This is a genomic window from Microbulbifer taiwanensis, from assembly GCF_014904815.1.
In the GTDB taxonomy this organism is placed as follows: Bacteria; Pseudomonadota; Gammaproteobacteria; order Pseudomonadales; family Cellvibrionaceae; genus Microbulbifer; species Microbulbifer taiwanensis.
The window spans coordinates 1-57,671 of record NZ_JACZFR010000032.1; the positions used below are offsets into that span (position 1 = coordinate 1).

Annotated in this window: 52 protein-coding genes and 1 tRNA gene (1 of these 53 running past the window's edge); 19 read left to right on the forward strand and 34 right to left on the reverse strand. The window is 60.3% G+C overall.

What is annotated here, in order from left to right; genetic code table 11:
- Positions 1-102: 102 nt before the first annotated feature.
- The 3 genes from IG627_RS12280 (at position 103) to IG627_RS12290 (ending at position 1,722) form a co-directional block, all read left to right on the forward strand.
- On the forward strand, positions 103-546 hold the full coding sequence (locus tag IG627_RS12280; protein ID WP_319024563.1) for an IS3 family transposase: 444 nt from the start codon (positions 103-105) through the stop codon (positions 544-546).
- Between the two features lie 39 nt (positions 547-585).
- Positions 586-963 (forward strand): tetratricopeptide repeat protein, encoded by a 378-nt coding sequence (locus tag IG627_RS12285; protein WP_193192666.1) that lies wholly within the window; start codon positions 586-588, stop codon positions 961-963.
- Between the two features lie 249 nt (positions 964-1,212).
- Entirely contained in the window at positions 1,213-1,722 is a 510-nt protein-coding gene (locus tag IG627_RS12290; RefSeq protein ID WP_226865026.1) for an ester cyclase, read from the forward strand.
- 76 nt (positions 1,723-1,798) lie between these two features.
- Here IG627_RS12290 and IG627_RS21185 read toward each other — a convergent pair whose 3' ends face one another.
- On the reverse strand, positions 1,799-2,785 hold the full coding sequence (locus IG627_RS21185; protein WP_193192668.1) for a GlxA family transcriptional regulator: 987 nt from the start codon (positions 2,783-2,785) through the stop codon (positions 1,799-1,801).
- A gap of 145 nt (positions 2,786-2,930) precedes the next feature.
- On the opposite strand from IG627_RS21185, the gene IG627_RS12300 reads away from it, so the two are divergent.
- The 4 genes from IG627_RS12300 to IG627_RS12315 all read left to right on the forward strand — a co-directional run bounded on the left by IG627_RS12300 (position 2,931) and on the right by IG627_RS12315 (position 6,279).
- Positions 2,931-3,578, forward strand: a complete 648-nt coding sequence (locus IG627_RS12300; RefSeq protein WP_193192669.1) for a DUF899 domain-containing protein — start codon at positions 2,931-2,933, stop codon at positions 3,576-3,578.
- 482 nt (positions 3,579-4,060) lie between these two features.
- Positions 4,061-4,927, forward strand: coding sequence for a gliding motility protein GldB-related protein (locus tag IG627_RS12305; protein WP_193192670.1), 867 nt, complete (start codon positions 4,061-4,063; stop codon positions 4,925-4,927).
- Positions 4,928-5,014: 87 nt separating this feature from the next.
- A complete protein-coding gene (locus IG627_RS12310) occupies positions 5,015-5,428 on the forward strand; it encodes a cupin domain-containing protein (RefSeq protein ID WP_193192671.1) in 414 nt (137 codons plus the stop codon).
- 89 nt (positions 5,429-5,517) lie between these two features.
- The gene (locus IG627_RS12315) at positions 5,518-6,279 is read left to right on the forward strand and encodes an alpha/beta fold hydrolase (protein WP_264300008.1); all 762 of its coding nucleotides are present in this window, start codon (positions 5,518-5,520) and stop codon (positions 6,277-6,279) included.
- A gap of 60 nt (positions 6,280-6,339) precedes the next feature.
- Here IG627_RS12315 and IG627_RS12320 read toward each other — a convergent pair whose 3' ends face one another.
- The 3 genes from IG627_RS12320 to IG627_RS12330 all read right to left on the reverse strand — a co-directional run bounded on the left by IG627_RS12320 (position 6,340) and on the right by IG627_RS12330 (position 9,543).
- On the reverse strand, positions 6,340-8,058 hold the full coding sequence (locus tag IG627_RS12320) for a SulP family inorganic anion transporter (protein WP_193192673.1): 1,719 nt from the start codon (positions 8,056-8,058) through the stop codon (positions 6,340-6,342).
- 43 nt (positions 8,059-8,101) lie between these two features.
- A complete protein-coding gene (locus tag IG627_RS12325) occupies positions 8,102-8,518 on the reverse strand; it encodes a TIGR01244 family sulfur transferase (RefSeq protein ID WP_193192674.1) in 417 nt (138 codons plus the stop codon).
- A 146-nt stretch (positions 8,519-8,664) separates the two neighbouring features.
- Entirely contained in the window at positions 8,665-9,543 is an 879-nt protein-coding gene (locus IG627_RS12330) for an MBL fold metallo-hydrolase (RefSeq protein WP_193192675.1), read from the reverse strand.
- Positions 9,544-9,644: 101 nt separating this feature from the next.
- On the opposite strand from IG627_RS12330, the gene IG627_RS12335 reads away from it, so the two are divergent.
- From IG627_RS12335 to IG627_RS12355, 5 genes are all read left to right on the forward strand, one after another.
- Positions 9,645-9,959 carry an ArsR/SmtB family transcription factor gene (locus tag IG627_RS12335; RefSeq protein WP_193192676.1) on the forward strand — a complete coding sequence of 105 codons (315 nt, stop codon included), beginning with the start codon at positions 9,645-9,647 and terminating at the stop codon, positions 9,957-9,959.
- A 9-nt stretch (positions 9,960-9,968) separates the two neighbouring features.
- A complete protein-coding gene (locus IG627_RS12340) occupies positions 9,969-10,403 on the forward strand; it encodes a YeeE/YedE family protein (RefSeq protein WP_193192677.1) in 435 nt (144 codons plus the stop codon).
- A gap of 4 nt (positions 10,404-10,407) precedes the next feature.
- On the forward strand, positions 10,408-10,839 hold the full coding sequence (locus IG627_RS12345; RefSeq protein WP_193192678.1) for a YeeE/YedE family protein: 432 nt from the start codon (positions 10,408-10,410) through the stop codon (positions 10,837-10,839).
- Positions 10,840-10,945: 106 nt separating this feature from the next.
- The gene (locus tag IG627_RS12350) at positions 10,946-12,682 is read left to right on the forward strand and encodes a SulP family inorganic anion transporter (RefSeq protein ID WP_193192679.1); all 1,737 of its coding nucleotides are present in this window, start codon (positions 10,946-10,948) and stop codon (positions 12,680-12,682) included.
- A gap of 64 nt (positions 12,683-12,746) precedes the next feature.
- Complete coding sequence (locus IG627_RS12355; RefSeq protein ID WP_193192680.1) at positions 12,747-14,963, forward strand: ATP-dependent helicase; 2,217 nt, start codon at positions 12,747-12,749, stop codon at positions 14,961-14,963.
- A 159-nt stretch (positions 14,964-15,122) separates the two neighbouring features.
- Here IG627_RS12355 and IG627_RS12360 read toward each other — a convergent pair whose 3' ends face one another.
- The 7 genes from IG627_RS12360 to IG627_RS12390 all read right to left on the reverse strand — a co-directional run bounded on the left by IG627_RS12360 (position 15,123) and on the right by IG627_RS12390 (position 22,872).
- On the reverse strand, positions 15,123-15,815 hold the full coding sequence (locus IG627_RS12360; RefSeq protein WP_193192681.1) for a DUF4919 domain-containing protein: 693 nt from the start codon (positions 15,813-15,815) through the stop codon (positions 15,123-15,125).
- The gene (locus IG627_RS12365; protein ID WP_226865029.1) at positions 15,796-17,061 is read right to left on the reverse strand and encodes a patatin-like phospholipase family protein; all 1,266 of its coding nucleotides are present in this window, start codon (positions 17,059-17,061) and stop codon (positions 15,796-15,798) included. The genes IG627_RS12360 and IG627_RS12365 overlap by 20 nt, the downstream gene beginning before the upstream one ends.
- Positions 17,062-17,249: 188 nt before the next feature.
- Positions 17,250-18,251 carry a YhdH/YhfP family quinone oxidoreductase gene (locus IG627_RS12370; RefSeq protein ID WP_193192682.1) on the reverse strand — a complete coding sequence of 334 codons (1,002 nt, stop codon included), beginning with the start codon at positions 18,249-18,251 and terminating at the stop codon, positions 17,250-17,252.
- Positions 18,252-18,330: 79 nt separating this feature from the next.
- Positions 18,331-19,515 carry a protease SohB gene (gene sohB / locus IG627_RS12375; protein ID WP_193192683.1) on the reverse strand — a complete coding sequence of 395 codons (1,185 nt, stop codon included), beginning with the start codon at positions 19,513-19,515 and terminating at the stop codon, positions 18,331-18,333.
- Between the two features lie 45 nt (positions 19,516-19,560).
- Positions 19,561-20,211, reverse strand: coding sequence for a cation/multidrug efflux pump (locus IG627_RS12380; RefSeq protein ID WP_193192684.1), 651 nt, complete (start codon positions 20,209-20,211; stop codon positions 19,561-19,563).
- A 59-nt stretch (positions 20,212-20,270) separates the two neighbouring features.
- Positions 20,271-21,074, reverse strand: coding sequence for an NAD(+) diphosphatase (nudC, locus tag IG627_RS12385; RefSeq protein WP_193192685.1), 804 nt, complete (start codon positions 21,072-21,074; stop codon positions 20,271-20,273).
- A 100-nt stretch (positions 21,075-21,174) separates the two neighbouring features.
- Positions 21,175-22,872 (reverse strand): hypothetical protein, encoded by a 1,698-nt coding sequence (locus IG627_RS12390; protein ID WP_193192686.1) that lies wholly within the window; start codon positions 22,870-22,872, stop codon positions 21,175-21,177.
- Between the two features lie 379 nt (positions 22,873-23,251).
- Between IG627_RS12390 and nhaB the strand changes: the two genes are divergently transcribed.
- Entirely contained in the window at positions 23,252-24,787 is a 1,536-nt protein-coding gene (nhaB, locus tag IG627_RS12395; RefSeq protein WP_193192687.1) for a sodium/proton antiporter NhaB, read from the forward strand.
- A gap of 112 nt (positions 24,788-24,899) precedes the next feature.
- On the opposite strand, the gene dnaQ is transcribed toward nhaB, so the two are convergent.
- The 3 genes from dnaQ to IG627_RS12410 are packed head-to-tail and all read right to left on the reverse strand — an operon-like array spanning position 24,900 to position 26,912.
- A complete protein-coding gene (dnaQ, locus tag IG627_RS12400; RefSeq protein ID WP_193192688.1) occupies positions 24,900-25,622 on the reverse strand; it encodes a DNA polymerase III subunit epsilon in 723 nt (240 codons plus the stop codon).
- 11 nt (positions 25,623-25,633) lie between these two features.
- Positions 25,634-26,071 (reverse strand): ribonuclease HI, encoded by a 438-nt coding sequence (gene rnhA / locus IG627_RS12405; protein WP_193192689.1) that lies wholly within the window; start codon positions 26,069-26,071, stop codon positions 25,634-25,636.
- Between the two features lie 52 nt (positions 26,072-26,123).
- Positions 26,124-26,912 carry a class I SAM-dependent methyltransferase gene (locus tag IG627_RS12410; protein ID WP_193192690.1) on the reverse strand — a complete coding sequence of 263 codons (789 nt, stop codon included), beginning with the start codon at positions 26,910-26,912 and terminating at the stop codon, positions 26,124-26,126.
- A 215-nt stretch (positions 26,913-27,127) separates the two neighbouring features.
- Here IG627_RS12410 and gloB point away from each other — a divergent pair, with 215 nt between their 5' ends.
- Both gloB and IG627_RS12420 read left to right on the forward strand, forming a co-directional pair.
- Positions 27,128-27,910: a hydroxyacylglutathione hydrolase gene (gloB, locus tag IG627_RS12415; RefSeq protein WP_193192691.1), complete on the forward strand. Its 783-nt coding sequence runs from the start codon at positions 27,128-27,130 to the stop codon at positions 27,908-27,910.
- A gap of 197 nt (positions 27,911-28,107) precedes the next feature.
- Positions 28,108-29,661 carry a LysM peptidoglycan-binding domain-containing protein gene (locus IG627_RS12420; protein WP_193192692.1) on the forward strand — a complete coding sequence of 518 codons (1,554 nt, stop codon included), beginning with the start codon at positions 28,108-28,110 and terminating at the stop codon, positions 29,659-29,661.
- A 108-nt stretch (positions 29,662-29,769) separates the two neighbouring features.
- Here the strand turns inward: IG627_RS12420 and IG627_RS12425 are convergent, their stop codons facing one another.
- From IG627_RS12425 to IG627_RS12475, 11 genes are all read right to left on the reverse strand, one after another.
- Entirely contained in the window at positions 29,770-31,647 is a 1,878-nt protein-coding gene (locus tag IG627_RS12425) for a SurA N-terminal domain-containing protein (protein WP_193192693.1), read from the reverse strand.
- Between the two features lie 249 nt (positions 31,648-31,896).
- Entirely contained in the window at positions 31,897-32,169 is a 273-nt protein-coding gene (locus IG627_RS12430) for an HU family DNA-binding protein (RefSeq protein ID WP_193165395.1), read from the reverse strand.
- A 255-nt stretch (positions 32,170-32,424) separates the two neighbouring features.
- The gene (gene lon / locus IG627_RS12435; RefSeq protein WP_193192694.1) at positions 32,425-34,830 is read right to left on the reverse strand and encodes an endopeptidase La; all 2,406 of its coding nucleotides are present in this window, start codon (positions 34,828-34,830) and stop codon (positions 32,425-32,427) included.
- Positions 34,831-35,119: 289 nt separating this feature from the next.
- The gene (gene clpX, locus IG627_RS12440) at positions 35,120-36,406 is read right to left on the reverse strand and encodes an ATP-dependent Clp protease ATP-binding subunit ClpX (RefSeq protein WP_193192695.1); all 1,287 of its coding nucleotides are present in this window, start codon (positions 36,404-36,406) and stop codon (positions 35,120-35,122) included.
- Positions 36,407-36,716: 310 nt separating this feature from the next.
- On the reverse strand, positions 36,717-37,361 hold the full coding sequence (gene clpP / locus IG627_RS12445) for an ATP-dependent Clp endopeptidase proteolytic subunit ClpP (protein ID WP_193192696.1): 645 nt from the start codon (positions 37,359-37,361) through the stop codon (positions 36,717-36,719).
- A gap of 188 nt (positions 37,362-37,549) precedes the next feature.
- Positions 37,550-38,863: a trigger factor gene (gene tig / locus IG627_RS12450; protein WP_193192697.1), complete on the reverse strand. Its 1,314-nt coding sequence runs from the start codon at positions 38,861-38,863 to the stop codon at positions 37,550-37,552.
- A gap of 196 nt (positions 38,864-39,059) precedes the next feature.
- Positions 39,060-39,144, reverse strand: a tRNA-Leu gene (locus IG627_RS12455).
- 226 nt (positions 39,145-39,370) lie between these two features.
- Entirely contained in the window at positions 39,371-40,546 is a 1,176-nt protein-coding gene (gene fadA / locus IG627_RS12460) for an acetyl-CoA C-acyltransferase FadA (RefSeq protein ID WP_193192698.1), read from the reverse strand.
- Positions 40,547-40,602: 56 nt separating this feature from the next.
- Positions 40,603-42,759: a fatty acid oxidation complex subunit alpha FadB gene (gene fadB, locus IG627_RS12465; protein WP_193192699.1), complete on the reverse strand. Its 2,157-nt coding sequence runs from the start codon at positions 42,757-42,759 to the stop codon at positions 40,603-40,605.
- A gap of 364 nt (positions 42,760-43,123) precedes the next feature.
- The gene (locus IG627_RS12470) at positions 43,124-43,705 is read right to left on the reverse strand and encodes a cupin domain-containing protein (protein ID WP_193192700.1); all 582 of its coding nucleotides are present in this window, start codon (positions 43,703-43,705) and stop codon (positions 43,124-43,126) included.
- A gap of 82 nt (positions 43,706-43,787) precedes the next feature.
- A complete protein-coding gene (locus tag IG627_RS12475) occupies positions 43,788-45,644 on the reverse strand; it encodes a beta-ketoacyl synthase (RefSeq protein ID WP_193192701.1) in 1,857 nt (618 codons plus the stop codon).
- Between the two features lie 168 nt (positions 45,645-45,812).
- Here IG627_RS12475 and IG627_RS12480 point away from each other — a divergent pair, with 168 nt between their 5' ends.
- On the forward strand, positions 45,813-46,799 hold the full coding sequence (locus IG627_RS12480) for a GlxA family transcriptional regulator (RefSeq protein WP_193192702.1): 987 nt from the start codon (positions 45,813-45,815) through the stop codon (positions 46,797-46,799).
- 189 nt (positions 46,800-46,988) lie between these two features.
- Here the strand turns inward: IG627_RS12480 and IG627_RS12485 are convergent, their stop codons facing one another.
- Both IG627_RS12485 and IG627_RS12490 read right to left on the reverse strand, forming a co-directional pair.
- A complete protein-coding gene (locus tag IG627_RS12485) occupies positions 46,989-47,645 on the reverse strand; it encodes a class I SAM-dependent methyltransferase (protein ID WP_193192703.1) in 657 nt (218 codons plus the stop codon).
- 56 nt (positions 47,646-47,701) lie between these two features.
- Positions 47,702-48,178 (reverse strand): Hsp20 family protein, encoded by a 477-nt coding sequence (locus IG627_RS12490; protein WP_193192704.1) that lies wholly within the window; start codon positions 48,176-48,178, stop codon positions 47,702-47,704.
- A gap of 156 nt (positions 48,179-48,334) precedes the next feature.
- Here IG627_RS12490 and thpR point away from each other — a divergent pair, with 156 nt between their 5' ends.
- Positions 48,335-48,940, forward strand: a complete 606-nt coding sequence (gene thpR, locus IG627_RS12495) for an RNA 2',3'-cyclic phosphodiesterase (protein ID WP_193192705.1) — start codon at positions 48,335-48,337, stop codon at positions 48,938-48,940.
- 52 nt (positions 48,941-48,992) lie between these two features.
- Here the strand turns inward: thpR and IG627_RS12500 are convergent, their stop codons facing one another.
- Entirely contained in the window at positions 48,993-49,982 is a 990-nt protein-coding gene (locus IG627_RS12500) for a hypothetical protein (protein WP_226865031.1), read from the reverse strand.
- A gap of 481 nt (positions 49,983-50,463) precedes the next feature.
- Here IG627_RS12500 and IG627_RS12505 point away from each other — a divergent pair, with 481 nt between their 5' ends.
- Entirely contained in the window at positions 50,464-50,811 is a 348-nt protein-coding gene (locus tag IG627_RS12505) for an HPF/RaiA family ribosome-associated protein (protein ID WP_193192707.1), read from the forward strand.
- Positions 50,812-50,871: 60 nt separating this feature from the next.
- Here the strand turns inward: IG627_RS12505 and gorA are convergent, their stop codons facing one another.
- Positions 50,872-52,227, reverse strand: a complete 1,356-nt coding sequence (gene gorA, locus IG627_RS12510) for a glutathione-disulfide reductase (RefSeq protein ID WP_193192708.1) — start codon at positions 52,225-52,227, stop codon at positions 50,872-50,874.
- Between the two features lie 306 nt (positions 52,228-52,533).
- On the opposite strand from gorA, the gene IG627_RS12515 reads away from it, so the two are divergent.
- Positions 52,534-53,034 (forward strand): hypothetical protein, encoded by a 501-nt coding sequence (locus IG627_RS12515; protein ID WP_193192709.1) that lies wholly within the window; start codon positions 52,534-52,536, stop codon positions 53,032-53,034.
- Positions 53,035-53,087: 53 nt separating this feature from the next.
- Here the strand turns inward: IG627_RS12515 and IG627_RS12520 are convergent, their stop codons facing one another.
- From IG627_RS12520 to IG627_RS12540, 5 genes are all read right to left on the reverse strand, one after another.
- Positions 53,088-53,624, reverse strand: a complete 537-nt coding sequence (locus IG627_RS12520) for an ATPase (RefSeq protein WP_193192710.1) — start codon at positions 53,622-53,624, stop codon at positions 53,088-53,090.
- A gap of 21 nt (positions 53,625-53,645) precedes the next feature.
- On the reverse strand, positions 53,646-54,800 hold the full coding sequence (locus tag IG627_RS12525; protein WP_193192711.1) for a TIGR01620 family protein: 1,155 nt from the start codon (positions 54,798-54,800) through the stop codon (positions 53,646-53,648).
- Entirely contained in the window at positions 54,800-56,239 is a 1,440-nt protein-coding gene (locus tag IG627_RS12530; protein ID WP_193192712.1) for a YcjX family protein, read from the reverse strand. The genes IG627_RS12525 and IG627_RS12530 overlap by 1 nt, the downstream gene beginning before the upstream one ends.
- Positions 56,240-56,413: 174 nt before the next feature.
- Complete coding sequence (locus tag IG627_RS12535) at positions 56,414-57,214, reverse strand: GIN domain-containing protein (protein WP_193192713.1); 801 nt, start codon at positions 57,212-57,214, stop codon at positions 56,414-56,416.
- Positions 57,215-57,360: 146 nt separating this feature from the next.
- Positions 57,361-57,671, reverse strand: partial view of an HIT family protein gene (locus IG627_RS12540; RefSeq protein WP_193192714.1) — the 3' portion only. It continues 112 nt past the right edge of the window; the window shows 311 of its 423 coding nt (coding positions 113-423); the start codon falls outside the window, past its right edge — the gene reads right to left on this strand; the stop codon is at positions 57,361-57,363.

The following is a 57,671-nucleotide window of genomic DNA, read 5'->3' on the forward strand; positions in this document are numbered from 1 at the left end:
CCGGTTGAGAGCAAGGTGAATGTGGCTGCCAACCTGCTGAAGCGCTGCTTTCAGGTAGATCGTCCCAACCGTCGCTGGACCAGCGACATTACCTAGATCTGGGTGAGGGATCGGTGGCTGTACCTCGCAGTAGTGATGGACTTGTATTCGCGTCGCATTGTCGGCTGGGCGCTGGATGTGCAGATGACGGAAGAGCTCACTCAGAGAGCATTGAAAATGGCTCTGATGGGCCGTGAGTCAAAACCCGGACTGATTGTGCATTCAGACCGAGGTGTGCAGTATCGAGCTCAGGGGTATCAGGACCTACTCTTGGCGAACGGCTGCCGCTCCAGCATGAGTCGCCAGGCAAACTGCTGGGACAACGCTGCGATGGAGTCGTTCTTCAGTCGGCTAAAGGTAGAGCTGGTATACGCAGGAAGCTTCGACAGTATTGATCAAGCAAAATCCGAGGTGTTTGAATACATCGAGGTTTTCTACAACAGGATACGCCGGCACTCTACACTGGGCTACATAAGTCCAGAAGAGTATGAGCGCAAATGCGCATAGTTAGAGTGTCTACTTTTTGTGGGTAAGACCAGTTTTAAAATGGATATCGAAGAACTAAACAAGAAAGCTAAATCGCTAATTGATGAAACTTGGAAAGACAGCTCCAAGTGGCATCAGAACTTCAACGAAGCAATAAGTCTGCTTGAAACCGCCTTAGACAAAGCCCCTAATGATGAGTTCTCCCTCATAAACTACGGCACAGTTTTGTGTGATATGGGCAATCACAAAGAAGCAACTGAGTATCTTCGCAAAGCGATTGACCAAGGCAGTGAAAATAAGCATGCCTTTTACAATCTCGGTGTAGCACTGATAAATTGTTCCACCCATGAAAGTGCAATTATCCACATGAAAAAGGCAAAATCTAAACAGGCTGGCGCTCTTACATGGGAGGCATACTTTGATCCAATGGGGCACTAAAAACTAACAGGCGACAGTCAGTCCGCTCGAATGTCTCGCTCACGCCACCCAGCATCGACAGGGCGGTATGAAACCGTGGGCACCACCGAGAACCCATATTTCACTGCGAGACGAAGCGCGTGACCTCAAGTATTCAGTCAATGTATAATTGCAGGCAGTCTGGAGACCAGCCTCCTCCGCGGGGACTGCACCTTACGTAATTCATACCAGAGATGGGCACACGCGAAACGACGCAGTCGACAAGCAGACATGCGCACATTCCATGCGCTTACTCTACAGCCAAATTTTCGCAATGCAGGGAAAATTTGTTTCCATCCGATTGCGGCATTGGGAACACAAGGAGACGACATGAAATCAGCACGGGAAGTTGTTCTGGCCTGGATTGATGCATTAAACAATAGGGATGCCGAAGCCATTGCTGTACTCTGCCACGAGGATGTGGTCAACCTACAGATGCCCATAGGCGATCCGAGCATTGGGCGCCCAGCCATGCTCGAGCACTTCCCGAGACTCTTCAATGCATTTCCGGATTGCCGTGTCCGGTCTCTCCAGCTGCTCGAGGACAACGAATGGGCGATTCTCGAATGGGAGTTAACCGGCACTTGGCAGGGTATGTTCTTCGGACATCAACCTAATGGCCACTCGATCAAGGTTCGGGGATGTGAAATCTTCCAGGTAGCCAATGGAATGATCAAATCTCAGCGTGGCTATTGGGATAAAGCCACTTGGTTTGGGCAGCTCGGTATCCCACTGGAGTGATCCCTACCCGACGCTACGGGCGTTCCTGCGCCGGCTTTTGCCGCAGTGGAGAAATGAACGCCCTCCCCTACCGCCCTTACAGACGCCCATATTTGTTGCGATAGTCCTGCGGCGTAACCCCAGTCAAGCGTTTGAAAACACTGCGGAAGGTTTTGCTATCGTTGTAACCCACCTCATAGGTCAGGGCCTGAATATTCCGCTTGCCACTCTCCAGGGCTTTCTTGGCAACTTCAATCTTCACCCGCTGGATATACTCAATCGGCGTAATCTGAACCGCCTGCTTGAAGCGGCGGATAAAGTTGCGCTTGCTCATATTCACCTGCGACGCAACCTGTTCGACGCTGATATCCTCGCCGTAGTGCTCTTCGATAAAGTTCTGCGCGTCCAGTATCGCCTTGTCACCGTGCCGGTTCAGGCCGCTGAATATCGAGAAGTGCGCCTGGTTCATATGGTCCCGGTGGATGGAAAAATTCTTGGCAACCCGCACTCCAACCTCGTGCCCGCAGAATTTCTCGACGAGATACAAAACCAGGTTCAGTGACGAAAATGCACCGCCGCCGGTATAGATGCCGCCCTGGTCGGTCAGCACGGAATCCGGTTGCAGGTCCAGCTCCGGGAAGCGCCGACGCATATCGTCGATGACCGCCCAGTGCGAAGTGCAGGCCTTGCCTTCGAGCAAGCCGGCCTCCGCCAGGAAATAGCTGCCCTTGCACAGGCTCGCGACCTCCGTGCCCGCCTCATAGTGCTGCTTCAGCCATGCAATGGCCGCGCTGTTTTTGCTGCGCAACTGATCCCATTCGCCATCGAAGGCGGGAACCAGAATCAGGCCCTGGTGATGGCCGGCAGACTTTGGCGGTACCTCTTCCAGGCTGCGCTGGCAGGCGAAGGACGCGGGGCCCCCGAGGCGGATATCGCTGGCCTGCTCGGCCACCAGGGAGATATCAAACGCCGCCGCCCGCCCCATCTGCCTGAGGATGTCATTCGTGCGCACGAATATATCCAGTGGCGCCGCCGCCGACGAGAGCACGACGTCTTCATTGACCAGGATATAGACACTCTTCACGGTCGTTCGCCCCTCCGCCTTTTTCACTCGGGAAGATCATAGACGAGCAAATGGCACAAAACCACCCCACCTCCGTCATTTGACCACAGCGCACGCAGGCGCACCGAGCGCCATACTGCCCCGGACGCTACAAACGGAGGTCACCATGAACCGGATAGTCGATACACAGGAATGGCAGAGCGCGCTGGATACTTTTCGAATCAAGGAGAAGGAGCACACGCGGCTCCGGGATGCATTAAACGCCGAGCGCCGCCGTCTGCCGATGACGGAAGTCAGCAAGAGTTACCATTTTACCGGCCCCGGGGGCCAGGTCAGTCTGCGGGACCTGTTTGAGGGACGCAGGCAGCTGATTGTCTACCACTTCATGTTTGCCGAATCGCCGTGCACCGGCTGCTCGATGATGGTCGACAACATGGGGCACATCGCCCATATCCACGCGCGCGACACTTCGCTGGTGCTGGTTTCACTCGCCCCCTATCCCAAGCTCGCCGCCTTCAAGGAGCGCATGGGTTGGGAGTTTCCGTGGTATTCCTCCGCGGGGAGCGATTTCAACCGGGATTTCGGTGCGACCCGCGACAACGGCGAAATGTTCGGCGTCAGCGTATTTATCCGCGATAACGACACCATTTACCGCAGCTACCACACCACCCAGCGCGGCGCCGAGTATCTGGGCTCCAATTTTTCCTATCTCGATCTCACGCCAATGGGGCGCCAGGAGCTCTGGGAGGACAGCCCCGAAGGAGTTGCACAAACGCCGCCCTATCAGTGGTGGCAGAAGCACGACGAATATTGAGGGGACTGGCAATGTGTCCGCTGTGTGCCCTGGGCGGGCTGACAACCTGGGTGCTGGCCGGAGGCTTAAGCGGCAGCTGCGCCGCCACCGCAGCGATCTATTGGCGCAGACGGAGGGCATCTTCGGCCGAAAACTCGACTCGGGGTGTCGGTGGGAGCGCCGCCTGTGTCAATATAGGTGGCCCGCCGGCGCACCACGCCAATGATCGACGTTCAGCGCGCGCGGGTGGGTCAGTCGCGGGGTCCGATTGACCTCGTGGAAGTGCGAGGTTCAGACTGGCATCCGGCTGTAGGGGTCTTCTAATTTCGGCTTTAATCCAAATAATTTTAAGAAAGGCAACAGTTTGGATAAATCCGTATAGGAGTGAACCAATAACAAGAAAGACATTTATGAGAGTAAATATGAATTGGAAATCTGCCAGTATCCTGGCTTGGACCCTTATTTGTGCCATAGCGCCCGCGCAAGCCCAGAGGGAGCCCGTGGTGGATAACACCGCGAATTCTGGTGCAATCGTCCAAACCGAAGATGTCGATCTCTTCTATCGCGTCTACAACGCCGCCGGCGGACGCCCGACCGCGGAACAGCTCCAACGCGACTATCTCGACCGAGGTTCGGATGGACTGGAACTCTTCGCCCGGCTGCGCAATATTTCCGGAGAGCGGATCGCCGACAGATTAACAAAAAATCCCGACCTGTACGCCGATGCCAAGCGCTGCCTGGCCGCCCTGCCGCGGGCAAAGGTGCGCCTGGAAACGGCTCTGCACACACTGGGGCACCTGTATGCGGATGCCCGCTTCCCGCCGGTTACCATCGCCATCGGTCGCGGTAAACCGGTGGCAGTCGGCGGACCGGACACCGGTATCCAGGTCGGGCTGGAGGCACTGTGTGCGACCGATTGGCTTAACCCGAACGTCGAGGATCGTATCGTCTATGTACTCGCCCATGAGTACGCCCATGTGCAGCAGGTAATAGCAGCCACCATCGGCGACAAAGAAAAGCCTACGGTATTGGAACTCTCACTGGTTGAAGGCATCGGCGAATTCGTCGGCGAACTTATCGCCGGCCAGGTCGCCTACTCCCGCAATGCGGCCGCCGCGGCCGGGCGCGAACTGGAGATAGAGACCCGCTTTGCCGCCGATCTCGACAAGACCGACCTGTCCGACTGGGTATACAACGCCACCCCGGACACCCCCGGCGATCTCGGCTACTGGGTGGGCTACCGCATCGCCAAGGCCTACTACCGCAATGCGTCCGACAAGCGCCGGGCCCTGCGCGAGATCCTTGAGATGACCGATGCAAGGGACTTTCTCGCCAGGAGCGGCTGGTACCCAGGAATAGAACTCAATTAGATCCACAACCAACAAGTACCAGTACAATACCAGGGCCGCGGGCCCTTTCACGACACACCACCGAGATTCCAACCGCGGAGAAAAGTTATGCATAGCTCGGATCTGGAAAGCGAATTTGTCGTATTGAGCCCTACAAAGGATGCCACCAGAATCGCCAACACCCCCGATGTTTACCAGAAACTGCAACGGGAGTTTGGCAACTTCGCCGGCCATGACCTGGTCACCTGCTATTCATTCGACAGGAATTGGGCAAACTGGGAAAGGCACCCCAACGGCGACGAGATTGTAGTGCTGCTGTCCGGTGCCGCTACTTTTATTCTGGAGATGGACGGCGGTCGCAGGGAGATACCGCTGTCCCGCACCGGCGAGTATGCCATTGTTCCCAAAGGTGTCTGGCATACGGCGCAGGTGCAGGAGCCCAGCAGGGTACTGTTCATCACGCCCGGCGAGGGTACCGAACACCGGGCGACAGAGTTCGCTGCGCAAGAAACCGATCAATAGCCACTAGAAGTTCACCGCCAATGCCGAGTATCCAATCCAAAGGTCAGAATATCTATTACGAAACCTGCGGCTCCGGACCAAGTCTGGTTTTGCTGCATAGCTTTCTCTGCAACGGTTCCATGTGGTCGGAGCAGGTGGAGCCGTTGTCCGAATACTTCCGGGTAATCAATATCGATATCCGCGGTCACGGCCAGTCCGGCGAAGCCGACCAGCCACTGGACATCTACGACCTGGTGAAGGATATACTGGCCGTACTCGATGCCGAGGGAGTAGACAGCGCAGTCTGGGCGGGACTCTCGATTGGCGGCATGATCGCGCTGCGCGCGGCGCTGGTGGTACCGCAGCGCGTATCGGGGCTGGTATTGCTCGACAGCCACGCCGGCACCGAAACCCGTTTCAAGAAATTCAAGTACAGAGCCATGGTGGCGACCGCAAAGCTGTTTGGCATTGACCCCCTGTTACCCAAGGTCGCCAGGCTGATGTTCGGCCGCCATACACTGCAGACCCAACCGGAACTGGTGCAGCACTGGAAACAAATATTTTCAGCCATGCCACTGGCTTCCATCGATAACGTATGCGACGCCCTCTGCCATCGCGACTCCCTTAAATCGCGACTTGCAGAGATATCTCAGCCGACTCTGGTGCTGGTGGGCGAGGAGGATATCTCACTGCCACCGCCCTGCTCCGAGGCCCTGGCGCGGCGGCTACCCAATGCCGTGCTGGAAATCATTCCCCGCGCCGGACATCTCTCTACACTGGAACAACCGGCCGCCGTGACCAAGTCGATGCTGGAGTTTCTGCTTGCACACTGTCGCGACACGCGAAACGGAACAATGATCAGATCCGCATAACCTGAAGCCGTTGACGCACCCCGCCGCCGGCTTCCCGAGTGGCTGTAGGCACCCGTCCACTTAGGCCAGCGCAGATCTGATTTCCGAAAAGGCCTGGTACTGGGACAGGAAAACCCTACCGGACAACTGCTCCAGGAATCCGGTCTTTTGCAATCCATCCATCACCGGCCCCTTCACTTCGGACAGGTGCAGCTGCATGCCCTGCTCCGCCAGCCGCTGGTTGACGGCTTCCAATACTTCCAGAGCGCTCCAATCGATCTCGTTGATGGCACTGCACATCAAAATCACATGCTCTACGCACTCGCTGGCCGCCAGGTCGGCGTAGATGCGCTCCTCGAGAAAACCGGCATTGGAGAACATCAGGCTCTCATCGACGCGGATGGTCAGTATCTCGGGCACTGTCAGCACCTTGTGCCGCCTGATATTGCGAAAGTGTTCAGTGCCCTCCACAAGCCCCACTTCGGCAATATGCGGCCGCGAGGTGCGATAGAGGAATAACAGTATCGAGGCGCCGACGCCGCAGGATACCCCGGCCTCGACGCCGAGCACTAATGTCACGGCAATGGTGACCAGCACCGCGAGGAAATCGCCCCTGGAAAAGCGCCAGGTTTTCTTCAGGATGGAAAAATCCACCAGCGACAGCACCGCGACAATAATGGTGGCCGCCAGTGTCGCCTTGGGCAGGTAGTAGAGAAATGGCGTCAGGAAAATGCAGGCGAGCCCGACACCCAAAGCGGTAAAGACACTGGCCAGCTGGGTTTCCGCACCCGCATCGAAATTGACTACAGAGCGGGAAAAGCCGCCGGTAACCGGGAAGGCACCGGACAGGCCGGAGCCGATATTGGCGGCGCCGAGCGCTATCAGCTCCCGGTTCATCTCTATTTTCTGGCGCCGCTTGGCGGCCAGTGTCTTGCCGACGGATACCGACTCCACATAGCCGATGATGGAGATCATGATAGCGGGCAGAACCAGCGGCTCGACCAGGTCCCAGGACATGACCGGCAGTTGCAGTGCCGGCAACCCCGCGGGAATGGCGCCGACCAGCGCCACCTGCTTGCCCTCGAAATCGAAGGCGGCAGCCGCGGCGATGGTGGCCAGCACCCCCACAACCGGTGCAGCTTTCACCAGCAGCCCCGCAGTGTGGGCGGAGAGTGACAATCGCTCCAACTGGCGCACGGCACGGAAACGCGCCCAGTAGAGGAAAAAGATGACCGCCGCACCGGTTGCCAGCGCATAGGGATTGATTGCCGCGGTATTGACTGCGATTGACTGCAGCAGCTGTGGCAGGGTGTCGCCATGGGCACCTACGCCGAGAATATGCTTCAGCTGGCTCAGTGCGATCAGCAGTGCAGACCCAGTGATAAAGCCGGAAATGACCGGGTGCGACAGGAAGTTGGCGAGATACCCCAGTCGCAGCAGGCCGAGCAGCGCCAGGAACAGGCCCGACAGCACAGCCAGGGTGGCCGCTGCCAACAGATAGTCGGCACTGCCCTGCCGCGCCACTTCCCCCAGCGCCGCCGCACTCATCAGCGATGCCACTGCCACCGGCCCCACTGACAGGGTGCGGCTGCTGCCGAACAGCGCATAGGCCAGCAGTGGCACCATGCTCGCGTACAGCCCCACCTGGGCCGGCAGGCCGGCGAGCAGCGCATAGGCCAGTGACTGTGGAATCAGCATGATGGTGACGACAGTTGCCGCCAGCAGATCGCGGCTCAGTGCCTGTCGGTCGTAGTTGCCAAGTGACTCGAATATCGGGAGATGGGTCGCTACCGGGCGCATGGATAACATCCGCTAATGATTATTGTGCTTTCCAGCTTCTGCCCTATTCGGGATCCATCGCCACCAGTACGCCGCCGATATCAAAACCGGCGTGCCGGGCCTGACCGAGCAGCACCTTCCTGTCCGCACCGGCGAGCAGTCGCGCGCCGGCCCAGAGATTGCAGGAGCGGTTACCGGTGCGGCAGTAGGCGTGCACCCGATCCCCGCGCGCCAGAATATCGGCAAACGCCCGGCAGTGCTGGCTGGTCATCCGGCCGCGCGCAAACGGAATGGCGATAAACGCCATACCACTTCGCTCTGCGGCCTCTTTCATCTCGGCATAGGACGGCTGGTCTTCGCTCTCGCCCTCGAGGCGGTTGCACACCAGCAGTTTCACCCCGGTCTCCGCCAGTTGCGCCAGGGCGTCGCAACTGCACTGATCCGATACGCTGACCTGTTCGTCGAGTTGTTTGATATTCATCGTTGTCTCGAATTGATGTAGACACGCTGATTCCACGTATAGATTTCGCGGTTCGTCATGCCGGCAAAAGTGGATTCCGATTCAGCTGGCACCGGGATTCCGGCCTGCGCCGGAAAGACGGCGACCAGGATTCCCCTTGCGCTTACTTACAATTTGTTGATCGGCACTTTCAGGTAGACGGTGCCATTATCTTCAGGCGGCGGCATCTGGCCCGCGCGGATATTGACCTGGATCGATGGAATGATCAGGCTCGGCATTGCCAGTGTGGCGTCGCGCTCGGTGCGCATCGCCACGAACTCCGCCTCGGTGATGCCATCGCGCAGGTGAATATTATCGCGTTTCTGGGCGCCCACAGTGGTTTCGCACAGGTGTTCGCGCTCGCCGGACGGCGGGTAATCGTGACACATGAACATGCGCGTCTCTTCCGGCAACGCCAGTAGCTTCTGCGCCGATCGGTACAGGGCTTTCGCATCGCCACCGGGAAAATCGCAGCGGGAGCTGCCCACATCCGGCATAAACAGGGTGTCGCCGACAAACAGCGCATCACCGATCAACCAGGCCATATCCGCAGGAGTGTGGCCCGGGACATAGATAACGCGCGCCTGCAGCCCGCCGACATTGAATGTTTCGCCGTCGCAGAACAGGTGATCGAACTGGCTGCCGTCCGCGAGAAAACCTCTCTCCAGGTTGAACACTTCGCGGAAGGTGCTCTGCACCTGCCGTATCTCCTCGCCGATGGCGGTTTTGCCACCCAGCCTTTCGCGAATAAACGGCGCCGCGGACAGGTGATCGGCGTGGGCGTGGGTTTCCAGTACCCACTCCACGGTGAGATTTTTCTCGCGCACGAAAGCTGCGATCGCCTCGGCACCGGCGGTGCCCGTGCGGCCGGAAGCAGGATCGAACTCGAGCACCGCATCCACTACCGCGGCGGCGCCGCCCTCGCGGTCGTAAACGACATAGCTCCAGGTTTCGGTATTCCGATCGAGAAAGGGCTGAACCTGTGTGAGCGGCTTGGCGACAGACATGCATTGACCTCCGGTACTTGGCACTGGCCACAATATACTTGTCGACAATATACAAATCAATATAATGTAAAAATGTAAAGTATCCCAGCGGGGAGAAATCCATGCCTGAAACTGCCGAGGTCAGTCTCGACAAGATGCGCGCCTCCGCCGGCGAAGCCGCACAGATGCTGCGCTCCCTGGGCAATCGGGACCGGCTGCTGCTGCTGTGCCTGCTGAGCCAGGCGGAGCTGAATGTCGGCCAGCTGGAGACGCGACTGGATATACGCCAGCCCAGCCTGTCGCAGCAGCTCGGCGTTTTGCGGCGGGAGGGCCTGGTGGCGACCCGGCGCGAGGGCAAGCATGTCTATTACCGGGTTGCCGACCAGCGGGTACTGACAATGCTGCGAACCCTCTACCAACTTTACTGTGCGGAGTAGCCCCCAACCATGACCATTGACTGGAATGCGTTTACCCCCTGGTCCGCCCTGGCCGGCGGCGCGCTTATCGGGCTGGCGAGTGCCCTGCTGTTGCTGCTGAACGGCCGCATAGCCGGCATCTCGGGTATTCTCGGCGGACTGATAGACCGCACTGCCGGGGAGACCGGTTGGCGGCGGGCTTTCGTGCTGGGGCTACTGCTCAGCCCGCTGGTGTGGCTGCTGTTCGCCGCCCTGCCCCCGATCCGGATCGAGGCCGGCTATCCGCTTTTGATCGCCGCCGGCCTGCTGGTCGGAATCGGAACCCGCTACGGTTCCGGCTGTACCAGCGGCCACGGCGTCTGTGGCCTGTCGCGCCTGTCCCCGCGCTCGCTGGTGGCGACACTCGGTTTTATGGGCGCCGGCTTCGCCACTGTCTTTGCAACGCGCCACCTGTTGGGAGGCTAGGCCCATGAAAAGAACGCACTTCAGTGCATTGGCCGCCGGGCTGCTATTCGGCCTGGGCCTGCTGCTGTCCGGCATGGCGAACCCGGAAAAGGTGCTCGGCTTCCTCGACCTGGCCGGCGCCTGGGATCCTTCCCTGGCCCTGGTGATGGCCGGCGCCATCGGCGTTGCCCTGCCGGTGTTCCGGCTTGCCAGGGGGCACAGCCAGTCGCTACTGGGAGAGGAGAACAACCTGCCGACACGGCGCGACATAGACCGCCCCCTGGTGATCGGCAGCCTGCTGTTCGGTGTCGGCTGGGGGCTGGCGGGCTTCTGCCCGGGGCCGGCGATAGTGGCCACCGGCGCCGGCCAGAGCAAGGCGCTGGTATTTGCCCTGGCAATGCTGGCGGGCATGGGCCTCTACCATCTGCTGAATCGCCGTGGCCGCACTCCGGCCTGAATTGCCGGATCCGGTAACTCAGAGTGCCGGCGGGGCCCTTCCCCCAATCCCGTCTATCTTTTCTGAGAGTCTTCCGAAAGCCGCGGCAATGGAATAAAAGGCAGGGATGCGGGCCAGCAGATTGATTCCCCAGTGGTTGAAACACTACCGGCGCCAATGGCTGGCGGGGGACGCGATTGCGGCACTGGTGGCCACCATGATGCTGGTGCCCCAGGCGCTGGCCTATGCCGCCCTGGCCGGGCTGCCGCCCCATATCGGTCTCTACGCGGGCCTCCTGCCCCTCATTGGCTATGCCATCTTCGGCACCAGCTCGGCACTGTCTGTCGGCCCTGTCGCGGTGCTGGCGCTGATGACCGCCTCGGCGCTGTCGCCGCTGGCGGCGCCCGGCAGCGAGGAGTATATCGCCGGCGCGATCATTCTCGCCGCCCTCAGCGGTCTCTTCCTGTTCGCCATGGGCCTGCTCGGCCTCGGCGCCCTCTCCAACCTGCTCAGTCACCCCGTCATCAGCGGCTTCGTCTCCGGCGCCGCCACGCTGATCATCATTGGCCAGATAAGTCCGCTGTTCGGTATCGACAGCGACGGCGATACCGCCCTGCAACTCTTGATCAGCACGCTGAAACAACTGCCTGAGGCGGCACCCATGACCGCCGAACTGGGGATTTCGGCCGTCCTGATGCTGGTGGCCGCGCGCCTGTGGCTGGCGCCGCTGCTGCAGCGACTGGGACTGGCGGAGTCCTGGGCGAAGCTGCTCTCCCGGCTGGCGCCGATGCTGGTGGTGCTGGTCGCTATCGCGCTGACGACACTGTTTCACTGGGAGAGGCACCTGGCAGTGGTGGGCGCCATTCCACCGGGACTGCCGCAGCTCAAACTGCCGGGCTTCCACTGGGACCTGACCTACAAGCTGCTACTACCCGCCTTGATCATCGCCCTGCTCGGCTTTGTCGAGAGCCTCTCCATCGCCCACGCCATTGCGCTGCGGCGCGGCGAGCGGCTGAACGCGGATGCGGAGTTGCGCGGGCTGGGCGCGGCCAACCTGCTCAGCGCCCTGTCCGGCGGCTTCGCCGTGACCGGCAGCTTTGCCCGCACCGCCATCAACGATGAGGGTGGCGCGCACACGCCCATGAGCGGTGTTATCGCCGCACTGCTGATGGCACTGGTACTGCTGTTTATCACCAACCTGTTTACCGAACTGCCACTGTGCGTGCTGGCGGCGACCATCATCGTCGCCGCCGCCAGCCTGGTGGACGTGAGCGGCTTTATTCACAACTGGCGCTACGACCGCACCGACGGCGTCGCCATGACCGGCACCTTTCTCGGCGTACTGCTGTTCGGCGTGGAGGCGGGAATAGGCCTGGGTATCGGCCTCTCCTTTGCCACCCTGATCTGGCGCACCAGCCGCCCCCATATCGCCGTGGTGGGACGGGTCCCCGGCACCGAGCACTTCCGCAATGTGCTGCGACACACGGTCAAGACACAGCCGGACATTCTCTTCCTGCGCATCGACGAGAGCCTGTTTTTCAGCAATATCAGCGCCGTGGAGGATCGCCTGCTGAGCGAGATAAAGCGGCACCCGCAGATACGCGAGCTGGTACTGATACTGTCCTCGGTCAGCCGTATCGACGGCACCGCCCTGGAGCGGTTGCAGCAGGTAAACAGGGACCTGCACGAGCGGGATATCCGCCTGCACCTGTCGGAGGTAAAGGGGCCGGTGCTGGATCGCCTGGGGCGCTCCAGGCTGCTGGAGGAACTGAGCGGGCGGGTTTTCCTCTCCTCCTATATCGCCGAGCTGGCACTGCGACGCAACCGGCTGGATGAGGGTGAGGCCGCGGCCGGCAGCGGCTGACCGCACACTTGTCCCCAGCCGCCTTATACTGGCAAAATATCCAGTATTTGGGCAGCCGCCGCCGATGCAGCAACTTACGGATGAACAACAGGCCATCGCCGATCACCCCGGCGGCCACGCCAAGATTATCGCCGTGGCCGGTTCCGGCAAGACCACCGCGTTGCTGCACTATGTCAGGAACCGCCTGGATGCGGGCATCGCGTCCGGGCGGGTGCTGGTACTGATGTACAACCGCAGCGCGCGGGAGGATTTCGAGCGGCGCCTGCAGCAGCTGATCGAGGGCGCGGCCCCGGCCGTGCACACTTTCCATAGTCTCGGCTACCGCCTCTACCAGCGCATGATCGCCAACCGGCATATCTCCCCGGCCAACCTGACCCCCCTGCCCCAGTCCGTGGTGCAACTGCAGATCTGGAAGGCGATAGAAAAATGCGCACCGCCCTACGAACTGGAGGAGATACGCGCGCGCAAGCAGTCGGAAATCGAAGCCGCGGAATTTTTTATCGACTATACAAAGACGATCCTGACCGGCGACTTTAGTGCTTTCCAGGCGCTGAAGCTCGGCGATGAGTACATGTATTTTTTAAAGGTGTTCCGCGCCTTTGAGGACTGGCGCCGCAGCCAGAATGCGGTGACCTACGCCGACCTGATCTACGACCCGGCGATACTGCTCAGCCTGGAGCCGGGTATGGCCGAGCAGTATGGCAGCCACTACGAGGATATCCTGGTGGACGAGTACCAGGATATCAATGAAGTGCAGCATTTTTTACTGCGCGTGCTCTACGGAAAATCCGGCAACGTGATCGCCATCGGCGACCCGGACCAGACCATCTACGAGTGGCGCGGCTCCAAGCCCAATTTCCTGCTCAAGTTCTTTGACGGCGATTTCCCGCCCTCCAACGTCTATCAGCTGAGTCGCACCTTTCGCTACGGGCACCAGCTGTCCCTGGCCGCCAATCACTTTATCGAGAACAATCGCGAGCGCGCGAAAATTTTCTGCGTCTCCGCCGACGGCGAGCAGCAAACGGATATCGAGCTGGTACAGGCAGAAAAGGAAACCCGCTGGCTGGTGGAGCACCTCCGCCGCTGCAAAACCAAAGGGCAACCGCTGGAGCAGGTCGCAATACTGGTGCGCCTCTGGTCGGTGGCCGCGCCGATCGAACTGGCACTGCTGGCCAACAACATTCCCTACCGCTCCGGCAATCGCAATACAGTGCTGTCGCGCCGCGAACTGCGCCCGCTGTTCTGGAGCCTGAATATCGCTTCCGGCCGCTTCGCCGAGCTGCCGGCCGGGCGGCGCGCGCAGGGCTTGTACGAGTGGCTGACTGCACCCCATATCCGCATTGCGCGCAAACTGCTGGAGCCGATCTGTGCACAGCTGGCGCAGCGCGATGGAGACTGGGGCGCACACCTGCTGGCACTGGTGCCCGAATCACTGAGCAAGGCGCAGCTGAAACGGCTGCGCCAACGCGCCGAGCTGCTGACGGAAATGGAAAACTGGCGCGGCCTGGCCGGCGAGCTGCTGCGCCGCCAGTTGGGAGAACTGGATTACCTGAGCGGTATCGGCGACGACAGCTTTACCCGCCAGCAAGGCGAGGAGCGTCAACAGACAATACTCGCATTCTGTCAGTACCTGGATAGCCTCAAGCAACCACCCACCGAGGCGCTGGCGCATTTACAGGAACTGCAGCGCCAGCACCGCGAGGGCGAACAGTCGGCCGCGGAAGCGGTGCAGATCACCACCATGCACCAGGCCAAGGGCCTGGAGTGGGACCAGGTGATCATTCCATCCCTGACCCAGCACAATATGCCCTACCAGCCGCAGCGGGATTTCTCCACGCCGGCATCCTTGGAGAGCGAGCGGCGCCTGATGTACGTGGCCATGACCCGCGCCCGCCGGCAGCTATACCTGTTGGCGCCACAGCCAGCGCCGAAAGAACAGGGAGCCGCGGCGGAGCAGCAACCGTCGCTGTTTATCGACGAGATGCAGCTGCCACTGTGCAAATTGATGGCCGGGGCACTGCAACAGCGACCGACGGAAATCACCAGCAGCATTCCCATCACCCGCCAGGCCCTGCACTATCTGGAGGCCTGCGATTACAACCCGGAAATCAGCGGCCCGCGCGCGCCGCTGCACAAACCGGCACTGGGCGACGGCATCCGCCACCGCAAGCTGGGTTACGGACGGGTGATCAAATGGGAGGACGAGAGAGTGGAGGTGCTGTTCAGCGACCGGCAGACGCGGCGCTTTGATTGGGAGAAACTCGCGCAGCACTTGCTGTAATTACTGAATGTAGGAGCGGCCGGTGGCCGCGATCAAAATCCCAGGTGATGCCTATCACTTATCGCGGCCACCGGCCGCTCCTACAGGGCCCTGTATGGTGCGCCGTGCGTACCGCGAGACTTGAAGGTGCGCACGGCGCACCCTACGCAAGTCCCGAAATTATTCCGCAGCGCTATCCAATCCATGTGCGAACTGCTGGCTGACATTGAAAAACAGCGCATACTCGTCACCGGACTCGGGATCGCGCACCTGCATTTTGTCGTAGATGCCGCGCTGGTCGTAGACGATCGACTGGTTTAGCACCTGCAGGCCCTTGAGGCGAACGAAGCCGCGCAGTTCGGACGTGCTGATGGTGTGGTAGGCGCTGTCCTGGCTTCTGCCGTCACCGCTGCTCTCGATGGAGTCCATCAGGCCCTCGACCATATAGCGGTGTATGTCCTCCCGTTCCAGGTTGGCGCTGCGGCCACTGCAGACGACGCCGATCATATGGGCTTCGAGACTCATGTAATTGCTGGCCAGTACCTGGTCCACATGCTGCAGGCACTTACCGAACTCGGCGCTCTCCACCGAGCCGTAGGCCTCCGCCAGGCCTTCCAGCTTGCCCCCGCCGTAAGGGTTGTACTCCGCCGACTCGACAAAAGCGCGGCGCAGCGCATTGAAATCCAGGGTGAAAGACAACCGCTGTGCCTCGGCCAGCAGGCGGCGATATTCGCTCACTTCGGCCTGGCGCAGTTGGGGGCCGCCCTGTTGCCCATCCGCCTGCCGGGCAGGCGTGGTACTACAGGCCGCCAGAATGGCGCACAGGCCCAGCAACGCGCTTGCGCGCATAAATTTAAGACTGAGAGTTGCCATTGGCTGCTTCCGTTACAGGTTTGACTCTGATGCCGAACAGGCCCTTGCGCTCGGCCTCGGCGGGTTCCACGTGCGGCTGCAGGAAGGCGCGCAGCTTGTCCCGCTCCCACATGGCATCCTGGTAGCCAAGTTCGACCAGCTCGCCGATAAAAGGTTTCTCGAACAGCAGGTAGCTGGCCGCCGAGGCGCCGCCGCCGGATGTGGTGGCACCGGTGGAGCGGAACAGCCAGCGCAGTGCCGGCGGCAGATAGCGCACCTTGCGCCCTGCCAGGCGATCGAGGCTCTGGGACGGCTCGATGACCGCCGACTCCACCGGGCGCAGGGGCCCCAGGTCTTCGAGATTTTTCGCATCCACCGAGTCGAGCAACAGGTTGACCCTGTCCAAGTGCTCCAGGTCCCCTTCGAGGCTGTCGATAAAGGCCGCGTTGAACAGTTGGCCGGCGATCTGCGCTATGGACGGCGAGTGCCGCGGCGGCTTGGTGCGCTTCTTGCCCCAGTGTACCGGCGAGCGGTTGTCGGACACGCCCACGACAAACACGCGGTTGGCGCCCAGGTGCAGCGCCGGGCTGATCGGCGCCAGCTGGCGCACAGCGCCGTCGCCGAAATAGTCGTTGCCGATCTTGACGGTGGAGAACAGGGTCGGGATGGCCGCCGAGGCCATCAGGTGGTCGACGGTCAGGCGGGTGCGCACACCATAGCGGCGGAATCGCCGCCACTCGGGCAGCTCCTCGCCCCCCTGGAAGAAGCTGACGGACTCCCCCTCACTGTAGGAAAGGGCATTGACACAAACGGCGCGCAGATGGCCGGCGTCGATATTCTTCTGGATATTGCCGAAGTGGACTACCTCTTCCACCAGTTGCCGCAGCGGCGAATTGTCCAGCAGAGCCAGTGGCTTCTGGCGCCCTACGCCCTGGTTGAACAGCGAGCGGGTGATGGCGAACATGTTGCCTAGCAGGCTGCGCCAGCTGCTGCGATAGATCTGGTCGACGGTCAACTGCTCCCAGAGGGCGCAGAGCCGCTCCACCGATTCCCTGAAGTTGCCCGGGTGGGACGCGAGCAGCAAGGCATTTACCGCCCCCGCCGAGGTGCCACAGATAATCTGGAAGGGGTGCGGATTGCTCTCCGGCGTCAGCTCCGCCAGCGCCTTGAGCACGCCAGCCTGGTAGGCGGCACGCGCACCGCCGCCGGACAGTACCAGGGCACTGGCCTGATAGGGGAGCTTTGGTATCTCATTATTTGCGGACAATTTTTTCTACCAATAGCGAGAAAAAGCACACAGGGTCACTTCAAGTCGGGCTACTGAGAAACCTGGTTCCCGGCAAATGCACTGCCGGGGTAATTAGCATAGCAGCCGCATATCGACAAGAAGATGACCCGATTGGGATTTCGGTCGCAAAGCCGTGATGGGTTTGGCACCGAATCCGGCAGAAGCAACTAGAGCGCCATGTCCACCACATAGCGCCCTATTCCGTGGCCGCGGTGCAGCCTGGCGAGGAACTCCGGCGCCTGCTCGAGGGAAATATCCTCGGCGATGCGCTGCAGCTGCTCGCCGATATACCAGTCGCCGGCGAGCTTCTGCCAGACCGCCGTCTTCTTCGCCAGCGGCAGCTCGACGCTGTCGACCCCCAGCAGGCTGATACCGCGCAGGATAAACGGGAACACATTGGCCTGGAACTGGGCACCGGAGGCCATGCCGCAAGCGGCGACACCGCCGCCATAGGCCAGTGACTTGATCACATTGAATAAAGTTTCGCCGCCGACGGTGTCCACCGCCCAGGCCCACAGCGGCTTGGCCATCGCCTTGCTGGCAAAGGGTGCCAGGGTTTCCCGGTCGATGACCTTCCAGGCGCCGAGGGCGGTCAGGAATTCCGCCGACTCGAGCTTGCCGGTCACTGCCGCCACGCGAAATCCCAATTTGGCCAGCAGCGCCACCGCTATGGAACCGACACCGCCGGTGGCGCCGGTCACCAGTACCTCGCCGTCCTCCGGCGTGGCCCCGGCCTCCAGCAGCTTCTCCACACAGAGTCCGGCGGTGAGGCCGGCGGTGCCGAGGATCATTGACTCCCGCGCCGTCAGCCCCGGCGGCAGCGGCAACGCCCAGCCCGCGGGAATGGCTATGCGCTCGGCGAGCCCCCCGGGAGTGTTCATACCCAGGTCGTAGCCGGTCACCAGTAACTGGTCGCCGGGTGCATAGGTGCCACTCCTGTCCTCAACCACCCTGCCCACGGCGTCGATGCCGGGGGTGTGCGGATACTCGTCGGTGATGGCGCGATTGCCGAATGCGGACAGGGCGTCCTTGAAGTTCAGGGAGGAGTGGGACACCGCCAGCAACAGTGGATTGTCCGGCAGGTCCCGCAGATTCCGATTGACGATCCGCTGGTCGTACTTGCCCGGGGCCACTTCCTCTACCCAGATAGCGCGAAAAGTCTTTTCCATGGCAATGCTTCCTTTTCCTGCCACCGATGCCACTGCGAGGGGTCTGCCAGTCACCGGTAACCACTCGCCATTGAAACCGTCACTGCGCCTGGTGGCGCCAGGCGGCCAGGCGGGAGAAAAAGCGCATCAGTGCGGATTCCACGCCCGCCTGGGCGGCGAGGCCCATTTTCCTGGCGATATTCTTTTTCTCTTTGTATTCGATCTGATACAGGTCGGCATCCCGCGCACAGCGGGTCAGATACTCGTCGGAGGTTTTCAGTTCGTCCACCAGGCCGAGATCCAGCGCTCGCTGGCCGAACCAGACTTCCCCGGTGGCCACCCTGGCGATATCCAATTTCGGGCGGTACTCGGCAACGAAATGCTGGAAAAGCGCGTGTATCTCTTCCAGGTCGCTCTGGAACTTCTCTTTCCCCTCCGGGGTGTTCTCGCCGAACATGGTCACAGTGCGCTTGAATTCGCCCGCGGTAAACAGCTCGAAATCGACATCGTGGCGCTTGAGCAGGCGATTGAAATTCGGCAGCTGCGCCAGCACGCCGATGGAGCCGAGCATTGCGAAAGGTGCCGCCAGGATACGATCGGCAACACAGGCCATCATATAACCTCCGCTGGCCGCCACCTTGTCCACGGCGATGGTCAGGAGGATACCAGCGCTGCGCACCCGTGCCAGCTGGCTCGCCGCCAGGCCGTAATTGGCCACCATGCCGCCTGGGCTCTCCAGGCACACGACAACTTCATCGCCGGGCTCGGCCACTTCCAGCACCGCGGTGATTTCCTCGCGCAGCTGGGACAGCGCACTGGCCTTGATATCGCCGTCGAAGTGCATCACATAGATACGCTTGCGCTCGCCTGCCGGCTTCTCGGTAATGACTGCCGGCGTATGCTGCTCACCCGCTTCCGCGTCGGCCTCGCCCTGCCCCGGTACGGGGGTCTCCGTACTTTCCAGTCCCGACTGCAGGACCTTCTGCTGCGGTTTCTTTTTCTGTTCGGCCTTGTGCTTTTTCGCCAGGGCCTTTTCCTGTGCCTTTTTGTCCCTGGTCAACTGCTTCCTGCGCCGGGAAAACTCGTGCTTGTCCATGACCGCCTCGAGCAGCGTCTCCTTGAACTGCTCGTAGCGATCATTCAGGTGGGTAACACTGATATGTCCCTGCACCCGCTCCTTCAGGTGCTCGCGATTAGCGACAATAAAACCGATGATGACCAACAGGGCGACGACGATGGTCACCACCTTGGCCAGGAACAGGCCGTATTCGATGAGAAATTCCACTAAGACTCCAGATTGCTACCTTGCGTATTCAGAATTATCGGCGATTCACTGCCACTCGTTAAGCGCCGAAGTCGCCTGCTGGTTCAGCGGTCGCGCCAGCAGGCCGTTATGGCTGATACGCACTTCGTACACGGCGCCGTCCTCCATCGGCAGAAAGGTCGCACTGCCGTATACCGCGTCCACGAACGACAGCCTGTTATCCAAACCGCGCAGCGACTGCCACACATCGACACCGTAATTACTGCCGTCCAATGCGTGAACCGAGCGCTCTCTGGTGCGCTCATCCTGCAGGGTGAGATAGCGACCGCTGAGGCGATCCAGGCGGTAGGCGGGCTGGATTCCCCAGCGTGCCAACGGCCCCTTCCATTTCAGCATACGCGCGTCGAGTTGCCACTGGTCACCGTGCAATTCAAACTGCTGGGCCAGGCCGTCCTCATCGGAGAATTTCGCATCGAAACGCTGCTCGCCGGTCTTGCGGAACGACAGGGTGCCGACGCTATGTTCCTCAGCCAGGTTGCGGTAACTGTAGACATCCGCGGCCACCAGCACGATCAGCAGGGCGGCGCCGAGAAACAGCAGGCCGACTGTGCCGCGAATGAATCCGAACACCCAGCTGCCGTTGAGCAGCACCCTGCCCCCCCAGAACACCATCAGCAGCGCCAGAATTGAGATCAGAAAGGTAATGGCGATATACATAGTATTGTCGGGCTCCGTATTTTTAACCCACCGCGGAAACGGGACGGCTCAAAAGCGCTTCATTTGCCGGCCAACTGCGCGAAAGTGCGGATCAGTTGCCCGGACAGTGTCTGCGGCGACGGCAGTTCCGGCAGCGCGCTGTAGTGAAACCACTGCGCTTCGGAGATCTCTTCGCGATCCGGTTTCAGCTCCCCGCCCGAGCACTCGGCCAGGAAGCCGAGCATCAACTGGCCGGGAAAGGGCCACGGCTGGCTGCCAATATAACGACTCGCCCCCACCTCCAGTCCAACCTCCTCACGCACTTCGCGCGCCAGTGCCTGCTCGGCATTTTCACCCGGCTCGATAAACCCGGCCAGCGCCGTGTATTTCGAGTAGCGATTGCCCGTGTGACGTGCCAGCAGGCACTCCTCCCCGCGGGTTACCAGCATGATGACACAGGGAGAAATGCGCGGATACACCGCCAGCTGGCAGGAGGGGCAGACTCGTGCGCGGTCGTTGGGGTGATACTCGGTCTCACTGCCGCAGCGGCCACAGAAACGGTGGTCACCGTCCCAGTTCACCACCTGCAGGGCGCGCCCGGCCAGTGCGAAATGTGATTCGTCGACCTGCCCGAGCAGGCTGCGCAGGCCGCGCCAGTCACAACCGTCGACGTCGATTTGACGGGAGAGCAGGTGTACTCCGCAGGCGTGTCCCGCCAGCTCTCCCAGGTAGTGGCTGTGGAGCACTGCATCGGGGGGCAGCACACTGTTACCGTGCAAGAACTGATCGCCGCAGCACAGCAGCTGCCCGTCGGCTATCAGGATGTGCCTGGCCATCGCCGGCAGGGGCCATACGCTGGCGGCAGGCATGAAAATATCGCTCAATACTTAACTCCAAGACCGCTCAGGGCTGCACTCCTGATCCACCCAGGGGGCTGCACTCCAGCACTACCAAGACTGCCTTACAGATCCGCTCGGGTCCCGCTCAGGCCACCTCTACCGGGTAGCCGAGGGCGTCGAGACTCTCCATGGCGAGATTCAGGGACTGCCTGTCCGCCTGGCGGTGCAGCTTCACCTCGCCGAGGTAGTATTCCAGGCTGATAATGGCATCTGCGAAGATGTCCAGGGACTGCTCTATCGCAGGCGCGGCATCGCGCTGCTCCATGACCGTTTCGACAAAGTCCACCAGCCGCTCGACCACCGCCGCGGCGTGGCGCAGGTTGAGCACCACCAGGCCGCCGCGCACCGAGTTGAGAGTGGTGGAGACATTGCGGATATGGCCGTGGTCGAAACCCGACTCGGCGTAGGAAGCCAGGGCGCGCTTGATCAGCGACAGGCCGGCCTCGGCCTCCTTCAACACCGCCACCTCGGCTTCCGCCAGCTGGCTGTGCTCCAGGGCAACATCCGCATGCCCGTATTCATCGACATCAATACAGGAGCTCTGGCGCAGCGCGCGGATGGTGCTGTCCACCATCAGGACCTGGCCGGTCAGCTTCTGCAGCGCGGCTTCGGCGACAGAACCGCCGGCACCGGCACTGCTGCGGTATTCCTGCACAGCGTTGCGCAGCCCCTCGCCGACCCTTCTGAAATTCAGCAATTGCAGTGTGCTGGCGATACGCTGCAGGGTGCCCACCAGGCCGTCCTCATCGTCCAGTCCGGTGACCCCGATCATCTCCACATCGTCCAGCATGCGGCGCACACCGGACAACTCCTCGTCCAGTGCACTCGCCACAGCGCTGATTGCAGTGGCACCTGGTCCGCCGAGGCTGGCCCGCTCGCGCTCCAGCTCTGCCTCGTCGTATCCCAGGGAACCCGCCGAAAAAGCATCCAGCATTTTGGCGCCCTGGCCACTGGGCGCCGACAGCGCCAGCCAGTAGAGACTCTCCTTCAGCAACACCGGCGGCGCCGGCTGGTCCAGTGCCGCATCGCCCTCTTTCTGCAGGGCGCGCAGGCGCCGATCGAACATGCTAAATACCATGACCCGCGAGCGATTGATGTGCATCTCCCGCGATGCCATTCCGCCGAGTGCGGCGCCGGCCACGGCCCAAAGCCGCCCGTTGGGGCGCCCCGCCGAGATACTGGCCACGCGCTGCAGCGCGCGCGCCATCATGGTGTAGGCCGGTTTACAGGGTTTGCCCTGCAGCAGCGCCAGCAGACCCACCTGGTACATATGGCGGAAGCGGCGCACGAAATTGCGCAGGTCCTCCGACATGACTGCCGACGACACGGCGCCGGGCACATTCGCATCCAGGCGGCAGCGGAAAAAATGACTCTCCGGGACCGGCGGCTGCGAGCGCGCCGAGCGCAGGTTGTTGATATAGGGGATCAGCAGCTCCGGACGCGCCGTGCCGCGGTTCTGGACAAAGTCGAGATAGCGGGTCACCACATAGAAACCGGTCCCCAGTGCCTCCATCAGGTCACCGGCTGCCTCCTGGCGCCCTTCCTGCAGGTCGGCCAGCGCACTGAGCATCTCCTGGGCCAGCAACTCTCCCGCGTGCAGCTGCACCATCTGCAGTACACCGCTCACCTGGCGCATGGCGGAGAGGCACAGCTCCAGCGAATGCCGGTTGTTTTGATCCGCTGCGAACTGGTCGAGATAAGCCGCGGCGCCATCCACGGCGACCACCAGCTCATCCTTGACCACATTGACAGAAGTTATATTGATATCGCGCAATTCAGCCACTGACTACACCGCTGCACTCTTCATTCGTTGTACAAATCCCGACCAAACAAGAGTGATCTGGCCGGGAACAGAGCAATTTATACCAAACCTGCCAAGAGTCCACCTTTCCGCCGACGATTTCCACCGAACAATCGACAAAACTGCGGCCAGCGGAGCATCCAGCAGTGGAAATTGGTAAAACCACTTGAATTTCCGCCCAAAATAAGTAGCGTTTGGCACTGCCGCGACAGACGCGCATGTCCTGACCTGACGACAGCCACACCGTTTGCCGGGCTTAAACCGCCGCTACGGGGCGGTATTCCCTATGCCGCGGAACCCCGCACCAACCGGGGCTCACCAGCCCGTCCGGCGGGCGACGCGGTTAACCAAGGAAGTAAGAATGAACACCTACAATAATGCCCTCACCGCTTCCGGCGGCGGCTTCGGCCGCGCCTTTACCGACAACTTTCTGGGGGAGGCACCCGATTGGTACAAGTTTGCCATCGCCGCATTTTTGATCATCAACCCACTGATTCTCTATGTCAGCGGCCCCTTTGTCACCGGCTGGGTGCTGATTGCCGAGTTTATTTTTACTCTCGCCATGGCGCTCAAGTGCTATCCGCTGCAGCCCGGGGGCCTGCTGGCCATTGAGGCGGTGCTGCTGGGCATGACCAGCACCGATGCCGTCTATCACGAAGTGACGGAAAACTTTGAAGTGATACTGCTGCTGATGTTTATGGTGGCCGGCATCTATTTTATGAAGAGCCTGCTGCTTTTCGTCTTCACCAAGATCCTGATCAACGTCAACTCCAAGACAATGCTGTCACTGCTGTTCTGTGCAGTGTCGGCAGTCCTGTCGGCGTTTCTCGATGCCTTGACCGTGACCGCGGTACTGATCGCGGTTGCCGTGGGCTTCTATTCGGTCTATCACCGGGTGGCCTCCAACCAGCCCCACCATCACCACGACCACGACCACTCCAATGACGATCAGGTGGTCGAGTACCACCGCGAAGACCTGGACCAGTTCCGCGCCTACCTGCGCAGCCTGATCATGCACGGCGCCGTGGGTACTGCCCTGGGCGGTGTCTGCACCCTGGTGGGCGAACCGCAGAACCTGCTGATTGCGGAGAAGGCCGGCTGGGAATTCGTGCAGTTTTTCCTGAATATGGCGCCGGTCACCATACCTACCTTCTTTGCCGGTCTCGCCACCTGCGCCCTCCTGGAAAAGAGCGGAATCTGCGGCTACGGCGCCAAGCTGCCGAGCGCTGTGCGCGAAGTGCTAGTGAACTTTTCCCGCGAGGAGGAGAAGAAGCGCACATCCAGGGATGTGGCGGAACTCTGGACCCAGGGCATAGTTGCCATGCTGTTGGTACTGGCGCTGGCATTTCACGTGGCCGAAGTGGGCATAATCGGCCTGATGATTATCGTGCTGCTGACCGCGTTTAACGGCGTGGTGCAGGAAGCGCGTATCGGTCATGCTTTCGAAGAGGCACTGCCGTTTACCGCACTGCTGGTGGTCTTCTTTGCCATAGTCGCGGTGATCCACCAGCAGCACCTGTTCGAGCCGGTCACCCACTTTGTACTGGGACTCGAGCCCTCACAGCAGCCGGGCATGCTGTTCCTGGCCAACGGCATACTGTCGATGATCAGCGACAATGTGTTCGTGGCGACCGTGTATATCAACGAAGTGAAGGCTGCGCTCACCGCCGGCGAAATCACCCGCGAGCATTTCGACAAGCTTGCCATCGCGATCAATACCGGCACCAATCTGCCAAGCGTGGCGACACCCAACGGCCAGGCAGCCTTCCTGTTCCTGCTGACCTCGGCGCTGGCGCCGCTGATCCGGCTGTCCTACGGTCGCATGGTGCTGATGGCCCTGCCCTATACGGTAGTGCTCAGCATTGTGGCTATGGTTTGTGTGGTTTACGCGATCTAATTGAATGCGGACAAATCTGCCGGGAGCAGATTTGGATAGCCGCAGGCTGCCCGCAACGCGGGTGAGGCACAGGGATGTGCCTCGTCAATGCGGAATTGCGGCTGTTCCGCATTTACCAGAAGTGTTTGCCCGCAGATTTTTCCAGCAGCGCCAGCATGGACTGGTGCCCCTCCATCTCCTCTGTGCTCGCCTGCAACACCGATAGCGGCGCGCGATCCGCGGCCAGCCTGCGGATGGTACCGGCCGCCGGATCGCGCTGCTCACCGCTTTCCTCGTCATTTGACTGCTGATCGCCGGCCAGCGCCAGGTCTGTCTGGCCGCCGGTCATCATCAGGTAGACGTCGGCGAGAATTTCCGCATCCAGCAGTGCGCCGTGCAGGTCGCGCTGCGAATTGTCGACGAAGTAGCGCTTGCACAGGGCGTCCAGGTTGTTTTTCTGCCCCGGGTGCTTTTCCCGCGCCAGCGCCAGCGTATCCAGCACACTGCAATGCGCCGCGACGCTCTGCCAGCGCGGGCTGCCGAGCAGCTTCAGCTCCCAGTTGATAAAGCCGACGTCGAAGGGCGCGTTGTGAATGACCAGTTCGGCGCCCTCGCAGAAGGTCATAAACTCATCGGCAATCTGGGCGAAGACCGGCTTGTCCACCAGAAACTCGTTGGTGATGCCATGCACTTCGATCGCACCGTCATCCACTTCCCGCTCGGGGTTGATGTACTGGTGATAGTGGCGCCCCGTGAGTTTGCGATTGACCAGCTCGACACAGCCGATTTCGATAATCCGGTGACCCGTCTTCGGGTCGAGACCGGTAGTTTCGGTATCAAGAACAACCTGACGCATTTACAGCCCTCTCAGCTCCCCATTTCGTCGATGCCGCGATTGGCCAATTCATCGGCGCGTTCGTTGCCTGGATGGCCGGCATGCCCCTTGACCCAGTGCCAGTGCACCTGGTGGTCAGCAATGCTTTCGTCCAGTGCGCGCCATAGATCGGCATTTTTTACCGGCTTCTTACTAGCCGTTTTCCAGCCGTTCTTCTTCCAGTTGTTGATCCAGCTGGTAATGCCCTGTCGCAGGTACTGGGAATCGGTGTGCAGGTCGACGCGACAGGGTTGCCGCAAGGCTTCCAGTGCTTTGATCGCCGCCAGCAGCTCCATGCGGTTGTTGGTGGTATGAGCCTCGCCGCCGAACAGTTCTTTTTCCGCATCGCCGTGCACCAGCAAAGCGCCCCAGCCTCCCGGGCCCGGATTACCCCGGCAGGCGCCATCGGTGTAAATGGTAACTTGTTTCAAATCGAATACTTATCTGTGGAAAAAGCGCGGCCCGTGGCAATTCTGCAGGATTTCACCGCTTACGATGTTGTCCGCGCGCAGCGACACGCGTGCTCGATGGCACCGCGGTCAGCCTGGGTTTCTGTTCGCCGCGCCAGTTGATCTTGATGGTGCGCATACGCGCCACTTCTTTGCGCGCGACTATGATGTAAAAGCCTCCCCAAGGCAAGCGCCAGCGGGCGCCGAGACGCTCCATCCAGACGGTCTTGGCCAGCAGTTCGCGCTGTTGCAACGGCAGGCGAAAGAAGCCGCGCTCCAGGGTATTGGCCTGCAGGTCCAGCAGGTTCATCCAGTCCGCGACCCGCGCCGCACGCAGTTGATTGCCGCGCTGGTAGGCACTGCCGGAGAACAACAGGCGCGACAGCCCCAACAGGGAAAAGGGATTGAACCCAATCAACAGCATCTGACCACCGGGTATCAACACCCGAGCGGCCTCGCGCAACACCTGGTGCGGGTGACTGGCGAAATCCAGCAGATGGTGCAACAGCACCACATCGATAGACTCCGACGGCAATGGCAGCTGCTCGAATTCTACCAATGCCGCACTCTCCTGCTCGGGGCAGGCGCTGAGACGAAAACGGTGGTTGATGCGACTGCAGGCAGCAAAATCAACAGCGTCGGTGACGCCCGCCTGCATCAGGTGATAACCGAACATTCCCTCCACCAGCGGCTGCGCCAGCGCCAGCTGCTGGGAGAGAATCTCCTCCCCCAGCCCACTGGCGAACCAGTGCGACAGCGCAGGGCAGGTCTGCCCCAGCGACGGCAACTCGGCGCGCCTGCCCAATATGGACTTCTTTGCCATGGTTTCTCCGACCGAATTCGAGTCCAACTCTGATTCTACCGATTTCGCGCAGAGCGAGACCAATGTTTTATCCACCCGCCCCTGGAAGCAACTTTACTCTCAGGTGTCGCCAGAGATAGTCACCCTTCGCCTTCTCCTGAGCGCAGCGGCACAGCAATTCATCACAAGCTACCTTAATGGTATCGTTTCCCCATCTTAATTGGCCGGACGCAACAATGCTCACCATATCCCCAATCCCCGCCTTCAGCGACAACTACATCTGGCACCTGCAGCAGGGCGGCGATCACTGGGTAGTGGACCCGGGCGACGCCCGGCCGGTATTTGACGCGCTGGATGACAAGCCCCTGAGCGGAATACTGATTACGCACCACCACCCGGACCACACCGGTGGTATTGCCGAGCTGCACCGGCACTACGGTTGCCCGGTATACGGCCCCGGCTCCATCGAGGGTGTCACCGAACCCCTGGCCAACGGCGACCAGCGCGAAATACTCGGGCAGCCAATGCAGGTCATGGACGTGCCCGGCCACACCCTCGACCACCTGGCCCTGCTGATCGAGGAGCCCGGATCAAACGGCACGCCCCAGCTGCACCTCTTCTGCGGTGACACCCTCTTCGCCGCCGGCTGCGGCCGCCTGTTCGAGGGGACACCAGTCCAGATGTACCAATCTCTGTCCAAGCTGGCCGCCCTGCCCCCGGAAACCCGGGTCTATTGCGCTCACGAATACACGCTGGCGAACCTGCACTTCGCCGAGGCGGTGGAACCGGGCAATGCCGCCATCCGCAACCGCATTGCAGAGAGCGAAAAATTACGGGCCGACGACCGCGCCACCCTGCCCTCCACCATTGGCGAGGAACTCGCCACAAACCCCTTCCTGCGCTGCCATATACCCGGCGTAGCGCGACGTGCAGCCAATCACGGCGCTAACGGCGGTACCGAAGACTCTGATGAAGTGGAGGTATTTGCCCGGTTGAGACGCTGGAAGGATAAATTTTAATCGATTACATGACATTTCCCTGGAGAGCGGCGATCTATCCGGCGTTTTGCGCAAAAACTAGCCGTTTCGCATTGACCGAAACTAATCGTGCTCTTTAGAATCAGACAATTACAACGAAAAGCTCAGGTGCAGTAAAAGATAAGCCGATTGGCACATCCTGAGCCTGGAAATTAGAAGAACGACTGCGGACACCAAGCATGGTTCACAAAAAATTTGCCGTCGCGCTCCTGGCAGCGGCGGTGGGGGCCTGTACGCAGATGCCGGATCAAAGCATCGCGCCCGGGAAACAAAATCTGCAGGGGCAGGAGACGGCCGCAATTGCTGCCAGTGGCGCCGATATCCTGAAACCGGCGGAGAAAGCCCTGCCGCCGGTAGATATCTGGGATCGCCTGCGCCGGGGTTTCCGCCTCGACCGCCGAATCGACGACCCCAAAGTCAAAGACTATATCGCCTATTACGCGCGCAACGAGGGCTATATGGCCCGGGTCACCGAGCGTTCGCGCCGCTATATCTTCCACGTCGCCGAGCAGCTGGAGCAGTCCAACCTGCCGTTGGAGCTGGCACTGCTGCCAATCGTCGAGAGTGCCTACGACCCCTTTGCCTATTCCCACGCCCGCGCCTCCGGCATGTGGCAGTTTATTCCAGCCACCGGCCGCTCCTTCGGCCTGCACGAAAACTGGTGGTACGACGGGCGCCGGGACGTGGCGGAATCCACCCGCGCCGCGGTTCAATACTTCACCTATCTTTCCAAACGCTTCAACGGCGACTGGGAACTGGCGATGGCGGCCTACAATGCCGGCGAAGGCACAGTCCGCCGGGCCATAGAGCGCAACCGGCGCCGCGGCCAGGGAACCAGCTTCTGGGACCTGAAGCTGCCGCGGGAAACCAAGCGCTACGTACCGCAATTACTGGCATTGGCAGAAGTGGTTTCCCGCCCCGATTACTACCGGGTGCCACTGCACGACGTCGCCAACCAGCCCTATTACACCGCGGTGGATGTCGGCAGCCAGATAGACCTGTCCCAGGCGGCGGAACTCGCCGACATAGAGATCGAGGAACTCTACCTGCTGAATCCCGGATTCAACCGCTGGGCCACGGATCCCAACGGCAATCACCGCCTACTGATCCCCGTGGAAAAGCAGGAGATATTCACTGCGGCCCTGGCGGACCTGCCAAGGGACCAGCGCGTCACCTGGCAACGCTATAAGATCGCCCGCGGCGATACTCTGTCCACCATCGCCCGCCGCTACGAAACCACCGTGGCGGCCATCCGTGAAGCCAACAAGCTCCGTGGCAATAGCATCCGCGCCGGCAAGACATTACTGATCCCGAGCGCCTCCGGCCCCGCAGGCCAGTATGCCTACGCACTGGACCAGCGCGTTAAGCGCCGCCAGTCCTCCGGCAGCGGCCGCAAGAGCAGCTACACGGTCAGGCCCGGAGACACCCTCTGGGGCATAGCGCGATCACTTGATGTCAGCGTGCGCCAGCTGGCCAGCTGGAACAGCATGGCGCCGGGCGACACACTACGCCCGGGACGCACCCTGGTCGCCTATGGCGGCAGCGACAACAGCAGTCGCACCACCCGCAAGCTCTCCTATCGTGTGCGCAGCGGCGACTCTCTCTATCGCATCGCCAGTAAGTTCCGCATTGATATCGACGATATCCTGCGCTGGAACAAGATCAGCAAATCCAGCCACCTGCAGCCGGGGCAGCGCCTGACACTGTTTGTCGACAGCGCGGCCAGCGGCTGATCGCTGGCCAGGAGTGCAACAATCAAAAAAGCCCGCAATTGCGGGCTTTTTTGTTGATGCGATTCGGTGATGGACGACCTCTCCAGACCACTCATCACCGCCCACCAATCACTTCTCCTGGATTTCAATATCCGCCTGATCGGCCAGGTATTTCTGCACAGCGGCGAGTTCCGCGCCGCCGTTGACCGATGCCAGCTGCTGCACCAGTGCCCAACGCTGCTCGCTGCTCTGGCGCGACAGGTCGCCGCGGCGTACGTCGCGCAATTTCAGCACAACCAGGTCGCCATCGCTGGTAGCGAAGGTGGCCACGATATCCCCGCGGGAGCCCGGCGCCTCGAGTGCAAATGCCTCTTCGATAATCTCGCCGCGCTCACCAAAACCGCCACGACGGGTCTTGTCGCTGGTTTCCAGGGTCAGCTCCTGGGCCTCTGCCAGCTCAGAGAAGTCTCCACCGGCTTCCAACTGCTCTTTCAGTTGCTGGGCACGGCTCGCCAGCTGCTCGCTGGCCTTGTCGCGCTTCAGCCGCTGGACTATCTGCTGCTTCACCTCTTCCAGCGGATAGACACCGGCCGGCTTGTGCTCAGCCACTTTGAGAACCACCGAGTGCTCATTGGTCAGGTTCAGTACGTCAGAGGTATTGCCATCCTCCTTAACCTCCGGCGCAAAGGCCGCAGCAACCACCTTGTCGTTGGCCGCAATACCCGCACCACCCTGGCGGCTGAACAGCGCGCTGGTCTGCAACGGTACACCCAACTCTTCGGCGGGACCGGCCAGATTGTCAGCGTTGTAGGCGAGATCCGCCAGTCGCCCCAGGGCACCGACGAATTCGCGCTCGGCCTCGGCATTGCGCAACTGTGCGGTAATCGCGGCTTTGCGTTCCTCAAAGGTCGGTGGCTCGGCGTCTTCGATCGCCAGCAACTTGATAATGTGGGTGCCGCTGTCGGTGGTTACCGGCCCGGAAACCTGGCCGACTTCCAGGGATGCCAACGCCTCCTCGAAAGCTTCCGGGAAAACGTCTCCGCTGGTAAAACCGAGATCGCCGCCCTCTTCGCGAGAGCCAAAGTCGTCCGAATAGGTCTTGGCCAGCTCGGCGAAATCTTCACCCGCGTCCAGTTTGGCCTGAATCTCGGCAACCTTTGCCTGATCGGCCTCCTCCAGCAGGATATGGGCGGCGTGGCGCCGTATATCGGCGCGGAAGCTGGCGGCTTCCTGCTCATACTGGGCGCGCACGTCCTGCTCCGATACATCGATATTGGCAGCGAACAGTTCCGGCTTCAGCTCAATATATTCGATGGCGACCTGCTCCGGACGCTGGAACTGGCCCTGGTTGTCCTGATAGTACTGTTCGACCTCACTATCGCTCACTGTCATCGTTTCCAGCAAGTCCTGCACCGGCAAGACGGTGTAATCGAAATCGCGCTCTTCCATGGATACAGCTACCACCTGTTCGGCATCATTCCGGGTGGTGAAGGCGCTGTCAGTCACACCATCGGCGTACTGCTGCAGGACCAGGTCGCGCTCCATGACCTGGCGAAAGCTGGCCGGGCTGTAGCCCATACGGCGCAGTGCGTCGCGAAATATCTGCGGGTCAAACTTGCCACCCGCCTGGAAACCGGGAATCTGCACCGTTTCCCGATCCACGATCGCGGCACTCATCACCATACCGCTGTCCTGGGCCGCCTGGCGCATCACAGAACCGGTGACCAGTTGTTGCAGTACCGGTTCGCGCAACCGCTCGTCGCTCAGCAGGTCTGCAGGGACATTCTCACCGTACTGGCTCATGATCATATTACGGCGATTCTGAATCGCGCGCTGCAGATCCAGGTTGCTGATCGTTTCACCGTTTACCTCTGCCACCGCATCGGCGGCACCGCCACTGGCACCGGTGAAAAAATCAATTCCCCCGATGACCATAATGAAACCGAAAAAGCCCGCAACTATGATTGCAGCAGTGCCTTTCAGGTTATCTCGCATGGACTGAAGCATGCTCGGCTCCGTAAGTTAACTCTATTACCTGAACCCGTGGTTTCAGGTGCTTATTATTACCAGATACAAATCGCTGGGGCCGAAGACCACCGCGAACACCTGGAGCGGCCGGACCGCGATTTTAGTCAGCTTTTGCTGCCCCGACGGGGTGAGGGCCATGGATGGCCCGAAACAAAAAAGGCGCATCCAATTGATACGCCTCCCTGAAGCTTCGACTTGTAAACGAGGCTTCTCAAATTACCGCATGACTTAGTTGACGGCGTCCTTCAGGGCTTTACCGGCCTTGAAGTTCGGGATTTTTGCCGCGGCGATTTCGATCGGGTCGCCGGTGCGCGGGTTGCGGCCGGTGCGGGCAGCGCGCTCTTTCACGGCGAAAGTACCAAAACCTACCAGAGCAACCTGATCCCCTTTCTTCAGGGCACCAGTGATGCTATCTACCATTGCGTCCAGAGCACGGCCAGCTGCTGCTTTCGGAATATCTGCAGATGCGGCAATCGCTTCAATCAGTTCGGACTTATTCACGCTTAATCCCTCTGTTCTTTTCTAGGTATGTTTTGGGTACCCACATCCGGGGTACCTCTGCGTTCGAGCCTTCAATCGCCGGCAATTTTGGCGCCGGTCAATAAGGCCCGTTTTATACCAACTGCCCCGTAGCGGGTCAAGGAACCATGCGGGTTTCCGGGCAGTTGGACAATTCTCCAGCAGCTTTTTACTGCGGAAAGTTTATTTTTTAGCCTAATGCGGCCAAAGGGCATCCAATGATGCCCCGCAAACGGCTCAGTGAGTTTGCATGGAGCGCTGGGAACGCTCTTCGGCCTGTTTTTGCAGAGCGGAATACTCTTCATCGGACAGAGATTCCGGCTTGTGCTCGAGAGCCAGTTCCAGCACCTGGTCAATCCATTTGACAGGCTTGATCACCAGGTCCTGCAGGATATTATCCGGAATATCCTTCAGATCCCGCTCGTTGTCCGCCGGAATCAATACGGTCTTGATGCCGCCGCGATGCGCCGCCAACAACTTCTCCTTTAGACCACCGATACGCAAAACTTCTCCGCGCAGAGTAATCTCACCGGTCATGGCCACCTCGGAGCGCACCGGAATATTGGTGAGCACCGATGCCAGCGCGGTGCACATTGCGATACCGGCGGAAGGTCCATCCTTCGGCGTCGCCCCCTCAGGCACATGGATATGAATATCCCGCGTCTCGTGGAAGTCCGGTGCTATACCGAGGGCTTGGGAGCGTGCGCGAACCACCGTCAGGGCCGCCTGTATGGACTCCTGCATCACGTCCCCCAGAGAGCCGGTCTTGATGACCCGCCCTTTGCCCGGTACCGCAGAGGATTCGATGCTGAGCAGCTCCCCACCCACCTCGGTCCAGGCCAGGCCGGTAACCAGGCCTATCTTGTTTTCCTCCTCGGCACGGCCGAAATCAAACCTGCGCACGCCGAGCAGTTCCTCCAGCTGCTCCGGCACCACGGTGACCTTGTTGCTGGTCTGCTCGCGCACATGCTTGGTTACCACCTTGCGACAGACTTTCGCTATTTCGCGGTCCAGGTTGCGCACGCCGGCCTCGCGGGTGTAATAGCGCACAATATCCCGCACCGTATCGTCGGCCAGCGCCAGCTCATCCTCTTTCAGGCCTGCGGCCTGACGCTGCTTCGGCACCAGGTAACGCTGGGCGATATTCAGCTTTTCGTCCTCGGTGTAACCGGGCAGACGAATGACTTCCATCCGGTCCAGCAGTGGGCCGGGAATATTCATGGAGTTGGAAGTGCAGACGAACATTACGTCAGACAGGTCGTAGTCCACTTCCAGGTAGTGATCGTTGAACGATTTGTTCTGTTCCGGATCGAGCACTTCCAGCAACGCCGATGCCGGATCGCCGCGGTGGTCCATACCCATCTTGTCGACTTCGTCGAGCAGGAACAATGGATTCTTCACGCCGACCTTGGAAATCTTCTGGATCAGCTTTCCGGGCAGAGAGCCGATATAAGTACGGCGATGGCCGCGAATTTCCGCCTCGTCGCGCACACCGCCGAGCGCCATGCGCACATATTTGCGGTTAGTCGCGCGGGCAATGGACTGACCGAGAGAGGTCTTGCCCACGCCGGGGGGGCCCACCAGGCAGAGAATCGGGCCTTTTACTTTCTTGACCCGCTTCTGCACGGCAAGGTACTCAAGTATCCGCTCTTTGACCTCCTCCAGGCCGTAGTGCTCTTTCTCGAGAATCTCTTCCGCTTTTTTCAGGTCGTGGCGCACGCGGCTGGCTTTTTTCCAGGGCACGCTCAACATCCAGTCGATATAGCTGCGCAATACCGACGCCTCCGCAGACATGGGCGACATCATTTTCAGCTTGCCCATTTCTGCGCGGGTTTTCTTTTCCGCCTCGGCAGACATGCCGGACTCCGCGATTTTTTTCTCCAGCTCCTCGATCTCGTTGGGCTCTTCGGTAATTTCACCCAACTCTTTCTGAATGGCCTTCATCTGCTCATTCAGATAGTACTCGCGCTGGCTCTTTTCCATCTGCTTCTTGACCCGGCCGCGAATGCGCTTTTCCACTTGGATCAGGTCAATCTCCGAATCCATCAGACCGAGCAGGTGTTCGAGTCGCTCCTTCACGCTGGCGGTTTCCAACAGCTCCTGCTTCTGGTTCAACTCCAGCGACATATGCGCGGCAATAGTATCCGCCAGGCGCCCCGGCTCATCGATGCCGGACAGAGAGGTAATGACCTCATTGGGCACCTTCTTGCTGACAGAGACATACTGCTCAAACTGGGTCATCGCCGAGCGCACCAACGCCTCGGCCTCCGCCTCCGGCAGCTCCTCGGTTGCCATAGGCTCGACAGTCGCACGGTAGTGGCCGTCGCCCTCGGTGACTTCAGTGATATTGACTCGCTGGCTGCCTTCCACCAGCACCTTCACGGTCCCGTCGGGCAGCTTCAGCAATTGCAGCACGCTCGCAACGGTGCCGATACGATAGATATCGTCGGCGCCGGGATCATCTTCCGAAGCCTTGCGCTGCGCCACCAGCAGTACCTGCTTGTCACTGCGCATCGCCTCTTCCAGGGCGTCGATGGATTTCTCCCGGCCGACAAACAGCGGGATAACCATATGCGGGTATACGACGACATCGCGCAGCGGCAACAGCGGATATTCATGTGTGGTGTCGGATGGCTGATCCATAGAACTCCTCTCGGCCCGATCACTGGGTAGTTGGCGCGGCTCAATGCGGCTATTTGGGAATACAGCTTACTCTGGGCCGCCGCCTGTCAGTTGCTAGAGATGGGGGGGCGGCGACCGGAATACAAGTCTAATCTAACGGCGAATTTGTGCCGAACTCGATGACGGGGTTCAAAATCACCTTGCCAGGGCAGCCGACGCGGGTCTGCACAAAATCCATTGCCCTCCACCCTCGAGCTGCGATCCATAAAAAAAGCCCCAATTTGGGGCTTTTTCAGATCACCGCCGGCTATCACTCTTCCGGCGCCGCCTTCTGCGGTTGCGCTTCGCTCTCGTACACCAATAAAGGCGCCGATTCTCCCTTGATGACCGCCTCGTCAATCACGACCTTGGCGACATTGTCGGTAGAGGGGATATCGTACATGGTTTCCAGCAGGACCGATTCCATGATGGATCGCAGCCCGCGGGCGCCGGTCTTGCGCTCCATTGCCTTGGTTGCCACCGCATCCAGGGCATCCGGACGAAAATCCAGCTCCACATCTTCCATTTCAAACAGCTTGGCGTACTGCTTGGTCAGGGCGTTGCGCGGCTCGGTCAGAATCTTGACCAGGGCAATGCGGTCCAGTTCTTCCAGGGTCGCGGTAACCGGCAACCGGCCGACGAATTCCGGAATCAGGCCGTAGCGTACCAGGTCTTCCGGCTCCAGATCGCGTAGTATCTGGCCGAAATTGCTGTCACCATCCTTGGACTTCACCTCGGCACCGAAGCCGATTCCGCCCTTCTCGGAACGGTCGCGGATCACCTTGTCGAGCCCGGCAAAGGCACCGCCGCAGATAAACAGGATATTGGAGGTATCCACCTGCAGGAATTCCTGCTGCGGATGCTTGCGTCCGCCCTGGGGCGGCACCGAGGCAACGGTGCCCTCGATCAGCTTCAGCAGCGCCTGCTGTACGCCCTCGCCGGACACATCACGGGTAATGGACGGGTTGTCGGATTTGCGCGAAATCTTGTCAATTTCGTCGATATAGACGATGCCCTGCTGGGCCTTTTCGACGTCGTAGTCGCACTTCTGCAACAACTTCTGGATAATATTTTCCACGTCCTCGCCCACGTAACCGGCTTCGGTCAGCGTGGTGGCATCGGCGATGGTAAAGGGCACGTTGAGCAGGCGCGCCAGGGTCTCTGCCAACAGCGTCTTGCCGCTGCCAGTGGGACCTACCAGCAGGATATTGGACTTGCTGAGTTCGACATCTTCCTTGCCCTTGACGCCGGTCTTACTGCGCAGGCGCTTGTAGTGGTTGTACACAGCCACCGCCAGCACCCGCTTGGCGCGCTCCTGGCCGATCACGTACTGATCGAGGATTTCAGTGATTTCGCGCGGTGTGGGCAGGCGGCCCTCGGGACCTTCGGAGGTTTCCTGCACCTCTTCACGAATAATATCGGTGCACAACTCGACGCATTCGTCACAGATAAAGACGGACGGGCCCGCGATCAGCTTGCGCACTTCCTGCTGGCTCTTGCCACAGAAAGAACAGTACAGCAGTTTGCCGTTGTCTTCTCCGCTGCTCTGGTCGGTCATCAAAATACTCCGTGGTGTTTCGGCCAGCCGGGGCCCATCGTCGGTCACCTCTAAAATCTACTGCGCGTGCGCCTGGCGGCATCCGGCGGGCTCACAATCCACATGTACTAAAAGTACACTCCGGTTGCTACGCTCCGGCGACCACCACCAGCCACCCGCTCGCTACGATTTCTAGAGGCGCCCATTTGTTTCTATAGCAAGATGCTGTCTTTTGGCGCCTTTTTCAAGCCCTTTGTGCCGAGACGGGCCGGAGACCCGTCCACTGCCGCCGGCAACGCCACCAGCGGCTCAAAGTTATCAGCAGGCGGGTTTATTTTTCCAACGCCTGGCGCTGCGAGAGCACATCGTCCACAAGACCGTATTCCCTGGCCTCGTCGGCGCTCAAAAAATGATCGCGCTCGGTATCCCGCTCGATATCACTCACCGAGCGGCCCGCGTGATGGGCCATCAGCTCGTTCAGGCGCTGGCGGATCTTCAGGATTTCCTGTGCGTGAATATGGATATCGCTCGCCTGCCCTTGAGCGCCGCCGCTCGGCTGGTGGATCATCACCCGGGAATTGGGCGTGGCAAAACGCTTGCCATTGGCACCGGCAGTGAGCAGGAAGGCACCCATGCTGCAGGCCTGGCCTATGCACATGGTGCTGACATCCGGCTTGATAAACTGCATGGTGTCGTAAATGGACATACCCGCAGTTACCGATCCACCAGGGGAGTTGATATAGAGGTGGATATCCTTGTCGGGGTTTTCCGCTTCCAGGAAGAGCAGCTGCGCCACCACCAGGTTGGCCATATGGTCTTCCACGGGACCCACCAGGAAAATGACCCGCTCTTTCAGCAGGCGCGAGTATATATCGAATGAGCGCTCGCCCCGGGCAGTCTGCTCCACCACCATGGGTACCAGCCCGGTGGCTTTCGGATCAATCGAGGACTCGAGGGGATAGTCAAAACGTGCCATAGATACCGTAGCTTCCTTTTGTGGCGTATTAGGCGAGTCAATCCCTGGCACAGGCTGCCAGAGGCTGAAAATTCGGTTTTTCTGAGCTTAACCGGTCATGCGCGAGAAAGCCAGCCGGCAAATAAAGGAAGGGAGAAGGTTGGCGACCGCCCTATTGCGGTCGCCAACTGGCAGGGCAACTGTTGAGTTTAGCCCTGCTGCTGAGGCTTGATAACGTCGTCGTAGCTGCTCTTGACCTCTTCAACCTTGGCGGCCTCGAGAACAAAGTCCACCACCTGGTCTTCCAGCACCACAGACTCTACGCCAGACAGCAGTTCGCGGTTGTTGTAGTAGTACTCGACCACTTCTTCCGGCTGCTGGTAGGTAGAGGCCAGCTCTTCCACCTTGGCCTTGACGCGATCCGCATCCACAGAAAGCTTGTTCTGCTTGACGATTTCGCCGACCACCAAACCCAGTACGACGCGGCGCTTGGCCTGGTCTTCGAACATGGCGTCCGGCAGCATCTTCTCTGCGTCTTCCATTTTGATCTGGCCGCCAAACTGCTGCACCATCTGGCCGCGCAGGGTGCGAACCTCACCGGCCACCAGCGCCGCAGGCAGTTCTACCGGATGTTTTTCAAACAGCTGGTCCATGACCTGGGTCTTGACCTTGTTCAGGGCTGCATTTTTCAGCTCGCGCTGCATGTTGCCGCGCACTTCTTCGCGGAACTTCTCTTCACCGCCCTCTTCCACGCCGTAGGTCTTGAAGAACTCTTCGTCCAGCTCCGGCAGTTCAGGCTTTTCGGAAGCGCTAACCTTGATGTTGAAAGTCACCGCGGCGCCGCGCAGCTCTTCCGCCTGGTAGTCTTCCGGGAAGGTAACGTCGATATCCTTCTCTTCACCCGGCTTCATGCCCAGGATGCCGTCTTCAAAGCCCGGAATCATCTGGCCGGATCCCAGCACCAACTGGTGGCCTTCCGCCTTGCCGCCCTCGAACTCCTCGCCATCCTTGCGGCCGACGAAGTCGATGGTCACACGGTCGCCTTTCTGCGCCTTGCGCTTGGTTTCCTTCCAGCTCTGCTGCTGCTTGCGGAGGACATCGACCATGTTGTCGACATCTTTGTCGGTCACTTCGGCAACCGGGCGCTCGACACTGACCTCAGCCAGGTCTGTCAGCTCCACTTCGGGGTACACCTCGAAGGTGGCGACGTATTCCAGGTTTTCACCCGGCTCGCTCTTGACGACCTCGATGCTCGGCTGGCCGGCAGGCTTTACATCCTGCTTCTGCACTGCGTCGTAGAAGGAGCGGCCCAGGACATCGCCGACAACTTCCTGACGCACACCGGCACCGTAGCGCTGGCGCACAACCTTCAACGGCACCTTGCCCTTGCGGAAACCGTTTACGCGGACATTCTTGGCCGCCTGCTGAAGGCGCTTGTCCACTTCCTGATCGACGATTTCTGCCGGCAAATTAACCGTTAAACGACGCTCCAGGCCGGAAGTTGTTTCGATGGAAACCTGCATGTTAATCCTCGTGAGATTATCTCTTTTTACTCGCGCCGCAGCGCCAACTTATACCGGGGCGCCGGGACTCTGCCGGTCGACCGCCTCACATGGCATCTGTATCGGAATTGCGCGGCAATTGCCGACTGTCGCCAAATACAAACAGCCCGCACCTGCCCTGTTCGGCCAGGTGATGCGGACTGCATAAATCCTTGATTGGTGGGGACGGGGAGACTTGAACTCCCACACCTTGCGGCACCAGAACCTAAATCTGGCGTGTCTACCAATTCCACCACGTCCCCGAAATCCGCCTCGACGCTAACTCATTGATATTCCTGCAATTTAGCGCAAAAACATCGGACCCCAGCGACGAGGGGAGCAGATTGTGCCACAGGCGCCTGAGGGCTTCAACAAAATGCCATTCCACGGCGCTTCCGACGCGAAAAAAACAGGCTCAAAAGGCACCCGCGATACACAAAAGCAGAGGGCGCCGCGAAGGCGCCCTCTTTGACCGGATTGCGGTATCGATCACACTCTCTCAACAATGGTCGTAATGCCCTGCCCGAGACCAATACACATGGTGGAGACTCCCAGGGTACCGCCCTCGTTCTGCATCACCGACAGCAGAGTACCGGTGATGCGCACGCCGGAACAGCCGAAGGGGTGACCCAGTGCGATGGCGCCGCCATAGAGGTTCACCTTCTCGTCCATCTTGTCGAGCAGCTTCAGATCCTTCAACACAGGCAGCGCCTGGGCGGCGAAGGCCTCGTTCAGCTCCACCTTGTCGATGTCATCGATGGACAGGCCGGCACTCTTCAGCGCCTTCTGGGTGGAGGGCACCGGGCCGTAACCCATGATGGAGGGATCCACCCCGGCCAGCGCCATATCGCGCACCTTGGCGATGGGCGTCAGACCCAGAGACTGGGCACGCTCGGCGGACATCATCAGCATCACTGAGGCGCCGTCGGTGATCTGCGACGAAGTACCCGCAGTCACCTGGCCGTGCTTGGGATCAAACGCCGGGCGCAGCTGTGCCAGCCCCTCGACGGTGGTGTCTGGGCGGATGGTCTGGTCGGTTTCCACCAGGAAGGGCACGCCATCGTCGTCGTGACCCTCGATGGCGATAATTTCCCGGCTGAACTTCCCGGCTTCTGTGGCCGCGGCAGCACACTGGTGCGAACGGGCACCGAACTCGTCCATCTGCTGGCGCTGGATGCCGTGCATCATCGCCAGGTATTCCGCGGTCATACCCATGGAGCCGGCGGCCTTGGCCATATTGCGACCCAGTATCGGGTTGGGGCTCACATGCTCCATCATGTTCAGGTGGCCCATATGCTCGACACCGCCGACCACATAGACGTCACCCAGGCCGGAGCGGATATTGGCCGCCGCGGTGTGCAGGGCCGACATGGAGGAGCCGCACAGGCGGTTCACTGTCTGCGCCGGCACAGTATGCGGCAGGCCGGCACGCAGACCAATAAAACGGGCCACGTTGAAGCCCTGCTCGTCGCGCTGCATCACGCAGCCCCAGATCAGGTCGTCGATCTCGGCCGGATCCAGCCTGTCATTGCGCTGCAGGAATTTTTTCAACAGCTCCGCAGACATGTCGTCGGCACGCACATTGCGGTAAACGCCGTTCTTGGAGCGGCCCATGGCCGTGCGCGCGTAGTCGACGATTACGGCATCTCTAGGATTTAAACTCATTTTCAATCTCCAATCTTGCCGCAGGAGCGGCCAGTGGCCGCTCCCACAGGGAGCTATCAGTTGCTTTTGTAGTAGGTCTCGCCCTTGGCGGCCATTTCACGCATGCGCTCGGTGGGCTGGTACAGTTCGCCCAGGTCGGCGTACTTGTCGGCCATCTTCACGAACTCGTCTAGGCCAATACTGTCCAGCCAGGCGAAGATGCCGCCGCGGAAAGGCGGGAAGCCGATGCCGTAGATCAGCGCCATATCGGCCTCGGCCGGCGAATCGACGATACCCTCTTCAAGGCAACGCGCCAGCTCGGTGGCCATGGGCACCATCATGCGCTCGATAACCTCGTCTTTCTCGAAGTCGCGGCGATCGGCCACATGCGGCTTGAGCAACTCGTAAGACTCTTCGGTGGCCACTTTCTTCGGCCGACCTTTCTTGTCCTCTTCGTAGTTGTAGAAGCCCTTGTCGTTCTTCTGGCCGTAGCGCCCAGCTTCGTACATCACATCGGAGGCAGCGGTGAAGGTCTTGCCCATTCGCTCCGGGAAACCCTCAGCCATGACTTTTTCCGCGTGCACGCCGGTATCGATACCGACCACGTCCATCAGGTATGCCGGACCCATGGGCCAGCCCCAGCGCTCCATCACCTTGTCCACTGCCTGGAAGTCGGCGCCGTCACGCACCAGCATCGCGAAGCCGGCGAAGTAAGGGAACAGAACCCGGTTAACCAGGAATCCGGGGCAGTCGCGCACCACGATGGCCTTCTTGCCCATCTTGTTCGCATAGGCGACGACGCGGGCGATGGCGTTGTCGGAGGTCTTCTCACCACGAATCACCTCCACCAGCGGCATCTTGTGCACCGGGTTGAAGAAGTGCATCCCGAGGAAGTTCTCCGGGCGCGCCAGCGGCTCGGCCAGGTGATCGATGGAGATGGTGGAGGTGTTGGAGGCGATGACCGTGTCCTCACTCACCTTGCCTTCCACTTCCTTCAGCACCGCGTGTTTCACTTTCGGGTTTTCGACAACCGCCTCGACGACCACATCGACATCGCCGAATCCGTCGTAGCTCAGGGTGGGCTCGATGCGGTTCAGCACCTCACCCATCTTGGCTGGAGTCAGGCGGCCGCGATCAACCAGCTTGGACAGCAGCTTGTTGGCCTCTTTCAGGCCGAGATCGATGCCGTCCTGGGCGATATCCTTCATCTTGATGGGCGTGCCCTTGTAGGCAGACTGGTAGGCGATACCGCCGCCCATGATGCCTGCACCCAGCACCGCGGCGCGTTCGATTTTCTTGTCCGCTTTCTTCTCCCAACCCTTGGCGACCTTGCCGATGGCCTGGTCGTTCAGGAACAACCCCACCAGGGACTTGGCAGTTCCGGTCTGGGCGCAGAAGATAAACTGCTCCTGCTCTATTTTCAGGGCCTCGTCGCGACCAACCTTGTAGCCCTGCTCGATGGAAGTGACCGCGGCTACCGGAGACGGGTAGTTCTTGCCCGCCTGCTGGCCGACAAAGGCCTTGGTGGTGAAGAAGGCCATCAGCGCTTCGGTGTCGTTGAGCGGAATCGGGGATTTTTTGATTTCACGGCGGGACTGGTAGTCCAGTTCGCCGTCGATGGCGCGGCCGAGGAGTTTTAGCGCGGCGTCTTTCAACTTGTCGGTGGGCACTACTGCGTCCACTGCGTGCGCGGTCAGTGCGGCGTCCGGACGCTGCTCCTTACCGGCGGCGATCCACTCGGCGGCCACATCCACACCCACAATGCGCGGCAGACGCACTGTGCCGCCCCAGCCGGGAATCAGGCCCAGCTTCACTTCCGGCAGCCCCACTTTGGCCTGGTCGCCCATCACACGGTAGTCACAGCCGAGACACACCTCGAAACCGCCGCCCAGTGCGTAGCCATTGATGGCGACAACGGTCGGCACCGGCAGGTCTTCCAGGCGATTGATGTTCTCGTTGTTCTTGTTCATCAGGTCCGCGATACCTTCCGGGCCGGCGGAGAAAGCGCCGCCGAATTCGGTGATATCGGCGCCGACGATAAACACGCCCTTACCGCTGGTCAGCAGCACACCCTTTACGCCGTCCGCGGCCTCTATGGCGTCCAGCGCCTGGGAAAGTTCTGTAACTGTCAGGCGATTGAACTTGTTGACGGATTCGCCCTGCAGGTCGAAATTGAGCTCGGCGATGCCGTTGTCCAGCATCTGCACCGATAGCGCTTTGCCACTAAATAACATTGATTGACCTCTTTTATTCGGGGCCCCTGGCCCAGGGTCGGATTTGTTCTGCGACCGCGAATCCCGCGCCCGCCGTGTGCGGTGACGCAAAGACTGATTACGGTCAGCCAGCTGTATTATCGGGGTTAGTATAGCCAGATTCAAACGATTGTTTGAATACTATTTTCTTACAAACCGAATGGCAGTAAATGTGTCGGGGCACAGATATTGACCAGCCATTCAGCCAGTCGCGAGAGAAGGCAGGGCAAGTCTATATCCAATAGCGCGGGCAAATCACCATGCTGGCGCCGCCTGCATTCAGTTCCAGGCACAAAGAAAGATCACTGCGGGAGTCAGGCGCTGAGCGCGCCCTCTAGATAGACGATCATACGCTGGGAGGCGAGTTGGCGCTGACCAGGACACAGTCGCAGTCGCCAGGATTGCGGAAACGGTGCGGCCGGCGACTGCTGAAATAATAGCCATCCCCGGGCCCCAGCAGTGCTGTCTCCGCACCCACGGTCACCTCCAGCTGCCCGGCCACCACAATACCGCCCTCTTCGCCTTCATGGCTGAGCAGTTCCGGCCCCGTATCCTGCCCGGGCGGGTAGACCTCGTAGAGAATGGACATATCCCGCTTGCTATTGCTGGCACCCAGCAGCCGGTACTGAATCGGACCAGTGCCGACGTTAGGCATTTCATCCGCGCGAAAGAAAACCTGGGGATTGTCGTCGAATTGCAGGGTGAAGAACTCGGCCAGCGACATGGGAATGCCGTCCAGTACCTTCTTGAGGGAACCGACCGACGGGCTGACGCGCCCCTGCTCTATCAGGGATATGGTGGCATTGGTCACTCCGGCGCGCTTGGCCAGTTCGCGCTGGGACAGGCCGTGCATCTTGCGCACCGCTTTCAGGCGCACGCCGATGTCGTCACCGCCCCTGGCTTCCGGTGGCTGAATTACCGAGTCCATATTCATAGTGATCTGTGGTGAGTGATGAGTGGATAGTGTGCCGCAAAGCGCACATCACTGGCCACTCATCACCGACCACTTCTCAGACCATATCGTCAAACGGATTGGCATCCGGCAAATCAACCGAAGGGATTCCCGGCAGCGTCACCTGCCCGGTGGACATCTGGATCTGGTTCTCATCCACCAGCCCCTCACCGAAACGGTAAATGGCGTTCAGGTCGCCGCGACTGGCGCGCGCGTCGTAAGCCTGGGACTTTTCGCTCACCGTTTCGTTGCCCTTGCGATGCGCCGTTAACGCGCGCTCGCCGTGACGCTTGGCCAGCATGCGTCGCACTAGATGCGGCGCCAGCACACTGGCAGTGGCATTGTTCCCGCCGAAGCCCTTGGAATTCAGGAAGGCCACGTCCAGGGACTCGGGATCGCGCTCGGTGTGCTGCAGGGCTATATCCAGGTGCGAGTGGTGCACGTCGTCGGCCACTTTCTCGATGGTGGTGATACCCGGCAGAATGCCGCGATCGAAGATACCCAAACTGGTGATCAACTGGTCGCCACTGGCCGCCGCCACCGTGTGGCCCACGTATGCTTTGACCGCACATAGCGGCCAGTTTTCGATGCCGAAGGCGCCTGCCAGGCGATCGAATATCGCCGACTCGGTAACCCGATTCTGCGGCGTACTGGAGCCGTGCGCCTGCACGAAGCTGCGCCGGCGCAGACTCTCCTCACCAACGATGGCGCGGGCTTCCGCCATGGCCCTGGCCACGGTCAGGTAGTTGCCCGGCCCCGGTGCCGAGATGGATTTCTTGGTGCCGTCCGCGTTGACGAACACATTGGCCACGGCGCCGTGGATGTTCGCTCCCAGTTCCAGCGCCAGGGCATCGTCCATCAGAATCACCCACTGGGTGCCCTCGCCCAGGGTGAAGCCACAGTTCTCGCCGAACGGGCGGCTGGCGCGGCGGTAGTCGACTTCGCCGGGGAAGATCTTGCGCAGGCCGTCGATATTCGCCAGCGCGCCCATGGTGGAGTATCCATCCACCACCTCCGGCACCAGCGGCGCCTCGGCGGCGCCGACCACGGCGACGCGGGCGCGACCGGAGCGGATATCCTCGACCGCCGCGCGCAGGTTGTACAGGTAGGTCGCACAGGCCCCGGCCACTGCGCCCGTGGTGCCGACACTGCCCAGCACATAGGCGTTGACGAAGTCCGCCGGCATACTGGTCAGGCCCAGCGCCAACTGCTTGGAGCTGACCCGGTTACCGCGCAGGCGCGACTGCAGCAGGCCACCGTTGCCGTATGGATCCAGCTGACTCATCGCAGAACTGGCGTAGACAGAAATCTTGTCCGGACCGGCTGCAGCGGCGACGGTGTCCCAGTCGATACCCAGGGACTGCACCGCGTCGGAAGCACCCAGTATCGCCAGCTGCAGACCGCGGGGATGGAAGCGGGAGTTGTACTGCTCGCCCGGCTCGAAGCCGGTGGGCAACTGACCCGCGGAAGCCACGGATATTTCGCGATAGCTGTCCAGCATCACCGACAGGCCGCCGGTGCGCACGCGCACTCGGCCGTCGCCCAGAGACTCCACCTGCCAGTCCGCCGGCAGCGGTTGCGGCAACTGGCGCGCGGACATCTCGAAAGTAAAGCCCTCGGGACTACTCAGCTCCGCCGGTTGGTGGAAATGGCACTTGCGGTAATCGTAAAAGCGCTGCTCCAGCTCGCGCACCAGGGTACCGTTCAACACCTGCTGTTCCAGCGCCGCATCCAGGGGCCCGCCCGCGTCCGCCCCGGTGCGCAGCCCCATCAGCGCCGCCAGGTCGGACAGGGTATCGGTGCGCTCGGCGGCGCCGAGCCTGTCCAGCACCAGGCGGCGATAGCCGCGGTGAAAGGAACTGCGACCGGCGGGATTAAAACCGCCGAATGCGGTGATTACGGGAAGGCGCTGCATCCTGACCTCCAGCAAAACGCTGAGAAAACTTACAAATCCGAGTGATGGTCAGTGTAGGGGCTGGCGATTCGGCCGGGTTATGGGCATACTGGCCAGCAAAATTGAGCTTTTGGCCATAGACGCCACTGCGGCCTTCCGAACACAGTGCTGCTGGCGCACCGAGATGTAATGCGAACAGTCACCTTTTTATTGATAGACCAGATGCTGGCAACCGGTACCGTGTTGCCGCTGGAAATGCTGCGCGGTGCCGAGAGCCGCGCCCGTGTCGAGGGCGACTCCTCGCCGATGCGCCTGATTACCGCCAGCCTCGACGGTCGCCCGGTCAACACTCGCTCCGGCTTCTCCTTTGCGCCAGATGTGGCGCTGGCAGACGCCCCGGACAGCGACCTCATCTACATTCCCGCCCTTTGGCGCAACCCGCGCCCCGCGCTCAAACGCAGTGGCGAGCTGCTCCAGTGGCTGCGCCGACAGGCCGAGGCCGGCGCGGCGATCAGCGCCGTGGGCACAGGCGTCTGTTTCCTGGCCGAGGCCGGGCTGCTGGACGGCAAACCCGCCACCACCCACTGGCACTACTTTGAGCGCTTCGCCGCCGATTACCCGAGAGTCAAACTGAAGCGCCAGTATTTCATCACCCAGGCCGACAAGCTTTTCTGTGCCGCCAGCGTCAATGCACTGGCGGATGTCACCGTCTATCTGATCCGCCAGCTGTACGGCCCCGCCGTGGCGAGCCATGTGGAACGCAACTTCTCCCACGAGATACGGCGGCCCTTCGAGGAAATCGCCTACTCCGAGGGTGCGGTGCACCTGCACCCGGACGAGGAGATAGTGCAGGCGCAGACCTGGTTGAAGGAGCACTGCAGTGAGGAAGTCCGCCTCAGTGAAGTGGCCAGTCATTTCGATATGAGCGTGCGCTCCTTCAACCGCCGCTTCAAACTCGCCACCGGGCAGACGCCACTGCAGTATTTGCAGAATGTACGCGTGGATATGGCGCGGGAGCTGCTGCAGTCCAGCAACCTGTCCGTCAACGAAATTGCGGAGAAAGTCGGCTACCAGGACATGGGCCACTTTACCGCGCTGTTCAAGAAATTCCTGTCGACAACACCCAGCGAATACCGCACTACGGTGCGGGCGAAGCTGTTTCGGGTAAACACCTAATGCGGACAAATCTGCCGGGAGCAGATTTGCACAGCCGAAGGCTGCCCGCGAAGCGGGTGAGGCACAGGGACGTGCCTCATCAATGCGGAATGCGGAATACGGAATGCGGAATGCGGAATGCGGAATGCGGAATGCGGACGATATTGCTGGATAGGCAATTCACAGCGCATCCATCTCGCGCGCAAGCAATTATTTTTTGCGAAGTAAAATCACGTCGCTATCGGCAAACTGCAGCTCCGCCTGCAATTGACCGGCCAGCCAGCGGAAAGTTTGCTGGCTGAAAAAACAGATATGGGTGGGATCGCGGATATAATGCCAGTTGGTGAAACGTTCCGGCGAGAGCACCAGCTTTGTCATCAACGCCATCATCCCGCCGGGGCGCAGGATTCCCCATAAGTGCTGCAACTCTTCCCTCGGGGCCGAGAGGTGCTCAATCACCTCGGTAGACACGATAAAATCATACTCCCGCCGCATGGCCCCTGCATTTGGCGCAAAATAAGTATCGTATAACTCAACCCTGTGGCCCGCCTCGGTCAGCATCTGTGCCAGCAGGGGCGCAGGACCGCAGCCGAAATCGAGCCCCTCACTGCCGGGGCGCAACTCATTCAGCAAGGGGGTCACACAACGACCGAGAAAGCGGCGGTAGCCTTCATCCTGCAGGGAGTTTTCGTGCAGATCGTAATAGGCGCGCTCTTCATCAGGGGAAAGGTGAAATTCCGGCGGCACAAATACCAGCGCGCAATTGGCGCACTGGTAGTAGCTGCGAAATTTATCGCGATGATAGAGCTGTGCCGCCAGATGGCGACACAGAGGGCAGTTAAAGGACAATTCATTCGAGCCATCCATGACTCTCACCCTTCGGGCAGCCTTCGGCTGTGCAAAACTATAATCCTATCGTTTTGTCAGGCCGCTGCAGTTTCGGTCTTTTTGACCTCTTCTGAATGCTGCAGCAGGTTGCCCTGAGTGATGGCAATTTTGCGTGGCTTCATCGCTTCCGGTATTTCGCGCACCAGTTCAATATGCAGGAGTCCATTGGCGAGTTTGGCATCGGTCACCTTGACGTGATCGGCCAGCTGGAAGCGCCGCTCGAAATTGCGCGCTGCAATGCCTCGATGCAGGTAGTTGCGCCGCTGATCGTCTTCCGGCTTTTTACCGCTCACGGTAAGGCGGTTCTGTTCCACCTGTATATCCAGCTCGGACTGCTCGAATCCGGCAACCGCCATCGAAATGCGATAGCTGTCGTCACCGGTCAGCTCAATATCGTAGGGCGGATAGGCGGGCTGCTTCTGCTCGCTGGTGGTCATGGCGTCCAGCAGACTGGCCATGCGATCGAAACCGATAGCGGAGCGATAAAGGGGAGTAAAGTCTAGATTACGCATTGTCATATCCTCAATTCAGAGCAATATTTAGCTACTTACGATTTAGGCTCGTCCGAAAACCGAGCCGGTTGCGGGAGCACCTCATCAGAGCCTGCCTCCCGTAACAGTGAAATAGGGGCCGGTAACGGGGATTCAAGGGCGAGAGAGAAGAATTTTATGCAGACGAGACAACGGAAGGTTCGGGAAAACGTTTCGCGGTCGTCAGCTGGGGATTCACGGCTGTTTATCGGCGTCCGCCCGGACAGGCTCACCCAGCATTTTCTCGATGGACTGACCAGTCAGTGCAAGCGGCAACTGGGATCAGACAGGCGCGACCGAACGCGCTGGACCAGCCACACCAACCGGCACCTGACCCTGGCCTTCCTCGGTGAGACACGCGACGAGCTGATTCCGCCAATAGAAGAGAGATTGGCACAGATTGCCGATGCCCTGCCCGCCTGTAGCGGACGCATAGTCTCGCTGAACCCCTTTCCCCAGCAGCGCTCCCCGCTGCTGGCGGCGGAGCTGCTCACCAATCCGGCGCTGGACAGGCTGCACGAGCAGTGCCGGCAGCTGATGATGGATCTTGGCATGAAGCCGGAACGGGCAACATACCGCCCCCACGTCACCCTGGCCCGCAACAGGCGCGGCTTTGCGCGCTTCGAGCCGGTGATGCTGGACCACACACTGCCGGTGGACAATATTATCCTGTACCGAAGCGACACGGTTCCCAGCGGCAGTCAGTATGTGCCGCTGTTCGAAGCCCATCTTAGAAGCGAGTGAGAAACAAAAAGGCCCGCTGTGTGCGGGCCCTTTCCATCCGTCATTCACTGTATCAATCGAGTTGCGACAGCACATACTCCGGATACATCACCAGGCGCGGCCGGGACAGGCGACGTCCATCGAAGATAAACACGTAGCGCTCGCCATCATCATCGGCAGGGATGGTGCGGCGGAACTTCCAGGTGTTGACCTTATAGGTCTGGCGCCCTGCCTCTACCGGCGCCACCAGGCGGTACTGGTTGTGACCGAGAAACTCGAATTCAACCGCATCACTGCGGGAGGGCTTCAGCTCCAGGCTGCGGAAAGTGTGCTTGCCCTCATCGCTCTTATCCGCCAGAAGCTTGTCCAGGCGGGCTCTCTCACGCTTCACATAATCCAGCAGATCCGGGTCCACCTCCCGGGCGGGCGCGGCAGCCTCAGGGGCGGCCTCCTGGGGGGCAGCAGCGGCAACGGTCGGCGCCGGCAGCTCCGGCTTGGAGACAGGGGTGACGCTGCGCGCGGCCGCCGCCGTGCGCTGCGCCGCTTCCGCCTTGGCCAGCATGGCATTGACCATCTGCTCCACCTTTTCCTCCTGCCCGGAGATACGGTTCTTGCTCTGGGTAACCGCCTTCTGCTCGGCCGACAACCTGGTCCGGAGTTCATCATAATTTGACTGGATGAACTCCACTCGGCGATTGCGGCTATCCACCCCGCGCTCCGCCATGGCAAAGCCGTGCTTGGCCTTGGACAGCTGGCGCTCGGTGTCCGAATCGCCCTTCTGTTGGTGATCGCTCTCCGCCTGCTGCAGTTCGCGGCGGCTCTCTTCGAAGTGCGTGCGGGCCTTACCCAGGGATTCCTTGGCACGCTCCAGCTTGTACTCATAGGAGAGCAGTTCGTTCTCGATATCCTCGATTTCAACCATCCGGTTTTCGAGCGACTGCTCCATGCGCGCCAGTCGATTCTTCTCTGCCGTCAGCGAAGCCTGTGTCTGCGCCACAGCCCCCACGCCCCCGAAAATCACAACACCCGCCATCAAGAGCGAGCAGTACCGCGTTACCGCCATAGTAAAGAACCCATTACTCGGTTTTTTGATATCCATAGAAAAATCACACAAAGATCATTTTTTGAGCAAAATTTTTGCAAATCTGTCGCGTGAAACGGTAATTCTACGCAGCCCCCCGCCGCCGGGCAATGACCAGAGGACCGGTCACCATTCAGTTTTGCGCCGGCGATCACAGCATCCAGCGCTTCATTTCACTGCAACAAAGGTTCCGCTAACTTTTTGTGACATTTTTACCTTCACAGCGCTTGATTTTTTCCTGTGCGCAAGCATTATGGGTAACAGGGAGAAGATCGCTGGAGCCAGCGGAATTCCGACCCGGACGTAAAACACCCACAGCTGTTCAGTCAGCAGATACCCGTTGCGTTCCCGGTGTGCCGGTTATTCACAAGAGCTCTGCCTACTCCCTCAAGGGCGCCCTACCTTCTTTCAGCAAACCGCACACGCGGCCTGCATGGTTTCTTTTAACCGGAGGTATTTGCCCATGAAATCTGCGCCTTACGATAACATTGTGTTCCGCGATATCGATAAATCTGCCGCACTGGCCACTACGGTATCGAAGAAGTTACATAAACTGGAACGTTATTGTGGCGACATCATACGGAGTCGCGTCGTCCTAGAAGCCCCCCACCAGCACAAGACCAAGGGCAAGCAATTCAAGGCTTCCGTGGAACTCGCGATCAGCGGTAACCCCGTGACCATCAGTAGTGAACATGAATCCATCCATCGCGCCGTCAACGATGCCTTTGCATCCGCCGAGCGCTGCCTGAAAGAGCGCGGCGAGCGCCGCAAGACACAGCGCCACCAGGCGCTCTGCACGATGGAGGAATGACCGAAGAGTCCAGGTCTGGGACAGGCGGTGCAGATGCACCGCCTTTTTTATGCCCGGCACTCAGGCAACCGGCGTTCGCATGGTTACAAACTCTTCCGCCGCGGTCGGGTGAATACCGATGGTCTGGTCAAAGACCTGCTTGGTGGCTCCGGCTTTAATTGCCACAGCCAGACCCTGGATAATTTCGCCGGCATCCGGCCCCACCATATGCACTCCCACCACCTTGTCATTGCTGGAGTCGACCACCAACTTCATCAGCGTGCGCTCATCCCTGCCACTGACGGTGTGCCGCATCGGCCGGAAGTCTGATTTGTAGACCACCACAGGGATACCCGAGTCCCGAGCCTCTTCCTCCGACAGCCCTACGGTGCCGATATTTGGCTGGCAGAAAACAGCGGTGGGAATATTGTTGTAATCGATCTCGGTCAGATTGCCGGTTTGCAGGTGTTTTACCAGTGCCATGGCCTCTGCCAGTGCCACTGGCGTCAACTGCGGCTCACCGGTGACATCGCCGAGGGCATAGATGGAACGCACATTGGTGCGGAAATTATCGTCCACAGAGATGGTTCCGTCCCTGTGCAACACGACACCGAGTTTGTCCAGTCCGAGCCCGCTGGTATTGGCGACGCGCCCGGTAGCGTAGAGCACAGCGTCGACAGCGATAGTGGAACCGTCGTCGGCACGCACCAGCAGGCTGCCATCTCCCAGTTTCTCAACCGCCGCTATGCGGTGGTCAAAGTGCAGCTGTGCGCCCTTCTTGGCCATTTCATCGCGTACGAAATTGCGGATATCCCGATCAAAACCGCGCAAGAACAACTGCCGACGATAGGAGAGATGGGTCTCCGCCCCCAGGCCGGCGAAAATGCCGGCAAATTCCACGGCGATGTAGCCCCCGCCCACTACCAGAATCCGCCGCGGAAACTCTTCCATGGAAAAGACTTCGTTCGAGCTCATAACATACTCGCGCCCTGGAAAATCCGGTATAAAGGGCCAGCTGCCCGTGGCCACGAGAATACGCTCAGCCGAATAGCGCCGGCCGTTCACTACAACGCCATGGGGATCCTCGATACTGGCTCGGCCATCTACTACCGAGACACCGGAGTTAGCCAGCAGATTGCGATAAATACCGTTCAGCCGCCCGACTTCACTGGCGTTGTTTTCGCGTAGTGTCTGCCAGTTGAAGTCGGCTCCGCGATTCTGCCAGCCGTAGGCAGCTGCATCCTCGAATGCCTCGCTGTAACTGCTGGCATAGACAAACAGTTTTTTCGGCACGCAGCCCACATTGACACAGGTCCCCCCCATGTAGCGATCCTCCGCCACTGCCACGCGCATACCTGCGACAGCGGCCATACGCGCAGCGCGAACACCACCGGAACCGGCCCCGATAACAAACAAATCAAAATCGAATTCGGCCAAAATAAACTCCTGCTGCCAGTGAATCACAACCGTGCCCGTGCACGGCGATTGTCAAAATTTCCAACAAATTGTCGACCTTTCAACCAATTTAGCCAATTGGACTAATCCTGATAAAACAATTGGTACAAAGTTGACAATTTTTACTTAATATTCGTTGACATGCGCATGTGCTTTCGATATTCATGTGATGACTATCACAAAAACCGGCCTGCTAGCGAAAAAGAATAGAAGTCTCTAGCGAATACAGCGGTCTTCAACGAATAAAATAGCCTTTAGCGAAAACAACAATTTAAACAGGCAAGAAAAATGGACTCCCTTCCCTCTACTATCCAGCGAGCCTTGTGGTTAACCTGCCTGCTGCTTGTCAGCAGCCTGTGCAGTGCGAAAACCCACCCCAGTTACCTGAACCAGGACTACTGCGATGGCCTGGTGGAGCAGTTCGTCGATTCCGGAATGCGCAGCCTGGGCAAGTACATCAACGAGCATTTCAATCCCGAGTACAAGGGCGGTATACGCAATACCATTCACTTCCTGGAGCAACGCTCTGAATGGCTCGGCGAATGCAATGACTACCTGCTCGACACAGCACAGAGTCATGTCTTTTATAACGACCAGAATACCCGGGAAATCTTCGCGGCCATGAACGCCCTGGCCAGAGAGCTGCAGCATGTCCGCGAAGGTGTCGAGTACCCGGATGATGCGGGCAACAATAACCCGACTCCCTTTATCAAAAGTCGCTATGAAACACTGGCGCAACTGGTAGACCAGCACCACACGCGCATGCTGATGAAAAAGCAGTTCCAGTAGTCGCGTGCCAGATCCTGTGTGCGGAGCCGGGCTCCGCGCGCAGGGCGCCGCTCTTAGCCTTCCCCGCCCTTTTCCAGATAGACCTTCAGCGCACGAAACTGCTCGGCCAGTACACTGTTAACCGGCTCGGCAATGGCATCCAGCTTGTTCGCACTGGAACCCCAAACCCGGTATTCCCAGGTCAATAGTGATTTGTCGCCCTGGGGCACTATACGCCACTGCATCAGCCCGCTCACCGGCATACTCTGCAGCGGCCCGAGGCCACCGGACAGGCGAACCTCCCGTTCCGGCAGTGCGTAGATCACTCGCAGATGCTCGACGGAAGCCTGGTCCCAACGCTCACAGAAACATCCCCCGGCGCGCAACTCCATCGACAGGTTGCCCGCCGAACCCGAATAGCTGTGGGCCGGATTCCACCATTCCGGCAGGCTCGCCAGCCCGCGATAGACACTCGCGCTGTTCTGCTCCAGCTCCTGCTCCAGCCTGATGGCAAACTCACCCGGAGACTGACTGATCACCTCGGCGGCAAGTCCGCTCGACCAAGTGGCCGTCAGCGCCACAGCGGCTGTGACGAAAAATTTTCTCGACATACTGATGATCCTGTAGCGTCGCTATTTTTTGTTGTCGTGCCGGTCTTCCCTCCGACTTTCGGCAGCCGCATCCTGTCGCCGGTCGAATGGCGCTCCACCATCGAGTCCGGCACCCGCACTGTCACCCAGCATCCTCTCCTTGAGGCTGCTGGCGATGCGCCGGGTCAGGGCGCCGAGACGTGGGCGCCGCTTTTCGGCAAAGGGAATGGGACGGCAACTCTGCATTGATGCCAGGCCGATACGCGCCATAAACAGGCTCGCCCCCATCCCCTGCCCCAGGCGCGCGGACAGGGTACTGAGCATACTGTCCCCCACCAGCTCAGGCCACAGCTCGCTCACCGCGTACTCGCTGGCGCCGCTGTAGGCGACCAGTGCCAGCACCTGCTTGAACAAGCGCCAGCGCACCACTATCGAGGGGCGGACACCGTAGATCTGCGCCACGTCGTCGATCATGCGCAGGGACTGGCGCAGGGCTACCAGGATATCGATGGACGCGAAGGGGCTCAGCCCCACCAGCGCGCCGGTGGTGGTGGCGTGGCGCACTATGCGCCTCATGGCTTCCTGGTCGAGCGCCTCGAGGAAGGTGACTTCCAGGTGCTGCAACAGTTCACTGCTGTCATAGTAATCCGGCGTCTCGTCGAGTACCCGGCTCAGCAATACTCCCTGCGGCTTGCCGGCAAAGTGTTGCTGCAGCTCGCGACGAAACGGCTGCGCCTCCTCGTGACTACGGCAATCGCGCAGCTCCGCTGCCAGCTCCTGTGTCCTGTGCAACTTGCGCAGCGGGCGCCCGGCGCGGAAATACTCCCACACGGCACTGACGATAGTCGCGCAGAAGACCGCAATGATTACACCGGCGAGCACACCCAGGCTCCAGTGTTTGTCCGCCGCCCAGCTGTACAGCTGGCGCAGTTCCCAGGCAACGGCCGCCCCCGCCAGCCCCAGTGCCGCCAGCAGCGCCGGCTTCCATAGTCGCAGGCGAAACAGCGGCAGGCGCAGCTCGGAAAAAGAGATCCGGTCGGGCAATGTCTCCCCGATAGTAATGGAGCGCGGTATTTCGTCCGAATCCTCGCTCAGCGTTTCGACGCGAGTGGATTCCCGCTGAGACGATTTCGTCTCAGGTTCGTCCAGCGGCTCAATACGGGTCTGCCGTCGCACTGAATCCCTTTCACCATCCATCAGACTTTATCTCCGAGCAACAGATTGAGCAGCGCGTCGACACGAATATGCGGGATGCACTGGCCTTTGGCCATGCCCGCCGGGGGGCGCAGTTGCGGCGGCGCGGCACCGGTGTAGTGGCGCCACTCCTCCCCCTCCCGCGGCAGCTGGGCAAAAATCTCCGCGTTCTCGAAACCGAGGTAGCGCCCCTCCAGGTCGTGCCCCATCAGCATACGGCGACCGTTGCGCTGGCTCTCATTGGAGCAGCGCACCGCCGCTATGGCCTCGCAGAAAAGCGGCAGGCCACGGTGGCGGGCGCCGGCAAAGGCCTGCTGCAATTGCTGTCCCAACTGCTGGCGCAGCGCGTCGTGATCGGCGGCCAGTACCTGGTCCACCTTGGTGGCCGCAAACAGCAGGCGGTCGACCCGCGGGCGCCAGAGTTTGCGCAGCAATCCCGTCTGCCCGTAACGGAAGATATCGGCGATATGGCCGAATGCCAGGCGCATATCGTCCAGGGACTGCTCGCCGGCAAACAGGGTGCCGATCATATCCACCAGTACCAGCTGGCGATCCAGATGGCGGAAGTGGGTCTCCACGAAGGGGGTCACCTGCTCGCGCACATAGTCGCGGTAGCGCCGCGCCAGAGTCTGGTAAACGCTCTGATCGGGCATGGCCGCCAGCTGTTCTTCCGTGTATCCGCGCAGATCCAGCAATGGCAGCAGGCCGTAATTCTCATCGTCCAGCAGGGCGCGCCCGGGCTGCAGATAACTCAGTTTGCGCCGGCTACGGCAGTCGAGCAGGAACTGGCGGTAGTCGCGCCAGAGTGCATCCAGCTGCGCCGAATCGGCAGCCGCATGGGGCTGAAGCGCCGCCAGCTGCGATATCAGCTGGGGGGCCAGGCCGGCGCGTGCGTCGCCGCCGATGATGTGCGACTGATGACGGCACCAGTCGCGATAGCCCATCTGCAGCAGCGGCAGATCCATCAGCCACTCGCCGGGGTAGTCGCGCAGCTCCAGAATCAGCGTCCTGGTTTCCGGACCGGCCAGGCGCCGCCGCCGGCGAAGGTGGATATGCAGTTCCATCGCCGACACCTCGCGGGTGCTCTCGGGCCAGCGGGGCGGCTGCGACAGCAATGCCTCCAGGCACTGCTCGTAATCGAAGGGCGGCAGCCCGGAATCCAGCGCCGGTTTCAACTCAGCACCGAGCAGGTCGCCGTTCAGCGCGGGGGCAAAGCCCGGCAGCTGCGCCTTGTGCGGATGGCTCAGCTGGTAGATCAGGCTGGTCAGCAGTGTCGACTTGCCGGCGCCGCTGAGGCCGGTAATGCCGATGCAGACGCGGCGATCCAGCAATCGCTCCGCGGCCCAGTGGGACTTGTCCCGCGCCTCGCGGCGCCACTGGCGCAGTCTCTCCTTCACGCGCCGGCCGCGCCCTGAATCCGCCTTGGATCCGCTTTCACTCATCTGCAATTCCGTTTTTCGCGTTAGGGGAAGGATAACAGCTCACCCGGGTGGGAGTTTGAGATACCAATTTGTCCCGAACAGATTGGGGCGCGCAGTTGAGGCACTGGGATGGTATCAATCAAAAAAGCGCGCCGACCTCGCGGTCGGCGCGCCTTCAGCGGGGCTGGCCCAGGATCAGTCCACCAGGGCTATATCCCCGGACCCCATCACCGAAAAAGAATCCCTACCAGGCCGGCGAATGACTATGTCGCCGGAGCCCATTACGGAGCCGCCGGCGCTGTCGGCCTTCAGGTTGCGGCCGACAAAATCACCGGATCCCATCAGGTGGATCTGCAGATCGGCCACGCGGCCACCGACGACCATATCGCCGGAGCCCTTGATATCCACACCCAGGCTCTCGCCGGCGAAGTTATCCAGACGCAGATCGCCGGAGCCGGTAATCGAAGCCTGGCCGCTGACTGCGAGCGCAGTACCCACCAGCAGATCACCGGAGCCGGTCACAGTGGTCACCAGTGACTCTGCCGCCACTTTATCGACACGAATCTCACCGGAACCGGTCACGCGCAGTTCCAGGCTCTCGCTCTCCAGGGTGTCGGCCCGCGCCTCACCGGAGCCGGTCACCTTGAGTGCCTCTATCTTCGGCAGGGTCACCCGGTAATTGACCTCTCGGTCCAGGCTGACCGTTATCACCCCAAACCAGCTGTTCTTGTAGTCCTCTACCGACAGCTCCAGAGTGTCGCCGTGCAACTCCGCCTTGGCATAGGGCATGATCTCCTCTGCCCCGCTGGCCACTACCTCGAAGCTGTCGCCCTGAATCACCTGCACATGGGAACTGCCCTTGAGAGCGATTCGGGTAAACCCTGACACTTCAAACCGCTTACTGCTGGCCTCCTCAGCCCGGCTCGCGGCACTGAATGACGCGACGACCAGCAGCAGTGCCGCCAGCGGGGCGAAAATGGTGTTTCTTACGGCCATAGGTATCCTCTCGCTTCTAAATTACCGTTTGCCTACCTTAATAGACCGCCCGACAACGCCTTTTGGATGCAGCGTGCGGAATAAATTTACCGCGGGGTCAGCTAGTGACCAAACGCCGCTCCGGCGTCCCGCCCGCGGCCTCCATCTCAGCCGCAATCGGCTTCGGCACAGCCCATTTCCGCCAAAACGGCGCGGATCTTCTCCGCCTCGACGGCCAGCTGCTCCGCTTCCGCTGGCTGCTGCAGGGAGAAATCGAAGTCCGCCAGCGCATCCACCGGTATCAGGTGCATATGAGTGTGGGGCACTTCCAGGCCCGCGACCATCACCCCTACCCGTTTGGGCGAGTAGACCGCCTTCAGTCCCTTGGCGACCTTCTGCGCCACCAGCATCAGGTGCGCGGCCAGGTCCGCCGGTACATCGTCCCAGTGGTTCACCTCCTCCACAGGGATCACCAGAC

Bases quoted from the DNA above. Each gene is read 5' to 3' on its own strand.
- lon (WP_193192694.1), bottom strand. From the start codon at position 34,830: ATGGATCAGCCATCCGACACCACACATGAATATCCGCTGTTGCCGCTG.
- IG627_RS12490 (WP_193192704.1), bottom strand. From the start codon at position 48,178: ATGCGTAATCTAGACTTTACTCCCCTTTATCGCTCCGCTATCGGTTTC.
- gloB (WP_193192691.1), top strand. From the start codon at position 27,128: ATGCTCACCATATCCCCAATCCCCGCCTTCAGCGACAACTACATCTGG.
- IG627_RS12530 (WP_193192712.1), bottom strand. From the start codon at position 56,239: ATGAGTGAAAGCGGATCCAAGGCGGATTCAGGGCGCGGCCGGCGCGTG.
- IG627_RS12380 (WP_193192684.1), bottom strand. From the start codon at position 20,211: ATGTATATCGCCATTACCTTTCTGATCTCAATTCTGGCGCTGCTGATG.
- IG627_RS12500 (WP_226865031.1), bottom strand. From the start codon at position 49,982: ATGGCGGTAACGCGGTACTGCTCGCTCTTGATGGCGGGTGTTGTGATT.
- tig (WP_193192697.1), bottom strand. From the start codon at position 38,863: ATGCAGGTTTCCATCGAAACAACTTCCGGCCTGGAGCGTCGTTTAACG.
- fadB (WP_193192699.1), bottom strand. From the start codon at position 42,759: ATGTTATTTAGTGGCAAAGCGCTATCGGTGCAGATGCTGGACAACGGC.
- IG627_RS12370 (WP_193192682.1), bottom strand. From the start codon at position 18,251: ATGGAAAAGACTTTTCGCGCTATCTGGGTAGAGGAAGTGGCCCCGGGC.
- IG627_RS12505 (WP_193192707.1), top strand. From the start codon at position 50,464: ATGAAATCTGCGCCTTACGATAACATTGTGTTCCGCGATATCGATAAA.
- IG627_RS12480 (WP_193192702.1), top strand. From the start codon at position 45,813: ATGCGAACAGTCACCTTTTTATTGATAGACCAGATGCTGGCAACCGGT.
- IG627_RS12420 (WP_193192692.1), top strand. From the start codon at position 28,108: ATGGTTCACAAAAAATTTGCCGTCGCGCTCCTGGCAGCGGCGGTGGGG.
- nhaB (WP_193192687.1), top strand. From the start codon at position 23,252: ATGAACACCTACAATAATGCCCTCACCGCTTCCGGCGGCGGCTTCGGC.
- IG627_RS12310 (WP_193192671.1), top strand. From the start codon at position 5,015: ATGCATAGCTCGGATCTGGAAAGCGAATTTGTCGTATTGAGCCCTACA.
- IG627_RS12345 (WP_193192678.1), top strand. From the start codon at position 10,408: ATGAAAAGAACGCACTTCAGTGCATTGGCCGCCGGGCTGCTATTCGGC.
- IG627_RS12360 (WP_193192681.1), bottom strand. From the start codon at position 15,815: ATGGCAACTCTCAGTCTTAAATTTATGCGCGCAAGCGCGTTGCTGGGC.
- IG627_RS12520 (WP_193192710.1), bottom strand. From the start codon at position 53,624: ATGTCGAGAAAATTTTTCGTCACAGCCGCTGTGGCGCTGACGGCCACT.
- IG627_RS12335 (WP_193192676.1), top strand. From the start codon at position 9,645: ATGCCTGAAACTGCCGAGGTCAGTCTCGACAAGATGCGCGCCTCCGCC.
- IG627_RS12470 (WP_193192700.1), bottom strand. From the start codon at position 43,705: ATGGACTCGGTAATTCAGCCACCGGAAGCCAGGGGCGGTGACGACATC.
- IG627_RS12290 (WP_226865026.1), top strand. From the start codon at position 1,213: ATGCGCACATTCCATGCGCTTACTCTACAGCCAAATTTTCGCAATGCA.
- IG627_RS12300 (WP_193192669.1), top strand. From the start codon at position 2,931: ATGAACCGGATAGTCGATACACAGGAATGGCAGAGCGCGCTGGATACT.
- clpX (WP_193192695.1), bottom strand. From the start codon at position 36,406: ATGACCGACCAGAGCAGCGGAGAAGACAACGGCAAACTGCTGTACTGT.
- dnaQ (WP_193192688.1), bottom strand. From the start codon at position 25,622: ATGCGTCAGGTTGTTCTTGATACCGAAACTACCGGTCTCGACCCGAAG.
- IG627_RS12410 (WP_193192690.1), bottom strand. From the start codon at position 26,912: ATGGCAAAGAAGTCCATATTGGGCAGGCGCGCCGAGTTGCCGTCGCTG.
- clpP (WP_193192696.1), bottom strand. From the start codon at position 37,361: ATGGCACGTTTTGACTATCCCCTCGAGTCCTCGATTGATCCGAAAGCC.
- thpR (WP_193192705.1), top strand. From the start codon at position 48,335: ATGCAGACGAGACAACGGAAGGTTCGGGAAAACGTTTCGCGGTCGTCA.
- IG627_RS12355 (WP_193192680.1), top strand. From the start codon at position 12,747: ATGCAGCAACTTACGGATGAACAACAGGCCATCGCCGATCACCCCGGC.
- IG627_RS12535 (WP_193192713.1), bottom strand. From the start codon at position 57,214: ATGGCCGTAAGAAACACCATTTTCGCCCCGCTGGCGGCACTGCTGCTG.
- IG627_RS12350 (WP_193192679.1), top strand. From the start codon at position 10,946: ATGCGGGCCAGCAGATTGATTCCCCAGTGGTTGAAACACTACCGGCGC.
- IG627_RS12285 (WP_193192666.1), top strand. From the start codon at position 586: ATGGATATCGAAGAACTAAACAAGAAAGCTAAATCGCTAATTGATGAA.
- IG627_RS12515 (WP_193192709.1), top strand. From the start codon at position 52,534: ATGGACTCCCTTCCCTCTACTATCCAGCGAGCCTTGTGGTTAACCTGC.
- IG627_RS12485 (WP_193192703.1), bottom strand. From the start codon at position 47,645: ATGGATGGCTCGAATGAATTGTCCTTTAACTGCCCTCTGTGTCGCCAT.
- IG627_RS12425 (WP_193192693.1), bottom strand. From the start codon at position 31,647: ATGCTTCAGTCCATGCGAGATAACCTGAAAGGCACTGCTGCAATCATA.
- fadA (WP_193192698.1), bottom strand. From the start codon at position 40,546: ATGAGTTTAAATCCTAGAGATGCCGTAATCGTCGACTACGCGCGCACG.
- IG627_RS12340 (WP_193192677.1), top strand. From the start codon at position 9,969: ATGACCATTGACTGGAATGCGTTTACCCCCTGGTCCGCCCTGGCCGGC.
- IG627_RS12475 (WP_193192701.1), bottom strand. From the start codon at position 45,644: ATGCAGCGCCTTCCCGTAATCACCGCATTCGGCGGTTTTAATCCCGCC.
- IG627_RS12330 (WP_193192675.1), bottom strand. From the start codon at position 9,543: ATGTCTGTCGCCAAGCCGCTCACACAGGTTCAGCCCTTTCTCGATCGG.
- IG627_RS12325 (WP_193192674.1), bottom strand. From the start codon at position 8,518: ATGAATATCAAACAACTCGACGAACAGGTCAGCGTATCGGATCAGTGC.
- IG627_RS12525 (WP_193192711.1), bottom strand. From the start codon at position 54,800: ATGGATGGTGAAAGGGATTCAGTGCGACGGCAGACCCGTATTGAGCCG.
- IG627_RS12320 (WP_193192673.1), bottom strand. From the start codon at position 8,058: ATGCGCCCGGTAGCGACCCATCTCCCGATATTCGAGTCACTTGGCAAC.